This is a genomic window from Paenibacillus liaoningensis, assembly GCF_059609455.1.
In genome coordinates this window covers 115,344-173,014 of the sequence record NZ_JCAALU010000016.1, presented here as the reverse complement: position 1 = coordinate 173,014, position 57,671 = coordinate 115,344, and the positions used below count along the sequence as shown (strand labels likewise).

General features: G+C 47.1%; 43 protein-coding genes and 2 pseudogenes (1 of these 45 only partly in view). 14 read left to right on the top strand and 31 right to left on the bottom strand.

Features of this window, described 5'->3' with window-relative positions:
• From AC6B99_RS24580 to AC6B99_RS24535, 10 genes are all read right to left on the bottom strand, one after another.
• A protein-coding gene (locus tag AC6B99_RS24580) for a beta-galactosidase (RefSeq protein ID WP_056031613.1) crosses the window boundary here: on the bottom strand, nucleotides 1-324 show its 5' end (the start). It extends 1,758 nt beyond the left edge of the window; only the first 324 of its 2,082 coding nucleotides appear in the window; its start codon is at nucleotides 322-324; its stop codon lies beyond the left edge, outside the window.
• Nucleotides 324-1,910: a gluconokinase gene (locus tag AC6B99_RS24575; RefSeq protein ID WP_056031616.1), complete on the bottom strand. Its 1,587-nt coding sequence runs from the start codon at nucleotides 1,908-1,910 to the stop codon at nucleotides 324-326. The genes AC6B99_RS24580 and AC6B99_RS24575 overlap by 1 nt, the downstream gene beginning before the upstream one ends.
• Nucleotides 1,911-2,270: 360 nt before the next feature.
• The gene (locus AC6B99_RS24570; protein WP_056031621.1) at nucleotides 2,271-2,987 is read right to left on the bottom strand and encodes an ABC transporter permease; all 717 of its coding nucleotides are present in this window, start codon (nucleotides 2,985-2,987) and stop codon (nucleotides 2,271-2,273) included.
• Nucleotides 2,984-3,829, bottom strand: a complete 846-nt coding sequence (locus AC6B99_RS24565) for an ABC transporter ATP-binding protein (RefSeq protein WP_496664448.1) — start codon at nucleotides 3,827-3,829, stop codon at nucleotides 2,984-2,986. The genes AC6B99_RS24570 and AC6B99_RS24565 overlap by 4 nt, the downstream gene beginning before the upstream one ends.
• 142 nt (nucleotides 3,830-3,971) lie before the next feature.
• Nucleotides 3,972-5,012 (bottom strand): LytTR family transcriptional regulator DNA-binding domain-containing protein, encoded by a 1,041-nt coding sequence (locus AC6B99_RS24560; RefSeq protein WP_496664447.1) that lies wholly within the window; start codon nucleotides 5,010-5,012, stop codon nucleotides 3,972-3,974.
• Between the two features lie 297 nt (nucleotides 5,013-5,309).
• On the bottom strand, nucleotides 5,310-5,675 hold the full coding sequence (locus AC6B99_RS24555; RefSeq protein ID WP_496664476.1) for an aldo/keto reductase: 366 nt from the start codon (nucleotides 5,673-5,675) through the stop codon (nucleotides 5,310-5,312).
• A 54-nt stretch (nucleotides 5,676-5,729) separates the two neighbouring features.
• Nucleotides 5,730-5,999 (bottom strand): hypothetical protein, encoded by a 270-nt coding sequence (locus AC6B99_RS24550; RefSeq protein WP_496664446.1) that lies wholly within the window; start codon nucleotides 5,997-5,999, stop codon nucleotides 5,730-5,732.
• Nucleotides 5,996-6,775, bottom strand: coding sequence for a cache domain-containing protein (locus AC6B99_RS24545; RefSeq protein WP_496664445.1), 780 nt, complete (start codon nucleotides 6,773-6,775; stop codon nucleotides 5,996-5,998). Before AC6B99_RS24545 ends, AC6B99_RS24550 begins: the two co-directional genes overlap by 4 nt.
• Before the next feature lie 155 nt (nucleotides 6,776-6,930).
• Nucleotides 6,931-8,499, bottom strand: coding sequence for a sigma-70 family RNA polymerase sigma factor (locus tag AC6B99_RS24540; RefSeq protein ID WP_056031645.1), 1,569 nt, complete (start codon nucleotides 8,497-8,499; stop codon nucleotides 6,931-6,933).
• 704 nt (nucleotides 8,500-9,203) lie between these two features.
• Entirely contained in the window at nucleotides 9,204-9,365 is a 162-nt protein-coding gene (locus AC6B99_RS24535; RefSeq protein ID WP_155972869.1) for a hypothetical protein, read from the bottom strand.
• Between the two features lie 91 nt (nucleotides 9,366-9,456).
• Between AC6B99_RS24535 and AC6B99_RS24530 the strand changes: the two genes are divergently transcribed.
• From AC6B99_RS24530 to AC6B99_RS24510, 5 genes are all read left to right on the top strand, one after another.
• Nucleotides 9,457-9,864 (top strand): ABC transporter substrate-binding protein, encoded by a 408-nt coding sequence (locus AC6B99_RS24530; protein ID WP_496664444.1) that lies wholly within the window; start codon nucleotides 9,457-9,459, stop codon nucleotides 9,862-9,864.
• 268 nt (nucleotides 9,865-10,132) lie between these two features.
• Nucleotides 10,133-11,068, top strand: a complete 936-nt coding sequence (locus AC6B99_RS24525; RefSeq protein WP_496664443.1) for a LytTR family DNA-binding domain-containing protein — start codon at nucleotides 10,133-10,135, stop codon at nucleotides 11,066-11,068.
• A gap of 138 nt (nucleotides 11,069-11,206) precedes the next feature.
• Nucleotides 11,207-12,052: an ABC transporter ATP-binding protein gene (locus AC6B99_RS24520; RefSeq protein ID WP_496664442.1), complete on the top strand. Its 846-nt coding sequence runs from the start codon at nucleotides 11,207-11,209 to the stop codon at nucleotides 12,050-12,052.
• Nucleotides 12,049-12,765, top strand: coding sequence for an ABC transporter permease (locus tag AC6B99_RS24515; protein ID WP_494865255.1), 717 nt, complete (start codon nucleotides 12,049-12,051; stop codon nucleotides 12,763-12,765). The genes AC6B99_RS24520 and AC6B99_RS24515 overlap by 4 nt, the downstream gene beginning before the upstream one ends.
• A gap of 98 nt (nucleotides 12,766-12,863) precedes the next feature.
• Nucleotides 12,864-15,146, top strand: a complete 2,283-nt coding sequence (locus tag AC6B99_RS24510) for a preprotein translocase subunit SecA (protein WP_496664441.1) — start codon at nucleotides 12,864-12,866, stop codon at nucleotides 15,144-15,146.
• A 183-nt stretch (nucleotides 15,147-15,329) separates the two neighbouring features.
• Here the strand turns inward: AC6B99_RS24510 and nfsA are convergent, their stop codons facing one another.
• The 8 genes from nfsA to AC6B99_RS24470 all read right to left on the bottom strand — a co-directional run bounded on the left by nfsA (nucleotide 15,330) and on the right by AC6B99_RS24470 (nucleotide 23,085).
• On the bottom strand, nucleotides 15,330-16,079 hold the full coding sequence (nfsA, locus tag AC6B99_RS24505) for an oxygen-insensitive NADPH nitroreductase (RefSeq protein ID WP_496664440.1): 750 nt from the start codon (nucleotides 16,077-16,079) through the stop codon (nucleotides 15,330-15,332).
• Between the two features lie 30 nt (nucleotides 16,080-16,109).
• A complete protein-coding gene (locus AC6B99_RS24500; RefSeq protein ID WP_056031666.1) occupies nucleotides 16,110-17,297 on the bottom strand; it encodes an acyl-CoA dehydrogenase family protein in 1,188 nt (395 codons plus the stop codon).
• Nucleotides 17,298-17,303: 6 nt separating this feature from the next.
• Nucleotides 17,304-17,786 (bottom strand): DinB family protein, encoded by a 483-nt coding sequence (locus tag AC6B99_RS24495; RefSeq protein ID WP_056031669.1) that lies wholly within the window; start codon nucleotides 17,784-17,786, stop codon nucleotides 17,304-17,306.
• Nucleotides 17,787-17,848: 62 nt separating this feature from the next.
• A complete protein-coding gene (locus AC6B99_RS24490) occupies nucleotides 17,849-18,523 on the bottom strand; it encodes a methionine ABC transporter permease (protein ID WP_496664439.1) in 675 nt (224 codons plus the stop codon).
• Nucleotides 18,516-19,289, bottom strand: a complete 774-nt coding sequence (locus AC6B99_RS24485) for a methionine ABC transporter ATP-binding protein (protein WP_496664438.1) — start codon at nucleotides 19,287-19,289, stop codon at nucleotides 18,516-18,518. Before AC6B99_RS24485 ends, AC6B99_RS24490 begins: the two co-directional genes overlap by 8 nt.
• 44 nt (nucleotides 19,290-19,333) lie before the next feature.
• On the bottom strand, nucleotides 19,334-20,674 hold the full coding sequence (locus AC6B99_RS24480) for an LLM class flavin-dependent oxidoreductase (RefSeq protein ID WP_056031678.1): 1,341 nt from the start codon (nucleotides 20,672-20,674) through the stop codon (nucleotides 19,334-19,336).
• 17 nt (nucleotides 20,675-20,691) lie between these two features.
• Nucleotides 20,692-21,582: a MetQ/NlpA family ABC transporter substrate-binding protein gene (locus AC6B99_RS24475; RefSeq protein ID WP_494865244.1), complete on the bottom strand. Its 891-nt coding sequence runs from the start codon at nucleotides 21,580-21,582 to the stop codon at nucleotides 20,692-20,694.
• A 171-nt stretch (nucleotides 21,583-21,753) separates the two neighbouring features.
• Complete coding sequence (locus AC6B99_RS24470; RefSeq protein ID WP_496664437.1) at nucleotides 21,754-23,085, bottom strand: MFS transporter; 1,332 nt, start codon at nucleotides 23,083-23,085, stop codon at nucleotides 21,754-21,756.
• A gap of 148 nt (nucleotides 23,086-23,233) precedes the next feature.
• Here AC6B99_RS24470 and AC6B99_RS24465 point away from each other — a divergent pair, with 148 nt between their 5' ends.
• Nucleotides 23,234-24,190 (top strand): LysR family transcriptional regulator, encoded by a 957-nt coding sequence (locus AC6B99_RS24465; RefSeq protein ID WP_496664436.1) that lies wholly within the window; start codon nucleotides 23,234-23,236, stop codon nucleotides 24,188-24,190.
• Between the two features lie 813 nt (nucleotides 24,191-25,003).
• Here AC6B99_RS24465 and AC6B99_RS24460 read toward each other — a convergent pair.
• From AC6B99_RS24460 to AC6B99_RS24450, 3 genes are all read right to left on the bottom strand, one after another.
• The gene (locus tag AC6B99_RS24460) at nucleotides 25,004-25,198 is read right to left on the bottom strand and encodes a discoidin domain-containing protein (RefSeq protein WP_494865432.1); all 195 of its coding nucleotides are present in this window, start codon (nucleotides 25,196-25,198) and stop codon (nucleotides 25,004-25,006) included.
• A gap of 645 nt (nucleotides 25,199-25,843) precedes the next feature.
• A complete protein-coding gene (locus tag AC6B99_RS24455; protein ID WP_496664435.1) occupies nucleotides 25,844-27,019 on the bottom strand; it encodes a copper amine oxidase N-terminal domain-containing protein in 1,176 nt (391 codons plus the stop codon).
• Nucleotides 27,020-27,509: 490 nt separating this feature from the next.
• On the bottom strand, nucleotides 27,510-29,249 hold the full coding sequence (locus AC6B99_RS24450; RefSeq protein ID WP_494865238.1) for an ATP-binding cassette domain-containing protein: 1,740 nt from the start codon (nucleotides 29,247-29,249) through the stop codon (nucleotides 27,510-27,512).
• A 307-nt stretch (nucleotides 29,250-29,556) separates the two neighbouring features.
• Between AC6B99_RS24450 and AC6B99_RS24445 the strand changes: the two genes are divergently transcribed.
• Together AC6B99_RS24445 and AC6B99_RS24440 are read left to right on the top strand one after the other, a co-directional pair.
• The gene (locus AC6B99_RS24445; protein WP_056031694.1) at nucleotides 29,557-29,859 is read left to right on the top strand and encodes a hypothetical protein; all 303 of its coding nucleotides are present in this window, start codon (nucleotides 29,557-29,559) and stop codon (nucleotides 29,857-29,859) included.
• 673 nt (nucleotides 29,860-30,532) lie between these two features.
• A complete protein-coding gene (locus AC6B99_RS24440) occupies nucleotides 30,533-31,990 on the top strand; it encodes an MDR family MFS transporter (RefSeq protein ID WP_496664434.1) in 1,458 nt (485 codons plus the stop codon).
• A gap of 306 nt (nucleotides 31,991-32,296) precedes the next feature.
• Here the strand turns inward: AC6B99_RS24440 and AC6B99_RS24435 are convergent.
• Nucleotides 32,297-32,410 (bottom strand): annotated as a pseudogene (locus tag AC6B99_RS24435) (hypothetical protein); the annotation flags it as partial.
• 1,813 nt (nucleotides 32,411-34,223) lie between these two features.
• On the opposite strand from AC6B99_RS24435, the gene AC6B99_RS24430 reads away from it, so the two are divergent.
• The 3 genes and pseudogenes from AC6B99_RS24430 to AC6B99_RS24420 all read left to right on the top strand — a co-directional run.
• Complete coding sequence (locus tag AC6B99_RS24430) at nucleotides 34,224-35,027, top strand: Hachiman antiphage defense system protein HamA (protein WP_496664433.1); 804 nt, start codon at nucleotides 34,224-34,226, stop codon at nucleotides 35,025-35,027.
• Nucleotides 35,024-37,480, top strand: a complete 2,457-nt coding sequence (locus AC6B99_RS24425; protein ID WP_496664432.1) for a DEAD/DEAH box helicase — start codon at nucleotides 35,024-35,026, stop codon at nucleotides 37,478-37,480. Before AC6B99_RS24430 ends, AC6B99_RS24425 begins: the two co-directional genes overlap by 4 nt.
• Before the next feature lie 134 nt (nucleotides 37,481-37,614).
• Nucleotides 37,615-37,824 (top strand): annotated as a pseudogene (locus AC6B99_RS24420) (tyrosine-type recombinase/integrase); the annotation flags it as partial.
• Between the two features lie 204 nt (nucleotides 37,825-38,028).
• On the opposite strand, the gene AC6B99_RS24415 reads toward AC6B99_RS24420, so the two are convergent.
• The 4 genes from AC6B99_RS24415 to AC6B99_RS24400 form a co-directional block, all read right to left on the bottom strand.
• Complete coding sequence (locus AC6B99_RS24415; RefSeq protein WP_496664431.1) at nucleotides 38,029-39,618, bottom strand: hypothetical protein; 1,590 nt, start codon at nucleotides 39,616-39,618, stop codon at nucleotides 38,029-38,031.
• A gap of 667 nt (nucleotides 39,619-40,285) precedes the next feature.
• The gene (locus tag AC6B99_RS24410) at nucleotides 40,286-41,134 is read right to left on the bottom strand and encodes a sulfurtransferase (RefSeq protein ID WP_496664430.1); all 849 of its coding nucleotides are present in this window, start codon (nucleotides 41,132-41,134) and stop codon (nucleotides 40,286-40,288) included.
• A 93-nt stretch (nucleotides 41,135-41,227) separates the two neighbouring features.
• Nucleotides 41,228-42,379, bottom strand: coding sequence for an alpha/beta hydrolase family protein (locus AC6B99_RS24405; protein WP_496664429.1), 1,152 nt, complete (start codon nucleotides 42,377-42,379; stop codon nucleotides 41,228-41,230).
• A gap of 194 nt (nucleotides 42,380-42,573) precedes the next feature.
• Nucleotides 42,574-43,812, bottom strand: coding sequence for a molybdopterin-dependent oxidoreductase (locus AC6B99_RS24400; protein WP_056031731.1), 1,239 nt, complete (start codon nucleotides 43,810-43,812; stop codon nucleotides 42,574-42,576).
• Between the two features lie 329 nt (nucleotides 43,813-44,141).
• Between AC6B99_RS24400 and AC6B99_RS24395 the strand changes: the two genes are divergently transcribed.
• On the top strand, nucleotides 44,142-44,753 hold the full coding sequence (locus AC6B99_RS24395) for a TetR family transcriptional regulator (RefSeq protein ID WP_494863874.1): 612 nt from the start codon (nucleotides 44,142-44,144) through the stop codon (nucleotides 44,751-44,753).
• A 14-nt stretch (nucleotides 44,754-44,767) separates the two neighbouring features.
• Nucleotides 44,768-45,742 carry an alpha/beta hydrolase gene (locus tag AC6B99_RS24390; RefSeq protein ID WP_496664428.1) on the top strand — a complete coding sequence of 325 codons (975 nt, stop codon included), beginning with the start codon at nucleotides 44,768-44,770 and terminating at the stop codon, nucleotides 45,740-45,742.
• 167 nt (nucleotides 45,743-45,909) lie between these two features.
• Here AC6B99_RS24390 and AC6B99_RS24385 read toward each other — a convergent pair whose 3' ends face one another.
• Together AC6B99_RS24385 and AC6B99_RS24380 are read right to left on the bottom strand one after the other, a co-directional pair.
• Nucleotides 45,910-46,554: a hypothetical protein gene (locus tag AC6B99_RS24385; RefSeq protein WP_056031741.1), complete on the bottom strand. Its 645-nt coding sequence runs from the start codon at nucleotides 46,552-46,554 to the stop codon at nucleotides 45,910-45,912.
• Between the two features lie 834 nt (nucleotides 46,555-47,388).
• On the bottom strand, nucleotides 47,389-54,927 hold the full coding sequence (locus tag AC6B99_RS24380) for an immunoglobulin-like domain-containing protein (RefSeq protein WP_496664427.1): 7,539 nt from the start codon (nucleotides 54,925-54,927) through the stop codon (nucleotides 47,389-47,391).
• A gap of 301 nt (nucleotides 54,928-55,228) precedes the next feature.
• Between AC6B99_RS24380 and AC6B99_RS24375 the strand changes: the two genes are divergently transcribed.
• A complete protein-coding gene (locus tag AC6B99_RS24375) occupies nucleotides 55,229-55,705 on the top strand; it encodes a GNAT family N-acetyltransferase (protein ID WP_496664426.1) in 477 nt (158 codons plus the stop codon).
• A 101-nt stretch (nucleotides 55,706-55,806) separates the two neighbouring features.
• Here the strand turns inward: AC6B99_RS24375 and AC6B99_RS24370 are convergent, their stop codons facing one another.
• From AC6B99_RS24370 to AC6B99_RS24360, 3 genes are all read right to left on the bottom strand, one after another.
• Nucleotides 55,807-56,535: a M24 family metallopeptidase gene (locus AC6B99_RS24370; RefSeq protein WP_056031754.1), complete on the bottom strand. Its 729-nt coding sequence runs from the start codon at nucleotides 56,533-56,535 to the stop codon at nucleotides 55,807-55,809.
• A 156-nt stretch (nucleotides 56,536-56,691) separates the two neighbouring features.
• Nucleotides 56,692-56,880, bottom strand: coding sequence for a hypothetical protein (locus tag AC6B99_RS24365; protein WP_046229494.1), 189 nt, complete (start codon nucleotides 56,878-56,880; stop codon nucleotides 56,692-56,694).
• A gap of 220 nt (nucleotides 56,881-57,100) precedes the next feature.
• Nucleotides 57,101-57,304 carry a hypothetical protein gene (locus AC6B99_RS24360; RefSeq protein ID WP_056031757.1) on the bottom strand — a complete coding sequence of 68 codons (204 nt, stop codon included), beginning with the start codon at nucleotides 57,302-57,304 and terminating at the stop codon, nucleotides 57,101-57,103.
• Nucleotides 57,305-57,671: the final 367 nt, after the last annotated feature.

Sequence of the window (57,671 nt, the reverse complement as noted above, 5' to 3'; positions counted from 1 at the left end):
GCCATGCTGGTATACCATGCCATTTTGAGCAGCGTTAAGTGTTTCAGGATACTTGGTAGTCAGCCAAGCAGGAGGCGTTGCGGTAGGCGTGCCCAAAATGACCTTAAGCCCGTGCTTATGCGCAGCCGCAATAGCCCGGTCGAACAGGTCAAAGTGAAACTCTCCTTCCGACGGCTCAAAGATCGACCACGCGAATTCGGCAACGCGAATAATCGTAAAGCCGCATTCACGCATACGTCTGTAGTCGTCCTCCCACAATTCCTCCGCCCAATGCTCCGGATAGTAACAAACTCCCAATTGAAACTGCTTAGTAAGCTTAGTCATTAAATTCTGTTCCTCTCCTGAAAACGTGAAATATGGTTAAACTCTGGTTCAAGTCGCTCGTACAGCCGCGTGTAGATAGCGAACAGTTCACTATAAATAGCGTGGCGATCAAGGCATGGTTCATGGCGACCCGCAATATGAATCCAGTCTCTAGCCTCATCCATGGATGAGATGTGTCCTAGTGCTTGCATAGCTACGATAGCTGCCCCCAATGCAGAAGCCTCGTGACTTTCTGGAACAAGCAGTTCTCGTCCCAGCATGTCCGAAAGCATTTGCCTCCATATCGGTGATTTGGCAAAGCCTCCAGAAGCGCGGATTTCCCGAGCTGGCCCCGCAATCTCCTGCAGCGCCTCCCCAACGGATAAAATGCTGTAGATTACACCCTCTAATCCGGCTCGAATCAGATGCTCCCGCTTATGCTGCAGGTTAAGGCCGAAGAAAACACCGCGCGCCGAAGCGTTCCAGTACGGAGCTCGCTCGCCAGAGAGAAAGGGTAGGAGAAGCAGACCGTCAGCACCAGAGGAGACACGATCAGCGCTCTGAATCATCAGCTCATATATATCTGCGCCAAGACGGGCTGCCTCCTCCCATTCCGCTGATGCCAGCTTATCCCGCAGCCAGTTGAGAACAATACCGCCGTTGCTGGTTGCACCGCCGATTACCCAGCGCTGCTCGTTCAATGCATAGCAGAAGGTGCGTCCGAACGAATCTGTTATCGCCGTGTCGGACATCATGCGAATGGCGCCGCTCGTTCCGATCGTTACGGCTAGCTCCCCGGCTCCAATAGCTCCTACACCAAGATTGGCCAAAACACCATCGCTGGCTCCGATAACAAAAGGAGTATCCATGCTTATGCCCATACGCTCGGCCCAGATGGGGTTCAAGCCGTTCAATATTTCTGTCGTTGGCACAAGAACTGGCAACTGCTCCTCTCGAATACCCAGAAGCTCCAGTACATCTTCGTCCCAACCAAACTTTTGCAAATTGAACAAGCCGGTAGCTGATGCAAGAGAGCAGTCCATGACGAAGCGATCAAATAATCGAAACAGAATGTACTCCTTAATGCCGATAAACTTTCCTGCTTGTTCGTAGCAGCTCGGGTCCTCCTCCTTCAACCAGAGAATCTTGGATAGGGGAGACATGGGATGCATAGGGGTTCCGGTTCGCAGGTAAATCTGTTCCCCTTCCAGCTCTTCCTTCAATCGCTTGACTTGCCCGGTGCTGCGATTATCTGCCCATATCATGCTTCGAGTTATCGGTTTATTAGAGCGATCCAGAACAATCAATGAATGCATAGCTGAGCTAATGCCAATGCCAATCAGCTCATTCGCTGCTGCTCCCGATCGGCGCATTACTTCTCTAATCGCTGTGATAGTCGCTTGAAACAAGCTTTCAGGATCTTGCTCTACCCATAAAGAACGGGGATAAATGAGCGGGTAATCCACTGAATGAATACCGCGTATGCGTCCTTGGGGACCGAAGGCGACAGCCTTCGTACTTGTTGTACCAATATCGAGCCCTATTATAATTTCGTTATCGAGCAAATTAAGCCCACCTTTGCATGTACAGAATACTGCGGCTTTCATCGAACAGCTCATAAGGTTTCTTATTACAAACTTGCCTATTAGCCTAACTGGTATTAACGGTCAGACTAGATTATAGCGAAGAGCGCCCTTTTGATGAATGGAATTATTTTGGGTGCCATTCGCAAATATTTTTGCAAGCCGTCTATTTGAAACAGCACTAAAAGAGCTTGTTCGTCCCGTGAAGAACGATCAAGCTCTCTTAGTGCTAACTCAAAATCCTACTGCTTTAGGCCTCGCTTACTCCAAAAGCCCCCAAATTCCATCAGGCAGCCACAGCTTCCTCACAATCAGGCATACGATGAGCACGGCAGCGCCTAAAATAATATTTTTGGTTACTTTATTCATGGCCGTTCCTCCTTTTTATTTATCGAACCGTTTTTTTCCGTACACCAGCAAGCACAGCGCCCCTGACAGAACCGTCCACATCATCAGGCTAAGAAGATTTCCGCCCATTTCCGAAAGTCCCCCATTTTGATGAAGCTCTAATATGGCCACGACAAATTGCTGCGAGGGAAGCACATTAATGATATTCATTAGGGCAGGCATATCCAAAGTCGGAACAAATATCGGTCCAAAAATAAACAGCAGCAGCAGTGGAAGGCCTACAATCGAAGATTCCGATGCCGTTCGTGCGATGAGGCCTATAATCGTACCCAATGCCATAAAAATAAGCAGCAGCAATACCGCCAATACTGTCAAAAAGAACAGATTCACATCGGGCACACCGGAAATCGCCAAGCAGGCCGCGATGACAATTAGAGCAAACAGCGTCGTTGTCGCGCTTTTCCCCGCAAGCACCTCCAGCTTTGTAGCAGGCGACAGCATGAGGGAGCGCAAGGTGTTCTTCTCCTTCTCTTCGGCAATCATATTCGCCTGAACAAAGGCTCCTGTTATGGAGATGGCAACTAGTATAGGAATGGAAAGAAACGTCAGGTCGCTCGGATCATTTTCTTTTTGTTTAAATAAAAGGGCTAGCAGTACGGGCATTCCCGCATTTAATAAAATTTGCGGATTGCGAATCGCATCCTTCCATTCTTTTTTGACCATGGCCCTGAAGCGGCGTATGGAAAACGTCATTCCAGTCCCCTCCCCGTCAATTTCACAAAAATATCCCCCAGCGTAGGCTCATTGGAATGAATGGCTAACAGTTCTTCTCTTCTTATTAAGTCCCGTATGAAGCCCGCTCCGACCTCATCCTGCTGAACAATCTGCTTCCCGAGCGGCGTAGTCACGGTAATGGAACGGTCACCATAGCGAAGGCGCAGAGCCTGCGGCGTGTCGAGAGCCGAGATTTCACCATTATTCAGAAAGGCTACGCGATCGCAAAGCGTTTCCGCTTCCTGCATATTGTGCGTTGTCAAAAAAATCGTCGTTCCCCGGCGGTTCATTTCACGCAGCGTTTTCTGAATACGCTCGCTATTCACAGGGTCCAAGGCGGATGTGGGCTCATCAAGAAAAAGAATGTCCGGCTCATGCAAAATCGTTCTTGCCAGCGTCACCCGCTGCTTCATCCCTTTCGAGAGCCGTCCGACCAGCGTATGCTTGTCGCCGATTAAATTAACCGCATCAAGAACCGTTTCAATTCTTCGTTCCGGCACACCATACAAGCAGCAAAACAAAGCCAGATTGTCATACACGCTAAGACGCTCATAAGTGCCGCTATTATCCGTAAGCACACCTATTCTGCCCAGAAACTCGGAGGGTCGGCTTCGTGCAGGATCGCTCCCCAGCACCTTCACTTGCCCGGAATTATAGAGCAGCTGCGAGGTAAGAATTTTCACCGTTGTCGTTTTGCCCGAGCCGCTGGGACCGAGGAAGCCGAATATTTCCCCCTGCCGGACCTGAAAGCTAATCTTGTTCAGCGCTTGTTTCTTTTTGTACCGTTTTTCGAGGTCATGGACCTCAATAATCGATTCCATGGTATTTACACCTTCCCTTGACATGAGTAGCCGAAAGCTCCATCCCAGCTTAGCGGTGAACAGAGCTGTAAACAGCAAATTTCCCATGAAAAGATCCATTTGCGCGCTGAAAGCAGCCATTTTGGCGGTGAACGGAGCAGAATTACAGCCCTACAATCGTCTTTAGCTCTTCAAACTTCCCCTTGGATAATGGAATTCTGGATTTTTTATCGTCGTTTAGGACGAGACTGTAGCTGTTGCGGCTCCATACAATCAATTCGGCGATTTGGTCCAAATTGACAATATAGGAACGGTGGCAGCGATAAAACCGGAACGCCTTGAGCTTCGCCTCCAATTCCGCAAGCGTCCATGAGCAAGCAAAGCTGCCAGCCTGCGTATACAGATGCGTGACGCCCTCGATGCTTTCAATAAAATGCACTTCGCCGGGATCTAGGAACACGTATTTGTCTTCGGTTTTCACCATAAACTTTGCTAGCCTTGGGACATGATGCTGCTCGCCGCTTGCAGCCTCAGGCTCATCGCCGCCGGGAACAGGCTCAGACTCATTGAATTCCGAGGCGTCCTGAATCGTAATCGGGGCAAGCGAGCTTCCCGTCAGTCCGTAAATACGATTAGATATCGAGAGCGCTTGCTCCAAGGTCGAGCACGTAACTAAAATCGCCTTATTTTGACGAAGCAGCTCTGCTATCATCCTTCTTACAATCATACAGCTCTCCAGATCGAGATTTTGCTCAGGGTCCTCCCAAATCAAAAGCTCCGGATTATGAAGAATGCTTCTTGCAAAACCGAGCAGCCGCTTCTCGGAATAGCTCAGTTTAGAAATCCGTTCGCTGGCCTTTCCCGCCAATCCGATCTTGCTTAACAGCTCTTCTATCCCCGTTCGTATGCCATGCAGCTCCGCCCAAAATAACAAATACTCCCTAACCTTCAAGCGTTCATAAAGTCCTTCGTCCAAACAGCTGAATCCAACCTGGCCAGCTGCTTCGTTGCTGCCCAAAGAAAGCAGCTTCCCGCGATAGGAGATTTTGCAGCCGGAGGATACGCCCTCTCCTCTAACCGACCGAATGAACGTACGACCAATATCGTGATGGCATTGTATAACTACGCATTGCCCGGCCTCCAGCTCAATTACATCTGAGCCAACTCCATTGCTTAAGGCTGTATTCGCAGCTAATTTATTCATATATAAAACGCCTCCTGCCGAGTTGATTTTATAGGTTAACCAGTTGCTTCCTTATCTGCCATTGTACCACCGACGCACGCATCGGAGCAGCAAGCAAAAGTTCAGCAGCAGCTTCGGCTAGGGGGAAGCTTCGACAGCGAGCAGCTTTAGCGCTGAGTGGCCGAGCAGCTGAAATAAAACAGGGCCGGCAGCCACTCGTTAGAGTTGGACTTCCGGCCCTGCTTGTGTTTATGCAAAGTGAGAGGGAGCAATAGGAGCCACTTAGTCCCTTTTTGATTCATGCTTTATTTCCGTAATTTATACCAATGGATGTGGAACATACCGTTCTTCTAAACTTGTGATTTCTTCAGGGTTCCATTTAACCAATAAGGCCGAAACCGCATCCTCGAAATGACTGATTTTAGTCGACCCGATAATCGGGGCTGTATCTTCTTTTTGCAACAGCCATGCAAGACCCACCTGTGCGCGTGGAATTCCTCGATTAGCGGCTACCTCCGCAACTCTTTCCACGACTTTGCGATCAGCCTCTTCCGTTTTAGCAAATAACGCATTAGCTATCTGGTCATTCTCTGAGCGCGGGGTCTGCTCATTCCAATCGCGGGTCATTCGGCCTGCAGCCAGAGGCAAGTATGGAGTGACGCCAACGCCCTCGTACCTTACGATCGTGATCTAGGGCCTCTCTCTCACTGCCAAACGAAATCGCTGTCAGAATCACACTCAAATTTTAAAGCGAACAACCAATGTTTGCAGATTTTGGGCCAAATGAGCCAGCTCATCCGCCGACGAAGCGATTTCTTCAATGGAAGCGACCTGCTCCTCTGTTGAAGCTGAAATACTTTCTGTTCCTTCAGCGTTCCGCTCGGACACCTCACTAAAGAACTGAATGGCCTGAACAACCTCGACGGTGCTGGCGGACATTTGTTCCGAAGCGGCAGCAATCCCTTCTACCTGGGAAGTCAGGTCATCAATAGCCGCGTTGATGCTCAAGAAAGCTTCATCTGCTGTGTTACAGCGCTCTGAATTTTAGCAGTACCCGTACGTACTAGCCCGGTCGCTTGCTGGGCAGCCGCGCTCACTTCGCTATCGTCGATAACCCCCACCAGTACCCAGCTTGTTTTTTCATTTGTCGTAATAAATGCATGCTGCTTGCTTCCATCCGTAGACGCATAGGCGAGACTTCCTTGCTCTTGCTCGAAAATATCAGGATACGGCGAAGCTGTCGCTTCACTGCCTGCTTTTTCATTGGGATGCACAATAAATTTATTAGATTTATCCAGCACATATACATTGCCCTTCGTCCCGATCTTGGTGGAATTCACTAAATCGCTCAACGCCTTGAGCGAGAGGCTGACCGAAACAACACCATGCCCGTCCTTGGTAGTCTGGGCGACCGACACAACCACATTGCCCGTATTGCTGGAAATGTACGGCGAGATAATCGTAGGCATCCCTTTATTTTCTGAAGCGCTTATGTACCAGGGCCGCTTGCGCGGATCATAATCTGCCGGATTTACCGCACTTTTCGGAACGTTGGCGTATACGCCTTGATCGGTGCCCACCGAAGCCAGTTCCACGTCGTCGTGTTTTTGTTTGTAGGCGTCCAGTACCGCCCGTACGAATGGGTCCTCATTTCCCTGAACAGGACCGATATTGCCGGCTGGCAGCTGATCAGCCAAAAAATCCACATTTTTTTCGGTAGCTCCAATCATCTGATTAATCGTTTCATTAAGCACCGCCAGCTTCCCCGATGCACTTGCAAACATTTCCTCCTGCACCTTGGCGCGGGCAGTATTAACATCAAGCGCCCGCCCCTGTATTTTGAGGGCAGCTTTCCGCGCCAAACAAGCGGGGGATGCTGAAAATTTCTCCCGGCTTGCGGTACGGTTCAGTCCGCTGTTTGCAACGGCAAGTTATTGCTTTATTGCATATAAATTAATTGCTTTCTTTGAGAGTCCCAGCGCCATACTAAATCACCATTTAGTCGCAAACCGCCATACCACTCATTTATTCCCTTCACCTTTATCCAGTCCTTCAATCCCGCGACTACCTCCACCCCAATCTCAGTTAATGCAATTTTGCCATTTTCAAAGGAGGGGGTAGTTTTCTTCCGATAATCAGGAAACGTATGGGATGATCCTAGTATTTTTATCAGTGCATGCGGTTGTTCTGACATACTCCTTAACCGATACCATAATTCCAAATCACCCATGCCTAGTACACTTAAGCGGTTCCCGATCTCTTGCAATAACTTGCATGGGGTATCCACACCTTGCCGAATAAGCTCCAAAATGGTTTGCTCTACGATTCCCAGCCCATTTATTGGGGAAGGCAGGCGTGATAAGTGCAGTTCAAGCGCCGCGTGAGCAAAGGGCAGCACCGATGTGTCTTTATTCAAAATTTCAACATGTGATTCAATATTTGGCGATGTGTACGCCTCCCAGATTATGCTGCCCGTCTCAAGCTCCTTCTCTCCCACCCTTTGCCAAGTACCTGACAATGTTTCCAACTGCTTTGATGTAAGTTGCCCCAATCCCCTAAACAAATTAATACCTGGGTAGTCGCCGATGCACAGCAAATTCAGCTTGGTATGACCTAGGGCCTGATTTGAAAACCAGTGCAATAAATAGCTCAGCATGAGTTGGTCAAACAAATCATGCTCGAACCATAGTACGATCTCATCGTATTTGTGAAAGTTCCGCAGAATCTGTTCTTGCGACTTACAATTTGTCACATAGTCATCTGCTGGAATGCCTAGAGTTCTCTCTAAATATTCCACTCTGGGCGACCTCTGATGGAGCTCCCCCGTTTCTACGAATACCGGACCTACCGGATATACTTCTCTCCAAACCAAGATATCTCCGCGAACGTTTCCCTTCCTTAACTTATCGCTGACGATATCTCCATTTACTATATGGAGCATGGATACTCCTCCTTCGTAAAGATCATTGAACATGGATACAAAGTCGGTAACAAGCAGCGACGTTCTTAGCTTATTACGGGCGTCGAACAACCGTTTTTTTAATGCAGAGGGAGATACTTTAAGGTAACCTGATATTTCTTTTATCGAATATCCATGAAAATAAAATAATTGGACTACCAGTTTTAAATTGCCCGACAAACCCTCGATGGAATGGTGAATCCTCTCCTGCCATTCCTTTCTTTCAATAATGGACTCCACATTCAATTCCTCTGCATCCATTATAATTGTTTCATCCATTGGCATTGTGGAATGTATTTTTCGGCGGAGAATACGCTGGCATTGCCGTTCGACTATAGTCTTGAACCATCCCGGGAATGCATCCGCCTCTTGCAACTTAGTGAGATTGGCAAAAGCCTCCGTGAACGCTTCTTGTACCGCATCCTCCGCATGCCCCCAGTCACCTAGCTTTCCATATGCCACAGAAAATGCCATGCCACTAAAATGCTGCACGATCCGCTCCCAGGCGATTTGGTCGCCAAGCCGGGCTCCCTCGATCCACTCCCGCACCTCTTGCACCTCCGCTGTGTTCAGTTTCTATATACAAAGTGCCAGTATCGTTGCAAAAGGTTACTTGGTTCTATTGATAAGATAGTAGTAACATGCCGCTGCTTGTGGCACGGTTCTCTTCTATATAATTTCAACCTTCATATTCTTTGCATGAAATTTCAATTACTCGGTAATACCCCTTACAAAACACAGTTCTATTAGGCTTGATTAAAATTAATACTGAGTTTATTACATCCGAGGAAGATATAATAAAATTTATCCAACAAATAAACAAATTTCATATAATGCTCTCGAAACCAAGTACTGTGTATGAATGGCGGCCATTCTGCTTCATCCATATACTTATACGGCAAATGTCGAAACCAATGAATCATATCTTTTCCCCTTTCTCGGGCTATTGTATTGAGATAACCTTCCACGCCGTGTTCAACCAAGTTATCTGATAACATTCTGATCTCACATTAACTCGTGAAAGCAATTTTTGTCTACATCCTTGGCAAGGAGTCTTTCACTATGAAAAGCACGAAGCACAAGGTCGGCATGGCTCGAACGAATATTGAAATTCCCCCTCATTTTTCAACCTAGTTTTGGTGCGACCCGAATGCATATTTGACAAAGGATAGAATGCTAGAAGCCCGGGAAGCATGATTAAGCAGCTATGCAGACAAATTGCTCGGAGCCGCCAAAAAATCAGTTGTCAACGTTTAACCCCCATGCGTCAACGACGGCAGCAGCGCAACAGCCTCCGAGCCAGCGGCGACCGTTGCTCCCACGGAAACAGCAGATGCAGCAGCAGGCGATGGCGAGACCGTTACGTTCAAAGCTGCCAACGGGGATATCGAAGTCTCGCGCAATCCGTAACGCATCGTGGACGGAACTGCGTTTTATACAGGCTACTTCCTCGCTCTCGGTGTCACGCCGGTCGGCGTTCAGTAAGAAGTTCTAGCCAGCCCTTATTTGAAAGATAAGCTTGCTGGCGCGCAAAGCCTGGGCGACACGCCGATGCCCGAGAACGTGCTTGCTCTGCATCCCGACCTGATCGTCGTGTTCAGCGGTACGGAAGGCATCGACGAGCTGCAAAAAATCGCTCCGGTCGTTGCCATCGACTACGGCGCCAAGACGTATAAGGATCAGCTGATCGAATTCGGCCAGTTGACGAACAAGGAAGCCGAAGCCCAAGCTTGGATCGAGCAGTGGGAAGCCCAAATTAACGAGTTGAAGCCTAAGGTACAGGAAGAAGGAAGTCATCGACAGCGGCACGGGCTGGGCATCCATTTCGCTGGAGACGCTCCCGCAATTCGCCGGCGATATCATCTTCACTTCACCCTGGTCCGGCGATACAGCCGATCCGAAGCTCGTGTATGAGAACGCGGTGTGGCTGGGCCTTCCTGCCGATCTCCTCATAATCAATGTACTCCTTGCACCGTACTATGCTTTTTTTCAAGTTTTCTCCTCATCCCCCATTCCGCAGCCACCGGATTCCCCTTATCTGAACTCCCATCGCTTCAGCGAAAAATCTCCTTTCATCGTATTTTTCCGACCTATGCTAGGTATGAATAGAAACTGACAAAAAAGGATCCCCACCTTATAATTGTTCAATATATCCTATAGCGGAACTGACCAGGAGGACGGCATGCAATTTGAACCAGTGTATGATGATGGGGAACTATTTCTACCAAAGATTGAATTAAATTTGACATCGAACCAATCGATTGGCATTATAACGGACTTGAAGCGAAAGCAGCTTTTAATGAATCAATTAGTGAATCATTCCCACTATTATTTATTTCGAGCTCAGCAAAACGAGTATATGCGTTTAACGGTGGAAGAGCTACTCACTTTTCTAATCCAAATAACGGAGAGGAATGACCGTGTCGCTTCGTTAATAGATTATTTTGCTTTAAAAGAAGAACGGAAGGTAAAAATCAAGGATCTAAGCTCATCGAAAAGGATGTATGTGACATTGCTGCGTGTCTATTTTGCGCATCAGCCTACGCTTGTACTGGAGGAGCCCTATTTTTACTTGGAAGAACAAGATCGTCGTCAGTTTAAACGGATTTTGGATGACCTTTCGAAGGAAAAGCAAATTTTAATTTTAACTTCGAATTTAGAGGATGCCCTCATTTCCTGTGATGTCATTTATCGATTGAACGAGCTCGGTTTTCATCCATTGGATATTCGGGACTCAGACGAGGATAAGCAGGAAGGGCAGGAACAAGATCGGGCCAATATAACGTTGCAGAAGATTTATACGAAAAGAAAGGACAAAGTGATTTTATTTAATCCGCCTGAAATCGATTTTATAGAAAGTGTAGATGGTTCGATTCTTGTTCATGTGGATGGAGAAAACTATGACTGTGCTTTGACGCTAACCGAGCTTGAGCAGAGATTATTAAATTTCGGATTTTTTAGGTGTCATCGATCCTATATCGTTAATCTGCAAAAAGTAAGAGAGATTATTACATGGACGAAGAATAGCTACAGCTTGCGATTAAATACAGGTAAAGATGCCGTAGTTCCATTATCCCGTTCAAAATTGCAGGAATTAAAAGCACTTCTTAACCTTTAATTCCGAGGGACATGTGGAACCAATCAAGCATTTGCTGGTACCATTCAGGCGATAAAAGCTACATTTCGGCGGGTTTTGATGGCTGGAAGCGTGCAATCTTTATATATTTAAGCCATCAACTCTAAGGAAGTGGTATTAATGGATGTTATCCAAGTCGAACATATTCGAAAGAGCTTTGGAAATAAGGATGCATTAGCAGATGTGTCTTTTTCAATTGCGTCAGGAGAAATTTTTGGGTTTCTAGGTCCGAGTGGTTCAGGAAAAACGACATTAATAAAAATTTTAACTGCGCAATTAAATTCGACAAGTGGACAGGCAAGTGTATTTAACAAGCCAGCAGAGATGATGAATCAGTCTGCACAGAAGATGCGCTTTGGCATTTTGACGGATAATAGCGGTCTATATGAGAGATTATCAATTGAGGAAAATCTGGAGCTGTATCGTAAGTTATATGATCTTCCTAGATCTTCGATCGATAAGGTGCTGCAATTTGTAAACTTAAGCGGAGAGCGCAAAAAGAAAGTCAATCTCTTATCGAAAGGGATGCGTCAGCGTGTCCTGTTGGCAATCGCGATTATCCATGAGCCGGAATTATTATTTTTGGATGAACCTACTTCGGCTTTAGATCCGGTAAACTCCGCGCATATTTATAAAGGGTTGCGCCGCTTAAATGAGAATGGGACAACGATTTTTTTAACGACGCATAATATGGCCGAGGCAGAATTGCTATGCAACCGTGTAGCGATTTTGTATCAAGGACAAATCCAAACCATCGGCTCGCCCAAGGAGCTTAAAAAACAGCATCGTGAAAACGTCGTTTGTGTGGAGTTAATCAATAGGCAAGCCTATGAGCTCCCGATTAATAATGGAACGGCTGATCAAATATCCGACTGGATGAAACGAGGGTTAATTGATCGATTAGAAACGAAAGAGCCTAGTCTAGGGGACATTTTTATTAAAATGACAGGAAGTGAGCTGCTATGAGTATCTCATTGAAACGTGCGCAAGCGATATTTGTGAAGGATTACAAAGAGTTTTCACGCAATTATGCCCTCTCCATTATGTTGATTTTCCCAATTATCCTCGCACTTCTTCTTCGAGCTGCTGGCGCCGCCTCGTCTTTGCCTGGATCTTTCGCTACAGTTCTTAATCTTTCGTTTGTGTTCCTAACATGTTTCGTACAAGCATGCTTGATTGCGGAAGAAAAGGAGCGTAACACTTTACGATCATTAATGATGACTCCGGCCACGACCATGGATGTTTTAATCGGTAAAAGCACTTTAGTCTTGGTCATGTCTGTTGTTGTTCTGGTTATTGCTACGTATCTATTTGGCTATGAACCAGCTAGTATATGGGCGTTTGTGGCAGCAATCCTTCTTTCGATTATTTTATACACAGCAGTCGGGACGATATGTGGTCTATTCTCCAAGACGTTGCTTGATGCGTCATTATCTATAATTCCTGTGACGATCGTATTCTCTGGGGCACCATGGGGAGCATTTATTGTGGATGAGTATCCAGTCTTCAAAGTGCTGGATTACATGCCCAGTAGCCAGCTTGTTCATTTGCTAGGTTTACCCCCTACAGACTTTACGACGGGAGAGTTATTAAAACCCCTCCTTATTATTTTGGCATGGACGGTTGTATTAACGATTGTATCTGTTGTTTTGTATCAACGACGGTTAAAGGATGAGTAGGGAAAAATGACAAAAGAACGGCCACACGGTCTTATGGATTCGTCGATGCCGTTAGCCACTATAATCGTGTATTTCTACCGAGGAGGGATCAAATTCCGATGAATTTAGCCGTCAAGTTGAAGCGAGAATTCAAAGACCGAGATACCCGGCATAAGCTGAAAGGCTATCGGGACAAAGCGGAGCTCATCAGGAAACGGAATTTGGGAGCTTGGGACGATCAGCGGCTGCAAGCGGAGTCTCTCCGGCTGAAAAAGGAAGCTGCATCGGGTACGCCTTTGGACGGGCTGCTTGTCGATGCCTATGCGCTAGTCTGCGAGGCAGCGAAGAGAACGCTCGGATTGCAGCCCTACGATGTCCAGATCATGGCTGCCATCGCTCTGCACGAGGGATTTTTGATCGAGCAGCATACCGGTGAAGGAAAAACGCTCTCTGCTGTTATGCCTGCTTATCTACATGCTCTAACCGGTGAAGGCGTTCATGTGCTGACTTTCAACAATTATTTGGCAAATCGGGATGCGGATTGGATGGGCCCGATCTATCGTTTCCTCGGGTTAACGGTAAGCGCGGTTCAAGCGGGCATGAGCTTGCCCGAGAAACGGGAAGCGTACGCCGCCGATATAACCTATGTTACGGCCAAAGAGGCGGGATTCGATTATTTGCGCGACACGATTGCTTTAGACGAAGCCGATACCGTGCATCGTCCCTTCCACTACGTCATCGTCGACGAAGCGGATTCACTGCTTCTTGACGAGGCGCGGGTGCCGCTAGTCATCGCTGGCGAGCCGGGCTCTTCCGACAACGACGGCATTCTTTTTGCAGAAGTAGCCAGGCAGCTCGCGCAAGATGAGGATTACGATTTCGACGAGTTCCAGCGGAACGTTTACTTGAATGAAGCAGGCTCTGCGAAAGCAGAGTCGCTGCTCGGATGCGGTAATTTGTACGATAGCCATAATAGTCATTTGTTAATGTCGTTAAATAATGCGCTGCATGCGGAATTGTTATTGAAAAAAGACGTCGATTACATCGTCCGGGACGGTAAAATCGAGCTGATCGACGAATATACCGGCCGCGTGGCGGAGAACAGGCATTTGCCGGACGGGCTGCAAGCCGCGCTTTCGGCCAAAGAAGGGCTGCAGGCGAAAGCCGGCGGGATCATTCTCGGTACGATCACCCTTCAACATTTCCTTAGCCTATATCCAAAAATTTGCGGAATGACGGCTACCGCGCAAGCTTCCGCGGTGGAATTCGAAGTTATTTATGAGCTTCAGGTCGTGCATATTCCGCCGAACCGGCCAAACATACGGATCGATCATCCACACCGGATTTATACCCATAAAGAAGCTAAATTTAAGGCGCTTGTACAAGAAATCTCGTCCGTCCATAGGGCGGGACGTCCGATTCTCATTGGTACGTCAAGCGTCGAGGAGTCTGACATGCTGGCGGAAGCGCTAGCAGTTGCCGGCGTACCTTGCCATGTTCTGAATGCGAAAAACGACGCAAAAGAAGCCGAGCTCATCGCCAAAGCGGGAGAGATCGGCGCCGTGACGGTGTCCACGAATATGGCGGGACGCGGCGTCGACATTCGGCTCGGCGGCGGCAGCCCCACGCAAGCAGAAGCTGTCGCCAAGCTGGGCGGGTTGTACGTGATTGGTACGCATATGCACCAAAGCGTCCGGATCGACAACCAGTTGCGCGGGCGATCCGGACGCCAAGAGGATCCGGGAGCTTCTGTATTTTTCGTAAGCTTGGAAGACGAGTTGCTGCTTAGGTTCGGCATCGATAAAACGATACGGGGTCTTAGGCAGGATGAGACTCTCGAAGAGTCGGTGCTCCATAGCAAAATTGACCATATTCAGCGTGTAATTATGGGTCAAAACTTCCATATCCGTCAGGAGCTGAACGGTTATTCGGATATGGTGGAGGATCAGAGGCGTATGCTATACGAGGAGCGGCTCGGAATTTTGAAAGGCGAGACACCGATGAGCCCTTCGGAGCAGCGGGTACGGCTTTATTTTATCGACAAGCTCTGGGCTGACCATCTGGCATATGTTTCTTACATTCGCGAAGGCATCCATTTAACGAGCCTTGTTAACCATAATCCGCTCGACGAATTTCATGCGCAAATCATCCAAGCCTACGAGCAAATTCCGGCTAAAATAAATAGAGAGTCGGCGAATATGCTCGCAAAGCTCGGAGGTTCGAATGATCCGGCGATGTGGGAAAAATTCGGACTGAAAAGCCCTGCTTCCACTTGGACTTATATCATCACCGATCAATACAAGCAATACTTGCAGAATCCCGGTACATGGACCCCGGAGACAATAATTGCTTACTGGATGCGCAAGATTTTGAGGCAGGTATTCGGGTGGTCAAAATTTTGATGCAGTGTAGCTTTTTCGAGGAATAAGAGATAATTCAAGCAAACAAATAAAGCCGGTATAGCTCCCCCAAGTATAGAGGCTACCGGCCTTATTTGTGTGCTTGCAGCACTTACTAGAGCATCGATTAGTCAATCCCATGCCAATAGGTTCACATTATATGCCATTATTGTAGCTGCTGGCTGATTATTGAAAACAGAATCCCTGGCTCTTAATAACGGCGTAAAGCTCGGGACGCAGACGGTTCTGACGAAGCCTCGCCTCCATCTCGCCTGACCAACTGGCCTGCTTGCCTTCACCAGTCCGACTGGCATAATACTGCCCCAGTGTCTCATCATACGCATGAATATCGCCGGCAAATCCAGAGTCGCTATAGCGCTCGTCATGATAGACTGACTGTACAGGAAGGCGCGGGCGCTTCGTTGGCAGCTGGTCCGAGATGCCAATGCACATGCCGAATACCGGGTAGACAAGCCGCGGCAAGTGAAGCAAATCGACAACCTGCTGCATATCGTTGCGAATACCTCCGATGAAAACAGTGCCAAGCCCTAGCGCTTCTGCCGCTACGGCTGCATTTTGCGCAGCCAAAGCGGCATCCACTGTCGCGACAAGAAATGTCTCGACGTTCTGATGCAGTTCAAGCTCGAAATCGGATGTATGCATTCGCACAGCAACTTGTGCGCGATGTAGGTCAGCGCACCAGACCAGAAACAGTGGGCATTCCTCAACATGCCGCTGCCCTCCGGCCAGTTTCGCCAGATCGCGCTTCTTGCTGGTATCGCGAACGCCTATAACACTATAGGCTTGTATATTTGAAGAAGTTGAAGCAGCCTGAGCACTAGCCATAATCTGCCCTAACTGCTCCTCCGAGATTGTATCCGGCTTGAATTTGCGAATGGAACGATGGGATTGCAAGTGCTTGACTATGTCATTCATTGTGACTCCTCCTTCACCAGGATCGTAACGCTAGACACCAGGCTCTTCAAGCGCTCTTCGGGCGAGCTCCCTCAGCACAAGGTCATCGAGCGGCGGGTTGTGCACACCTGCCCGGATGTCCCTGTATATTCGTTCCAGTGGATTGGAGCGGAACATGCTGGAGCCGCCAACCACCCGCATGGCACGATCAGCAATCTGCAGGGCGCGATTCGTCGCCATATACTTGGCAAGCCCAAGATCGGCCTTCAACTGTGCGCGTTGCTCCGGTTCCTGATCCCACCTTCTCGCCATCGTGTACAACATCGTTCGTACGGTGATCAAATCCGCCTCTATTAAGCCAATCTGCTGCTGGATGAGCGGCAGCTCTCCAATCGCAGTGCCCAGACTGTCAGGCTTATACGTGCGAGCGAATGTTACTGTATAATCCCTTGCGGCAGAGGCTAGCCCTGTGTAACAAGCAGCTATGAACAATAGATAGCCCAACCCGTCATTCGGACGCTGGCGACTCTGCCCGTCAGGGGTTAGCGAAATGAGCGATGACTCGGGGACGAACACCCGATCCAGCAGCAGGTCATGGCTGCCTGTCGAACGCATGCCAAGCGTATCCCACGTCTCCTCCATGCCCACTCCCTCCGAGCGGTCCACGTAGAAATCCCCTGTAGCCCCCTCGCCTTCCAGACTGGCACTGACACTAAAATGATTAATAATCGGGAGAAGCGTGCTGTACGTTTTCCTGCCGCTAAGCAGCCATCCCCCTTCTGTGCGCGAGGCGACTGTTCTTGGCTTCATTCCACGGCTAGGACTGCCGACCCCGGACTCGCTAGCGTATCCGTTGTACAGCTCGCCAGCCGTCACTGCCCTTCTGCACAAGCGTTCAAACAGATGCGCCGGCCAGTGGCGTGTCGTACGAAAATGAAGAATGGAGCCCAAATGCCAGCCGAGAGCGATTGCCGTAGAGCCATCGCCCTTGGCGATTCGCTCCAAGAACAGCACCAGCTCATAGAGCGATAATTCATCACCGCCGAATTCACGAGGGACAGTCAGCTTCATGCAGCCCTCTTGCCTCAATTCCTCGAAGTTCTCGATTGGGAAGGAACCTTCCCGGTCATGCTTGGACGCCCGCTCGGCGAATCGTACAGCGAGGCGGTCAGCCAAGGCCACCAGCTTCGCTTCCCTCTCCTTTTGAACAAAATCCTCTACCTCAATCCTCTGATACATTTCCAATTACCTGCTGCGGTAGTCTTGCAGACTAACGTCTATTTGTTCAATATGGCCCTGCAGGTGAGCGATTTGGCCAGCAATCAACCCTTCCAGCGTTATCAAACCATTCTCAGGATGTTCTCCGGTACGAGTCCATGCTTCTTCATTTAATCGCTCCAGCAGTTCGCTGTTGGCCGCCCTCAGCAACTGGAAGCGCTGCAGTGCAGCCTCAAGGTCAAGCGCCTCATAATCAAGCGTATTGGTCCAATTATCCTGTTCAAAGACTTGCAGAGGAGGAGAGTTCTCCGAGAGAATGTTGCGTACGCGGAAGGATACTGCCAGCTCCGCATCCGCCAAATGAATCGCGATTTGCTTAATCGACCATTTCTCCGGCAATCGATGGTGAAGCAGTTCCCCTTCGTTCAGGCCCCGTACCGCCTCTGCCAGCGCTTCTCCTCCCGAACGATAATTGGCAATTAATTGTTGCAGTTGTGTTTTTATAGCCATAACAATAGCCCTCCTTGAAGTTGTCTTCTTGTAATTAACTTTCTATATAGGCATGCGCCGTGTTATAAGCGCTTGTCCAGCCTGCTGACGAGATAGTTGCCCGTAAACTGGAATAGCTGTACGCACACCACAATAACGATGATTGTGAAGGCCATCGTATACGTCTCATAACGTTGGTAGCCGTAACGCAAGGCAAAGTCCCCTAGCCCTCCTCCTCCAACAAGACCCGCCACAGACGAGTAGTTAAGGAAGCTAACCAAAATAATGATAATGGAGTTGGCGATACCTGCCCTCGCTTCGACATACAGCACGCTCCAGATGATTCGCGGCCAGCTTGCGCCCATCGACTCGGCCGCTTCGATGAGCCCGCGATTGACGTCCAGCAAGCTTTGTTCAACGAATCTGGCAAAATAAGGCGTGGAGGCAATAACGAGCGGTACAATGACAGCCGTAGTCCCAAGTGCCGTACCGACAATTAATCGCGTTAAAGGAATAATGGCCACCAGCAGCACGATAAACGGGAAGGAACGAATTATGTTGACGATCCCGTTCAGAATGACGTAAGTTCTAGGCGCTTTAATCCTTGAGCCAGGACGAATAAAATAGAGGATTGTGCCCAGCGGCACTCCTATTGCGACCGTAATTGGATTCGAAATTAAAAGCATGTACCATGACTCGCCAAATGCAACCCAAAAGTCAGGCATTGCCTTTGAAATCTCTTTAATGGCCTCATCCATGCAAGCTTACCCCCACCTCGTCCGCATAAAAATTATCCCGTTTAAACAGAAAGCTGGCAATTTTGGACTTTGGCAGATAGTTCTGATCATTCATGGAAAAATTCTCTACTATGATGCCTTGCTCCATAACGGCTACCTTATTGCATATCGCCCTGACCACATCCATCTCATGCGTCACAAGTACAATCGTAATGCCAAGCTGGCGATTAATTTGCGCAAGGTACTTTAAAATATCTCCCGTTGTCTGCGGATCCACAGAAGAGGTTGGCTCGTCGCATAGCAATACCCCAGGGCGATTAGCAATTGAACGGGCGATTGCCACACGCTGCTTCTGCCCTCCGCTCAGCTTGGATGGATAGGTATTGATTTTGTCGGCTATATCCAGGATTCCTAAGCACTCCTCGACGCGCCTCCTGCGCTCTGCCTTAGGCATGCCGGCAACCTTCAGCGGAAAGGCGACATTATCAAATACGGTAAGGTTGTTCAACAAGTGAAAATGTTGAAAGATCATGCCGATTCCCTGCCGTTCCTGCCGCAATTGCCCCTTGCTAAGCTCTGCGAGCGGCTTGCCATCGACGATGACCGTGCCGCTATCCGGACGCTCAAGCAAGTTAATCGTGCGCAGGAGGGTTGATTTGCCCGCCCCGCTAAAACCTATGATTCCGTATATATCCCCTTTCTCAATATCCAGAGATACATCCTTCACTGCAGCAAGAGACCCGGAAGGCGTGTCAAAGCTCTTATTAATATTGCGAAGTGTAATCATCTGCCGCTATCCTCCAATCTATACATGTATGGCTAGCGCAGCTTCTACTTAATGGGGACCATCGAGTAACGATTCGGAGGAACAGTCAGCCCCAAATGCCCCCGCAGCGTTCCTGCGCTGTACTCCGAGCGAAATAGTCCACGATTCTGCAATAGGGGGACTACCAGATCAACGAACTCATGGATGCCTTCAGGGACTATCGGCCCTGAACTGACAATGAAGCCATCCGCCGCCTCTTCTTCGTACCATTGCTGAATCGTATTTGCTACATGCTCAGCCGTCCCGGCAAAAGGATTGCGTCCTGACCGTGCAGCAAGACGCAGAGCCAGCTCGCGAAGTGTCAGATTCTCCGCGCGAATCAGCTTCTCAATACGCAGCACCTCAGACTGAAACCCATCCGTAATTAACGCATCCAGATGGGGCAGCAGCGGTGCATCAAGCGGAATGCGGCTGAGCGCCGTATCCTTGAAGTACTTTCCAAGGTCCTTCAGTGCCTCCTCAATATTAGCTAAGCCGTCGATTTCCGCATGCTTGCGTTGCAAGTCTGCTTCATTGTCCGCTACGATGGCGCTTATGCCCGGGAGGACAAGCACCTCTTCCGGGTTGCGCCCGAATCGCGCAACCCTCTCCTTAATGTCCTGATAGAAGCGCTTGGCATCTTCAATTCCATGCTGATGCGTGAAGACGATTTCCGCATGCTTAGCCGCGAAATCCTTGCCTGCCTCCGATGAACCCGCCTGAACGATGACCGGTCTGCCTTGCGGGGTACGCTCCAGGCTCAGAGGACCGCGAACCGAAAAGTATTTGCCCTTGTAGTTTAGAGTGTGCAGCTTGCTTGGATCATAATATCTGCCGCTATCCTTATCTCTAACGAAGGCCCCTTCCTCCCATGAGTCCCACAGACCCTTGACCACATCAAGGAATTCATCAGCAAGCTGATAGCGTTGATCATGCTCCATATGACTGTCACGGCTAAAGTTGGCTGCCGTCCCCGGAAGCGCGGAGGTGACGACATTCCAGCCAGCCCTCCCCTTGCTAATGTGGTCCAATGAGCCAAACATCCGGGCAGTATGATATGGTTCATGGTAAGTTGTCGACAGCGTGCCGACAAGCCCGATGTGCGAGGTCGCACCAGCGATTACCGAGAGCAATGTGAGCGGCTCCAGCCGGTTAATAAGCTGCGGCGCGGAGAGATCATTCACAAACAGGGTATCTCCGACAAAGACAAAGTCCAACTTCCCCTGCTCCGCCTTCTGTGCAGAGGAAACAAAGTAGTCAATGTTACTGGAAGCATCAGACCAGTAGCTAGGATGCCGCCACAGCCCGGAGTGGTTGCCTCCGACGCTTAATGAGCAAGCTAGAGCCAAACGTCTAGTGCGATTCATGCTCAATCCCTCCCTCTCTACCAGGCATAGTAGATGCTTCCTTCATCATATCTGGTCTTATAAAACTCCTTAACGGCATCAGAGTAGTAAGCTTGCTTCAAAGCCTCAATCTTGGGCGTGCCGACAAGCTCGGGCCGAGTAGCGGCAATAATATAGAAATCCTTAACCTCATCCGTTTCAAGTCCCAGCGCATCCTCCAGCTTAAGTCCGCCACTGACGCGCTGGCTTTGGTAGAGGAAGCCCGCTTCCACATCATCGAGAGCGCGCAATAGCACCCCGGTATCCAGCGTTTTAAATTTGAACTTGTGATTGTTTTCTATAATATCCGAAGGGGTAATTTTCGTTACATCGACGCCTTTCTTAATCTTGATCAGACCGGCATCCTGCATAATAAGGAGCGGGCGACCTCCGTTGGCCTGGTCGCCAGGAATGCTGATCGTCGCTCCGTCCGGCAGTTCGTCGAATGAAGCGTATTTTTTGGAATAAATGCCGTTTGGCGCAAACGTCGTTAGAAAAGCCGGAACAAGATTTCCATTATTAGCTTCATTAAACGAATTAAGCGCAGCCGTATGGTTTCCTATTGCAACATCGTAGAAGCCTTCAAGCACTTCCTTGTTTGCAATAATACTGTCGGTCGGCACCTCGAATTCTAGCTTAAAGCCGAGCTTCTCCACTTCCTTGGCCAAAATCGGCGCCACCTCGTCATTGTGATTAGGCGTATTGGCCAGCAGTTTAATGATACGATCCTCTGGGTTGGTCTCCTCCGTTGCAGCCACGCTTGCAGGAGCATCCGTCTGGACAGGAGGCGAGGCTGAACTTCCATTGTTTGGCGCTTTTGTTCCGCATGCTGCCAGGGCAAGGATGACGATAGTAAGAAAAATAGCGGCAAAGACTGGTTTTTTCAACATAGTTCTCCCCTTAAAAGATGATGGTTTGTGTGAGTAAGGTTAAGGTGCGAACCTCTCCTTCGAGGAGTACGTCCAAAATTAATACCAAGTTATCCGCTGCGAATATTTATAGTATATCAGATTTTTTTCATTATAATAGTCTATGTTATGTAATATCTATCATTAAATATTTTAATGATTGCGATAAACCATACCGCCTATTACGATCAGTACGCCGAGCATAGCCAGCCCCCAGAACAACCATACGAAAGCAGCACCTGCCGAACCAGCAAACGTTGCTGCCATCAAGCTGCCGCAAACAGCGGCACTCCCCGCTCCTCCTATGAACTGGAAAAGTTGCTGCAGGCCAACCGCCCCGCCCAGGCGAGCCGTGGAGACGAGCTTGGGCAGCTCGGATGCTACGCCAGCATTCAATGCTGTACAGCAGACGATGGTCAACAAATAACCCGCGCCCGCTACCCATGCATAACGGGTACTGAGCAGGGCCAGCAGGGCATCCCCCAAGACGATCCCCCATGGAGCAAGCATCATCACCCTGCGCTCGCCATAGCGTATAAGCGCCATGCTTATAGAACGGGCAAGAATGACCGAGAGTAACGCTCCCGGAAATATCATTAGCCCGGTCTGGAGCGGCGACAGGCCATGGATATCCGCCAGCATTTGCGGCAGCAGAAAAAGCAGAGTGAAATTATTCATATGTGCAGCCATGCCAATGCCATTCAACAGCATTAAGGGACGGTCTGCCAGAAGCGAAGGATCGATGAAGGGATGGGCACTGCCCTTGATATGGCGGCCTAACCATGCCACAGCCAATATGAATGCCAACGTTGCAGCAAGCGAGCCATGCGAGATAGCCAGCATTAACATTGAACTGCAGCAGGCAACAAGCCATGCGCCGCCCCAATCGAATTGTCCGGGACGACCCGCTTCGCTTGGGAGACTTCGGTATAAGGGCACGATGAGTAGAAGCACAACTGCCGTCACGATAAAGAGACTCCGCCATCCGCCGATCTGGGCCAGGATGCCGCCAGCGAGCGGACCAAGACCGAAAGCCAGCGAAGTCGCGGAGACAATTAACGCTACTGCCTGCCCTCGCCGGGCTGCCGGGACATGCCGGCCGATTAGCACAAGCGCAAGTCCTTTGACGCCTCCGGCGCCGATAGCCTGAATTAGCCTGCCTGCCAGTAATAAACCGGCATTCGTGCTGCCATAACCAATTATCGAGCCAATGCCGAAGCATAACAGGCAAGCAACAAGCAGCGCTCGCAGCGAGCGGAAATCGGCCAGCCTGCTATATGTAATGGAAGCAATTGCGTACATGATGGAATACCCGCTGACAATCCAGGATAAGGATGATCCCCCCATGTTAAAGGCTTTCGAAATTTCCGGCAGCGCCACATTAAACATAGTGGTGTTCATAATAGCCAGCAGCACGGCCAGCGCAAGAAGCGGGACGGCGGCCTTTTCACGAAAAAGAGCTGTAGTTGCAACTGAATCACGCATAATGAAATCCCTCTCTAGTTCGCTATAGTTCGCTATGGATTGCTCTTCCCGAGCGTTCATGTCATACTATAACGTAAATAGATTCATATGTAATCTCTATGGTTTGCAATATTATTCATTGCCAATTTTAATGATTGAGGCGGAGCTTATGGACATTCAATATTTCATTACTTTTCGCGAGGTCGCGCGCTGCCAGAATCTGACGAAAGCTGCCGCGCGGCTCGGTTACGCGCAACCGACTGTCAGTGTACAGATACAGCGGCTTGAGCATCATTTTGGCATAAAGCTATTTGAACGCAGCAGCAGAAAGCTGAAACTGACAGCAAGCGGCATGCAAATGCTTGTCTACGCCGATCAGATCGTGGAAGGCTATAACCAAGCGCAGGAACACTTTAGTTCCGGGGCTAATATTAGTCTGGCAATCGGTACGACCGAAACTCTTGCCGCCTTCTTTTTGCCCCCTTATTTCCAGGCGTTTCGCAGCCGCTATCCCCAAGCGAACGTCGTCTTCTTCCCTACATCCGATCATGAAGTTATTCGCAAGATCAAGAACAATGAGTTGGATATCGGCATTTTACTTGATATGCCTGTAATAGACCCGGAGCTTAAGTCTATCACCGTGCGCAATGAGGAGCTTATCTTCATCTGCTCCAAGGATCACCCGCTGCATGGCAGAAATAACATAGGCATTCATGAGCTTGAGAACAGCTCTTTCATTTTGACGGAAAAGGGATGCTGCTACCGCAGCGCCTTGGAGAGGTCGATGGACAACAATGGGGTATCCTACAAGGTCGTCTCTGAGATGGGCAGCCTGGAGGGAATCAAGCAATGCGTGCAATATGGGATGGGCATTGCCATGATTCCGAAAATCGCGGCGGCAGACATGCTTCGTAAGGAGCAGTTGGCAGGATTCACGATACACGAGGACGCACTGTCCTCCTTCTACACGCAAATCATCCTTCACAAAAACAAGCATTTGGCTTCGCCTATACGTTATTTGGTTGATCTGCTGACCGCTAAGCCGCCCCAAGCCTCTGTCCAATCGTTACTCCAAGCGGAGCCAACGGAACTGGGCAAGCAACCACCGTCTGCTATTAGCACATAATCTTTTTGGGTCGGAAGCAAGCCATTTGAACAACGCCCCTTACCTTAAGCAAACTCTTCCGGCTTGCAACTTCCCCGTACCCGTAGTCCTAAACTAAAGCGAAAAAAGCGCTAAGTCGTCTGTGAAGAACGACAAAGCGCTTTTTTCGGGTTTGTTATTATCGCATCAAGCTCCTCGTGCTTAACGAGCCAAACCTAATAAATCCTAATGAAGGTCAAGCCTTTCGGATAATCTGGAAGCAAAGCCTCCATCACTTGCTCAATGCCTTCGAGGAAAGCAACACCATTATGATGGAAGGGCGCTTTCAAAAAAGAAAGGGACTTAAAACAGCAGTTGAGCCGATACTGGCTCCATCCCAACATCATGACTGAGGAAACCTTTCGATCAGAGGTTTGCCAAGTTTACAACTTGTATCAAAGCAGCCCCTGCCTTGTGCGAAGATCGCATCCACGTGCATTAGATGATCGGCATTCAAGTCAAACGCTGTCGCACAAGCACGAAGCCTTGTCGTACAAGGGGGAGAGCAGCGACATGCGAGAGTCTGTACGATGTATAAGAGAGCATACAAACAAGCGACCGGTCCAAAGATTCATGAAAGCGTGTTTAGAGAGCGAGCGTTGACTTTTTGTTGACTTTAAGAAAAAAAACACACATCGCCGTGAGCATTCAGCCCACATTACGATGTATTCAAATCTTAAATACTATTTTACGCTTTTCGGAGTTTGCTCGTCTCCGGTAGCGATTGGGTTAGATGAGTCCGCACTCCAATCGCTCCAGCTAAAGATTCTTCCTCGGGCATCCATGCTGCCTTCACTATGTTGAAGATATGGCTTCGTATACCTCAAAATCATAAATTCTTGCCGCAGCGTTTTGGGTTTGGGTAGGCGTCGTAACGACCAACTTAATATATCGAGCTGGTACTACAGTAATTTTGTCTACGGTAATGCCGCTCGTATTATTAGTTACGTTCACTACTGTAGTCCAATTTGTACCATCAGTACTGACCAGAATCTGTACAGTGAACTATAGCAGAGAACATAAGAGCATACGCTCAGTTTCGGCCTCTATGAAAATATTTTCAACGGTTACATGTTGATTCCATGTTAACTCAAAACATAAAGAATATATCGCCTAAGGCACGAAGTCCACATGGTGATGTATTATACTTTTACATACTATTTTATGCTTCTCAGTTCTTATTGTTCCCCCGGAGCCACCAGATTCCCGCTATCCGAGCTCCAAACACTCCAGCTATGGGATTCATTTCTTCTCCGGATCTCTGCCAACTTTTTTGTGAGTGCATTCTCCATATTCAGATACTCATTGCGCGCTTCAAATTCCTTGATCTGAAGCTTTAAGCGGTCCTGTTCATTGAGCTCCTCTAGCGGCTTCTTTCGGCCCCGGAGGTCCTGTACAGCCTCTGCGCCACTTGCTTAATATTTACGAATCCATGCATATACCTGGTAAGAGGCACTGTATTTATCTATTTATTTCTTTTAATTAAAAAAATTCCCATAACGATAGAAGTAGGGGTTTTGTTTTTCTTCTGTCTACTATGATGGGAGCATATCACAAAGAGAACGGCCCAGATTTATTTCTAGTAATATGCATTTCTATTTTGAGAGGTATGCCCTCTCCTCATACAGCCTCGTCTTAGGACAACCGATGAATCGACCATACCGCATCCATATTGAAATTAATGGTAAGACCGTTAGCTTCATAATATAATCCAACTTGATCGCCTGCTTGCAACTGAACATCACCAGATAGTGTCACCGTTGCGCTCTCAAGTAGGGCTCTCATAGTTAAGACTAAAGGCATATTAACATTTAAAATAGGCAAGTTACCTTTTATTAAATCAGAGTTGGCATTTTTCTTTACGGTGAAAATTGGGTTGACACCGCTGCCTAGGCTTACGCTGAGTGAAGCAGTTGTATTATAGTTAACAGTTGCATTTATGGCATACTTGCCGGTCTCCGGCACCGTAAATATCCCAGTAGCAGCATTAAACGTAGGACTCGAATAATGTGGGGAAGCCACACTCCAACTTATAAATTGCATACTACTATTTGCAGTGGTTGCACCAGCAGCCGAAAACCCTTCAGATGTATAAGAAGTCCCTGCTGGTCCAGTTGCACCAGCAGAACCCGTCTCGCCTATCGGACCCGCTGGGCCTACTGGACCTGCTGCACCTGGATCGCCTTTATCTCCCTTATCACCTTTGGCACCTGCCGCTCCTGTTGCACCCGTTGCTCCCGGATCGCCTTTGTCTCCCTTATCACCCTTGGCGCCTGCTGCCCCAGTTGCTCCCGTTGACCCCGTTTCGCCTTTGTCACCTTTATCGCCTTGGTCGCCTTTAGCTCCAGGCAGAGCAGGCTCCATTGCTTCATCCATTGTAATATGTAATGTTTGAAGCGTCTGATCCCACACCACCTTGCCTCCGTATAACTCCACTAGGAAACGAGCTGGAACCATCAAGCTGCCATTCACTATTTGTGCCGACTGCTCTAATGCTACCTCCGTAGTCTCCGTACCGATAGTAACGATTGCCGATGCGCGTTCAAGAACGAATAACACGGTAAACTTGTCATCAGACAGCGTCAATGTCTTGGTTTGATTGTCCCAGCGATACTTAGATTCAAACATATCCGCAGCATTTTTAACGGAAATAAGAACCTTCCCATCCTTTACGACAGGAGGAACCTTCTGTTCTATTGAACTTCCATTCACGATCAACGATATTCCAGCTGCCTGCACATATTGCACAGAGATCATCATTAAAGCTAATAATGCGATTCCTACAGTACTTAACCATTTCTTTTTCAGCAAGTTAATTTCCCCTCTCAAATATACAAGCTATAATTAATCTTAATAAATTGTACCATATTCTTATCTTTTTCCCCGTTATTTCCGTAAACCGATAGCATTATCAAGTTACATTGAAATTTATGAAACTTTATTGCATATTATCATTTGCTAGAATTGCTCCGTAATTGGGTTGATCTCAAAAAGAGAGTGAACATTGCCATTAGGATCGGCAGCTATTGATTGTCCCTATTCAGCTTATTGATCATGCTGTTGCCGCTCATTAATATCAGGAGTTGCATAACCGTTCCACAGTGCAACTTTTTCTTTCGAGTTTAATTTCCTTTTTACATTCCCACCTACTTGTCAAATTCTTTTTCTCATTTTTCGCGCAAAAAAAAGACCGGGCTATCTTTTCGATAACCTGCTCTTGTTCTTGATAGTGATCGTCCTAGATGCCTAATATGTTCTTCTAATTCTTGTAGGGTCTTCAATGTAATCAGAAGGTTATAATTTAAAGCGACTTAATCAGCTCTTCCAACTCATCAACCAATACTTTTGCAAGTTCAAAATCAGTATCTTTTAAAGCCAACTCTATTTTCATTTCAACTAATCTTTTATTTTGTTCCGTTACAAGATAGTCCCTATCGAAATGACTAGCATAAATCATCTGTCTAAATTTTTTAATCGTCATTTTCCTAATCGTCTTATTCTCAATGATTAAAACATAATCCATACCATTTACAACAGAATAAAAATCATGAGAAATCATCAGAATCGCACCTTTGTAGCCTTCAATAGCTTTCTCCAGTGCTATTTGGGAATAGATGTCTAAGTGGCTTGTCGGTTCATCAAGAAGCAATACGTTTGCTTTACTGGCAGCAGCTTTAGCCAATTGAAGCATATTTTTTTCTCCACCAGATAGAGATTTTATCTTTTGATTAACGATTTCTCCTTCAAAACCATAGTTTGCAATATACGTTCTAACTTCATCATAACTCTTAAATCCAGCGTCGATGAATTCTTCTAGTATTGTATTAGATACCTTTAGCACTTCGCCTTGATTTTGAGATAAATAAGCCTCTTTAACATCAGCATTTATTTCAATTGATTCATGATTATTTTTAAAGATATCTCGGAGTAAAGTCGTTTTCCCGGTACCGTTCGAACCAATAATGGCTACTTTATCCGTAGATTTTATCTCGAAGTTAACATTGTCTAAAAGCAATTCATCAAAGGCAACACAATAATTTTTTACATTTACAACAATGGCGTCTTCAATTTCATTATCGATACCAAAGCTAATATTCGGTTGCTTAATATCAACAAATGGCGCTTTAATTCTACGTGCTTCCAATCTTTCTTGAAACTTGACTCTAGCTTTTAATGCTTTGCCTCTAGAAGCTTCTGAATTATAAGTTGCGATAGCTCTAAGATTATCAATGATTTGCTCGTTTCTCTCTATTTCTTCATCCTCAGCAACTTTGAGCTCTTGCAACTCAACTTTAGTCTGAAGTAATGAGAAGGTATAATCCATATATCGCCCATCAAACTCTTGGATTTCTGTATTTTCAAGGTGTATAACTTTGTTGAAGCAATGATTCAAAAGATATCGGTTGTGCGTAACAACTAGCAGCATTCCCTTGTGAGAATTAATAAGATTCTTAAGCGCATTTAGGTTTTCAAAGTCTAGAAATACATCTGGTTCGTCCATAATCATTAAGTCTGGACTACTAAGCATTTCCTTCATCACTTGAATGAGCTTGAATTCCCCACCGCTCAGGTCAGATACGCTAAGATTTTTAAGCTTCATAAGGTTGGCTAGATTAAGTTTTTTATTAAGGTTGCTTTCAAAATCCTCCCCGCCAATTAAATCCAATGCGTCTAAAGCTAATTGATATTTTTCTAATAAGGAATCAATATCCGATGATGTTTCCATCTCCGTACAAATAGCTGTTATTTCATTTTGTATCTTAATAAATTCTTCCCCTATATATTCATAAACGGTTGTTTCTTTCGTTGTGTCGATTTGTGGAAATTGACTTACGTGTCCAATCTTGCAAGTCGGGTCTATTACTAACTTGCCTTCGAACAAGTATCTTTCTGGATCCATTAAAATATCTATTAATGTACTTTTACCATTCCCGCTTGTTCCTATAAAAGCGCAATGTTGTGCCTCCTCAAGCGTAAATGATATGTTTTTATATAGTTCTTTTTGCGGAAATGAGAAGGATAAGTTATCAACTTTTATCATAGTATTTCCTTTCTCTATAACTAAAATAGTGACTATTACTAGGTGTATGGCAAGCTATAGATCTTTAGTTTACCGTTGTTAGAGTAACACTGTTCACAACCAACTTCAATCGGTTTATATCCTATCCCTTGGTGGTCCAAGTGGCATATTACTTTGAAAGTATACTAACACGCTTAGGAGAATAAAAAGAATTGGTAAAAATCACGCTATACTGACAGCCCGATTTATCCGATAAAGTAAGAAGAGCGGCATGGGGCATCCAATCCACTCATTCTGCATCAATACCACCTAAAGGAGATGTCTGCGCATGCAATACCAGTTTTGCCAACAGGTCACGATTGTGGATATGAACGATGAAATTATTTCGGAAGTGTTGTTCGATCATGGGAAGTTCGAAACGGCTGCCTTGTCGATCGGGTCCTCCGTTCTGATTCAACAAGTAGGATTGAAGGAATTCAATGTCGTTTACGATAAAAGGGATGGTAAAATCGCTCGTTATAAAATCACGGATATCGAAATCGATCTCATCGCGCGACCGCCGCTCACGCGAGTTTACCTCGAGCCGGTGAAGCTTATCGTCGGCCAGCATGATATCGGAATGATGCTTTAAACGAATTAGCAAATTTGGGCCGCTGCAGCCCTTCAAACCGCGTCCGGCGCGGTTTTCCATCTCTTATTCTTAGATTAGAGCAAGTCCAATCAACTTGCTTCCATGAGTAGGACCGCGTGCTATCTAGGCTGCACGCGGTCTCTATGTTGATTTAAAGCATAAAAAATACAGAGCAACGGCATCCTTCACGATATGCTCTGTATTCAGCTTCATATACTGTTCTCCATCATTCTCCTATTACTCTTCCCCACCGCAACCGGCCGAACTTCAATCATCGCTCCAGTTGTCAGATAAGCCTAATTCAATTATTTCCATTGAATGACCTCGTTCAATTCGCCGGCACGTTATCATAATCCCCAAATCGCATCCCGTCAAGAGATAATGTGCGAATGAGCGACATAGCGAGGGATCACCCCTTATGCTTTCTAAATAGGAATGAATTTCCGAGTATGCAGGGCGATATGGCTTTTTCCAATTCATCAGGTGTCACGTAAAATATTCTTTACATTGATGAAGAATAAGGAAAGGAGACTTGCATGAATAGCGTGGACAAAATCAGATTTTTACTCCTTGTTAGAAAATGATGGTGTAGGATAGCCTGCACGACAGACAGGTGAAGAATCGGTATCAAAACACGACTTGGAACGCAATCAATATTTTTTGGAGGTAGAAGATGAACAAACGGGTTCAAGAGGCAAGTGGGATGAAGAGAGGAGCGATGTTAGCTGCCCTGCTCATCGGTGCATTTATTGCGTTTCTTAATGAAAATTTACTTACCAATACATTTCCTCAATTAATGCGTGAGTTCAACGTCACAGCTCCGACCATACAATGGCTATCTACCGGTTATATGCTGATAATCGGCATACTAGTTCCGGTGACCGCATTGCTACAGCAATGGTTCACGACTCGCCGGATGTTTATGTCCGCGATGGCGTTATTTTTAGCAGGTACCTGTTTGTGTGCAATATCCCCTGGATTCGAAGTCTTGCTGATAGGCAGGATTGTTCAGGCTGGCGGGACAGGATTATTGATTCCGTTAATGATGAATACCATTCTTGCCCTCTATCCTCCGGAACGCAGAGGGGCTGCTATGGGTCTCATGGGGCTTGTCATCATGGTCGCCCCTGTCATCGGGCCAGCTTTGTCGGGTTTGGTTATCGATACCTTACACTGGCGATGGCTGTTCTATATGGTGATTCCTGTCGCATTGTTTTCGATTATTTATTCATTCATTTACTTAAAGAATGTTACAGAAATAACCAAGCCAAGGGTCGATCTTTTATCCATTGTTATGTCAACCGTCGGTTTTGGTTGTGTCACCTACGGTTTCAGCCAGACTGGTGTTTGGGCTGGTCCTGGGAGTTACAGTTTGATTGCCATTGGCGGACTCTTCTTACTCTTGCTTATTTGGCGGCAGCTCAAGATTAAAGAGCCATTGATTGATCTTTCCGTATTCCGGTATCCCACTTTTTCTTTGGTAGCGGTATTAATAGTCGTACTGATGATGATTTTATTCGCCACCACGACATTACTGCCGATCTATATGCAAGATGTGATGCAGTTGACAGCTTTAGCAACAGGTTTACTCCTGATGCCAGGCTGCATTTTAAACGCAATGATGATGCCTGTGACGGGAAAATTATTCGATAAATTTGGGCCGAGATTTGTCATAATGCCCGGTCTGGTCCTGATTGCCCTATCGCTGTGGTTGTTTGCCGGTATCAACATCGATATAACTCGAAGCTCCGTTTTGTTCAATCATGTCCTCTTATTTCTAGGCATAGCGTTTGTCGTCATGCCGGCTCAGACGGCAGGAATGAATCAACTTCCGCTTCACCTGGTACCGCATGGCACAGCCATATACAATACGCTCCAACAGATTGCTGGGGGAATTGGCATCGCTTTGCTCGTTGGCATCATGTCGTCCAGAGCCAATCGTTATCTTCAACATTCGCTCGATCCCACTTCGTTTCAAAATAAAACAGAAAGTATCGTTGCAGGTTTGCAAACGGTTTTTTGGATTGAATTTATTCTCGCAATACTTGCTTTGGCACTGGGTTGGTTTATAAATGGCCGTCTTTGTACCGACCTTTCCCGAAAGAAAGAAACCGAAAACATGTTGCCTTAAGGTCTCGAAACAATTATTTCTCAAAAGCAACTTTCGTTTTGCAGTTTGTAAGCTCTGCAACCTGGAGCTTCTGCTGAACCACTGCCAAAAACCACGAGATCGGAAGCAGCGGATCATTTCTCCATAAGCCCTCCTTAACCGTTCACCGAAATCAAGTTCGTAATTTTAGTCCTGCTCCTCCTCTATACTTTACTCAAATCCGAACTTGTACAATATGGGGAGCGGGCTAATGAAACGAGTTAAATTTCGGAGATGCTTGGGCTGGAGCGAATACAGAAAACTTCCTAGATGTAAAGGAAGTTAGTTTTAGGTAGCTGCGTCATCCTTCGTCTGCTCGATATACGTGCTCGTATTAAGCTCATGCAGCAATTTAGCAAGCGCCTCTTCGGCTTCAACCTTCGACCCAAAGCCAGATTTGCTCTTTTGCCGCCTGCTTTCTGAAAATGTTTACAGAGAACAAGCGTTGACTACATGTTGACTTACAGCATAAAAAATACATCGCCCCGAGCATTCAGCCCCATGGCGATATATTCAAAATACACATACTATAAATGCCTCTCAGCTTTTACTCTTTTCCCAACGCAACCGGATTCCGACTATCCGAGCTCCAATCGCCCCAGCTGTCGGATTTGCTCTGAAAATGGATTCTTGGTGGAAACTTTGGGTCTGTACAGAGCAACGAGACCTCGTGGTTCCAGTGTGTCGTTGACGCTGACGATCATGGGGCGTTACTTTCGCCGCAAAGCCCAAAAGTTCAGCCTTTGTCACGCCAGCACCATTGGTACGGAGAGCGAGGGGCGTGAGCGGCGCACGGTGGCACAGCACCAACATGAGCGAAGCTTCATGCCGTCGGCCAGCGAAAGAGAACGTCAAACAATAGAAAATACATCCTCACGACAACCCGAATCAACTGGCAGACAGCCCATAAGCCGACCAAAATTGCATTACACACAGCCCCACCGAACGCCAAACAACAAATACGGAAATACAGCCCAGCAAACAGGTATACCTAAAACTAACAAAGAGGCTATTCTCATCTATTCCGAACGCATCCCTCGTCGGCCAGGTACTCGCATAAATTCGTATTTATTCCAAATGTATTCTGGGTCTATTCCAGCATGGAGTAGCTCACGCGCATCGTCTTACCAACAAGCTGCTCTTGTATTCTTCGGCTCCTTGCGCATGTGTGCTCAGAAGTGGAGGGGCACTGAGCAGCATACATGTCTGATATGTGGCTCTGCATGTGCCCAAAGACCTCTATTACTTTCGGCTCCCTGAGCTTGACGGTTTCAAGAGTATGTATTCATTTGCTAGGATTTCAAACAGGAATACATCATCCACGCCACTCCGACCACCTACCGCCAGCGGCTCCAAACCAAAAGCTCCTACAAGCTCTTGTCCACAAGGTGGATTAACGTCGTTTAACTGGGTTAAACCAGGTTTAACTCCACATTCTGAAAAAATTCCAGTGCTCTACAGCTCTGAGAATATACAGCCCCTAGCTCCTCAGTTGGCATGTTGGCTCAAGCTGCTATCTCCTCTCTCCGACTCTTAGCAGATGTACATCATTTACAGCTCCTAAATTCTGGACTAGGCTGCGCCCAGAATTTCATATTCTTAAGAACTTCATGGAGCTGGTACACCTTCTACGTCAATCCAATCCCCAGTGTCAACGATTACCTGTTCCTTATTTGTAGGTTAAATCATAAAATTTGAATTTAATTATCTTGATTTATCCGTATATTGTGAAAAATATCCTAAACTGCGGGTTGTATGTTTATTTCTTATTGGGCGCTCCATACTTAAAAGACCGAGAATCTTATTGTTGTGAGATTCTTTTTTGTTTTGTGGGTGAGGTTGCTCTCGGTTGTCTGAAAAGACAACAGGAGGATAGTAGAATGCAAGAATGTCAGGAAACTCGCGCGATGTGACAAGCTATTTATCTATGCATAGGCCAAAAGGCATGGTATATTCAATTTGAAGGGATTGGAAATTTATCCAATCGCATTTCTTAAGCTCGATTATTCTCTGACCTTTAATGTTTTTTCTTAAACTCACCACCATGTAATTAAATACAGCACTACCAGAAAGTTTACCCAATAAAAAATCAGGAAATATAAGAAGCATTATAGGGATCATCGAATTTTCAAGTATGAGATAAATTTGACGATGGTTCCTTGGTATTATCTATTGGATGAAATATAGGCAGAGAGTTTTTAATGAAGCTGAGGGGGTGACCATCATTAAAGGGATTAGGTTTCAAAACTTTAGTGAGTACGCAGTATGTCATATAGAGAGTTTTTCGGATGATATTAAAGAACGTTTAAGAAACCAATTGTCAGCTATTTGTTTAGGCCCTTCTAAAGCAGAATCCTCTAGAAAGGCTTACTCCTATAAACGGACCTTGGTTGAATTTCTAAAAAGATATGATTCTAAAGCACCTTATACACAGATGGGAATGATTGGGGAATTGCTTACGCACATTCTAATCTCAAGCTACTTCCCAGAGTTAAGTGCAGTTTCTCCATACTTTAATATGGAGGAAAAAAGCATTAAAAAAGGGTTCGATGTAGTTTTGTATTCGCGTGGGAACCATGAGTTATGGATAACCGAGGTTAAATCTGGTGAATTACACAAGGGTAAAACAGCAAATGAAACGTTAATTGATTTATTGGGCACGGCAAAACGCGATCTACAAAAGAGATTAAATGAAAATGAAGTGACTCTTTGGGAGAATGCCATTAATGGTGCATATATTGCTCTTGAAAATAAAAAAGATGTTAAAGATGCTGTCTTGGAAATACTTTATGACGTCGAAGATAGTGTAACCGAAGATCGTGCAGATAGTACAAATAAGAATGTAATATTAGTCGCATCACTATTCTCACACCTTTCGGATAAGATAAAGGCAGATGAAATTAAGAAGCATTACACTCGAATGACTAAAACAAAAACTTTTGGAAATGTAATTGTACTCTCGTTCCAAAAGCAAACCTATCAAAAAGTAGTAGACTTCTTGAAGTTGGAGGCACAATGATGAAAGAACTTACACTTTTAAGATTGAGAAAAACTGGTTTCAATCATTTATATCAAAAACTTCTCTTTAATGAGGTTGAAAGCAAACATGAATATAAAAAAATATTGTCGATTGCAATAATCCTCATAAATGAAAAGAGTTCCGATCTTTCACGTTTTGGTTATCGAGTTCTAGTGATTTACTGTAATCTAACTAAGGATTATAAACCATTGTATGATATCTCTTTAAATGAAGGGTTAATCCCTGTAGCCAAACTAATCGAAAGATTAGAAAAATATACAATTCGGTTTTCAGAGTCATTCTTTAATTCGTTCATATCTGCAATAGGGGAGAATTTCAAGAGTGGTTCAATGTATTTAAGCGAGCAACAAGAAGAACTGTATTCATTTTTTAATAGAACCATTAATGAGACTGTTTCTGTTGTGGCGCCTACTTCGTACGGTAAATCCGAGCTAATAATTTCCACTTTAAAAAATAAGATTGGCGGAAACACATGCATAATTGTACCGACAAAGGCATTACTTGCACAAACTAAACGAAGATTAATAAAGGGGGATATCGCTAACTCAAACAAAATTATCACTCATCCTGAGATGTATATTGAAGGAGAAGAAAATATTACAGCAGTCTTAACTCAAGAGCGACTATTGAGAATACTAAGAAAAAATCCAGATATATCATTTGATTTGGTGTTTATAGATGAAGCTCATAATTTATTAGACGATACTGACAGAAGTATATTATTAGCAGCGACAATTTCAATTCTAGAAAAAAGAAACAGGAAAGTTGTTTTTAAATTTTTGACTCCTTTTCTAATTGATGAATCAAATTTACAAGTGAAATATTCTAACTATAGCATTAATACATTTCGAATTTCAGAGTACATAAAAACCGAAAGATTTTATATTTACGACTTTAGAAAAGAAAGAAAATTCTCTTTTTATGATCAATTTATGGACGAATTCTATTCATTAGATATTGGCGATTATATGAATGATATTGACTTTATAATAAAAAACGGGTCGAAAAAAAATCTAATATATTTGAATAAACCAGCCGATATTGAGAAAGTTGCAGCAAGAATTATTCCGTTGCTTTCGGATATAAGATCAGAAATAATTGATAAAGCATGTGAAGAAATTAGTGAATATATGCATTCCGATTATTTTCTCATTGACTGTATAAAAAAAGGGTTCATATATCATCATGGATCTGTCCCTGATAACGTTAGATTATATATAGAACATTTATTTACTGTCGTTAAAGACATGCAATTCGTAATAACAAGTTCCACATTACTAGAAGGGGTTAACCTTCCGGTTGAAAAAATGTTTTTATTGGATAACAAAAAGGGACGAGGGGCATTAAGTCCCTCACAATTTAAGAACCTAATAGGAAGAGTTTGTAGATTTAGCGAGATTTTCTCTCCTTTAGATGGAAGTCTAGACAAGCTCGAACCACAAATTTATTTGGTAGGCTCTTCTTATTTCTCTAAAAATGCAAACATAGAAAACTTTATAAAAACGAGTATGAAAATCGATAAGAAGGTCAAAGATGATCCTTCAAATGTTCTATTGAAAAATGTAGATATAACTGAAGATAATTCTACTAAAAAAGAGGGAGCTGATGATTTTATAGAGAATTTTGAACCGGGACTAATACCTGATTATGGAAAAACGCATGTCAAAACTCAGATTGGTAAACTCTGTTTTATGAATAATACAAATGAAATAGATATTCTACTGTACGAGGAGTATATGCAAGAAATTGCAGAAGACATTGAAATAAATAGTATTGGAACAGCCGAGGATGTTTTTGAAAATTTCACGAGATTATTTTTGCCATTTATAAAATCAGGCGACTCGTACGATAACCTTCGAAGGTTAGACTTCCAAGAGTCCAGAAAATTTTACCAGATGTTTTTGAATTGGAGAATTAAAAATGCTTCATTTAATGAAATGATTAATAGCTTCCTTCGATATTGGAATAGAGTTGAACGGTCAAGTGATTCGTTGGTTTTCGTAGGACGATGGGGTGATGAAACACGAGAAGGATTTAGAGAATTCTGGACAAATATTAAAGAAAAATCAAAGACTAAACGTGTTAATTTAGCAATAGTTAGAATAAAAGAGGAGCAGGACTTTTTAGATAATATTTTTATTAAGTTTATCGAGGTTATGAATGATCTTGGAAAGTTAAATGAGGAGTTTTATGAGAAAATAAAATATGGAACCAATAATAAGGACATGATAGCACTCATAAAAAATGGATTTAGTAACGGGCTAGCAAGTCTTATCATAAATAATTATAGGAACCACATTGAAATTGATAAGGAGCTTGGTTCTATTCATATTAGGCCTGCTCTTATTAGTAGAATGATTGAGAATAAAGAGAATGATATTTTAGTATACGAAGCCAGGTACAACTCAAAAACAAATTTACAAGAATCATAGTAGGTTGTAAAGTAGATGTGTACGACATACTCTTGCGGTCGGTTAAATTAGTGCATGTCCGATTTTCCTTTGGCTGGTTTTATATGAAAGAAACTCTTAATGATAGTCAGCGCTGGCGCGATATGCTTCAAAAATCTGGACTACCAAAACTGCGGTTTCATGATCTCCTTCATACGCACGCGAGCCTACTGCTCCAACAGAATGTACATCCGAAGGTTGTATCTGAGCGCCTTGGTCATGCTTCCTTTGGCATAACTTTGAATCGGTACCGCCATACGTATGGCGTGGACTATAAAGTCGCAAATGAGTTAAACCACTTACTCACCAGCAAGCAATATAGCTAAAAGTACAACATATGGTATCGACTTACGGTGGAGGAGCAGGGCTTGCAGGTTAATCACCCGAGCGAAACAAGCCTATCTGCTTCACCCATCGTGGAACATCGGACCCACCAAAAGCTCCATGTCAAGCCCGACTCGGCAGTTACTAGATTTTGTTTTCAAAGGTTACACTTCTTAATTAACAATCTCAGATTCTCCTTCTTTGCTCTACTCTACTCTTTTGTGATCCCTAAAAAATTCTTTCAGTATTTTTCTATGCTCCGTATACTGTTGTTGATTGCCGAACAAATCCATTAATCCTTTTCTGTCCAAATACAACTCTCTAGGAAAATTGCGAAGTTCAAAAAATTTTTTAATTTTTTTTCTTTGTTTGTATGAATCCATGTACTCCTTTGCTTCTTGAGTAAATTCCCCAGATGTTACGAATATAGGTACCACTTTCTTACCCGTCGAAGACTCAACAATTCTGCAAGTCTTCTCGAAAAACTTTTTAACCGTGTCGCTTTCATTCTCTGATTCACCCAAGAGAATATTATCACCTTCGTTACGACCTTTTGATTCGCAGATAATCAGATAATCATCATCAACCGGAATGACAACATCACACTCACACTTTTCCCCCGACGCTTCATAGCGCCATCCCAACTTACAGGAATAATTCTGATTGTTAAATATTGAAGCAACTAAGAAATTAAAAGCATAACCCTTCAGAGAACCAAACTTACCGTCATGGCCGCTAGCATCAGAGGCTGCTAAAACAGAAGCCAATGCTTCAGCATCTATATTTCTCGGGTCTAAATCTCGTACAGTTTTAATTGCTTCAGCTATTTTGGTACCAAAAACCTCTGATATTGAAATAATCATTATACCGCGTTGACGAGCCAGTTGTAAGGCATCAGAGTCAATATTCTGTACAAAACAAATTGGAATTATTCTGAAGTTATCTTTTGTTTTTATTCTCCCATACAAAACAGCTACTCTTGCGATAAATCCAGTAATATCATACTTCTTCATTACTCTGTGTAATACCGATTCAATAACAATAACGGAAGGAGTCTTATTTGGCGAAGGATTAAATACATCAAATTCTTCGGCCTTATAAAGCCCCCATAAATAAGAATATCCAATAGCATCCCAATAGAATCCATTAAAGCTTCCGTTTTCCATCTCAGTATGTAAACGTGTGCTACCAACGCCAGCTAGATTCATACGTTCCAACCAGTCCATTAGATTATCAGTAAAGTCGTGTGTAAATGACAAATCGTTCAGTCTAGTTTGGAATATGTTTTCATCTGCATTTAGAGTAGGAACCCATTGTTTATGCGCAACAATAAACCTATCCGTTCCAAAATGATATATAGGTTGAATAATCTCTAGGCGCTGTAACTCATCAATAATTTCATTAAGTTCTTTTTGTTTCAGACCTAGTTTTTCTTTCTCCTCTTTGTTGACTATTCCCGAAGAGATTTTTGCAAACTCAGTATAGTGTAGAAACCCTTGTTGTTCAACAAGCGCTTGATATATACGATGCAGTGTTTGCCTATGATCTGGTAGTACTTGTACTAGCTTAGCTTTTATATTTTGCTTCGGAAGAAAATACAATAGCTGATTATGTGAAAATCTAACTGGGTCTGTGGTAAGCAAAATTTTATCTTGTCGTAACCTCAAGATGATTTGTCTTGCATTGTTGGCCTTCGTATTTGTTTTATATATTAGTTGTTCCTGTAGCTCACTACCTAAAAGAGGTCCCATTTCTTTAAGGATCTCAATGCAGACACCCGCATAATTCTTCTTCATTTAAAAGCCCCCTTTCATAATATAAAAATGTAACACTGACCTTATTATATTTAAATATAAAAACAATGTGAAGATGATTTTTGAAATCCTTGCAAAACAGGATACATTCGAAAAGACTGATGTTTACCGAGGGAAAGACTAATATTTCACAACAAAGCTCAGTTCGAGAGCGCATGACTTCCATCACAATAACATTGCACCAACAGCTTGATTTTCACTTTATCTTGTTTCTTTGTACCAATAAAATGGAATGTTGGAGTCTCCTGCTTGTAATGACCTCAAGACTATTTACTTTACAGTGTCATGTGTTGATTTTACGTTGATTCCATATCTCCATTAACATAATTGTTGATTTTGTAGCGCTGTTCGGCTTTACCAATTTGCACAGAATCATTAAATGTACGAGGAGGCCGATTAGCCACTCCCACGAGGAGAGCTGATCGCCTTCTTTATGTGCGTACAGCAGCGGGGTCGTAGGCACGTGAGGGCCTGTACGATACGTGACGAAACATACAAACAAGCTCTTAGTACGGAGCTTCTTGAAAGTACTTTCAGAGAGCGAGAGTTGATTTCGTGTTGACTTAGAGCATAAAAAATACATCGCCCCGAGCATTCAGCCCACGTGACGATGTACTCCCAGACACATATTATAAATGCCTCTAAGCCCTTACTCTTCCCCCACCGCCACCGGGTTCCCGCTATCCGAGCTCCAATCGCTCCAACTCCCCGCATAAAGCTTCACATTCTTAAACCCTGCCTCCTGCAGCGCGAAAAAGTTAGGCGTAGCGGTAACGCCAGAACCGCAGTAAACGATAATTTCATCGTCCTTCGACAGCGCGGCAAAGCGTTCCGTCTGCTCCTCCGGCGACTTCCACACGCCGTCCACATGGCGGCTTTCCACCCAAAAATGATTAATCGCCCCCGGAATATGCCCGGCCGCTGGGTCCATTGGCTCGACTTCCCCCCGATAGCGAGGCGCTTCACGCGAATCAATAATGACGATTCCGTCCTTACCAATGCTCTCCTTCACATAAGAGCGGCTTACCAGAATCTCGTCCCGCATGGCTGGTTCAAAAATAACCCCTGCCACCGCACTCGGCTCTTCTGAGCTAACGGGATAATCTGCTGCCTGCCAAGCGGTAAAACCACCTTCCAGCACATACACTTGCCCCTCATGCCCCATCCACTCAAGTAGCCAGCGCAGGCGCGAGGCCATAGCCCCACCTTGATTATCGTAAGCGACTACTGTCGTCTGATTGCCAATTCCAATTCCCCCCAGAAAAGCGGCCAATACTTCTGGCTCTGGCAAAGGATGGCGTCCACCTTCCCCATCTGGGCGCTTTGGCCCCGACAGATCATGACTAAGATCGGCATAATAAGCGCCCGGAATGTGGGCCTCTTCATACGATTTCCGGCCTGTTTCCGGCTCAGTCAGCAAATAACGCGTATCGACAATTACTGTATTTTCAGCACCCAAACGCTCAAGCAGCCAATCTACCTTTTTAAAATAAGTCATCCCGCTCAGCTCCTTCAACCTATTGTCTGGCTTATCCCAGCTATATACCGCCATCGTACCCGATAAATCCCTTGAGGAGCAACCATTTGCCCACTATTTCCTCAGTAAAATCACATCTTCCAGCGAGCCCTCTTTGTCTATTACCCTGGAAGCCTTGCCTTTAAGATATTTATCGAAAAAATCGACCAGCAGCGCATTCATCACGCTCTCCATCCGATCCGGATCTATGGCGCCAAGCAAGGCAACTTCGACCTCTTCATCGCCCATTTTGCTTTTCGAAATCGGATTCTCCGCCATAATCTCGCTGTAATCGGTAAAATTGCTGTGAGTGCTGTTTAAAATCGTGGCTAAATAAGCTTCACTGGCCGCATTTTGAAACGGAAAGCTGAGATAATGCCCCGCATGCGGGCTGTCATTTTGCAGCAAAAGCACTGGCTTATTCATCGGTCTATTCCACATGGAGCTATAGAAAAAACCATCTAAATTCGCAATGGCTTTGACCCGCTCAGATACGAACGCCAGCTTTAAAGCTGCACTTCCCCCGAAGGACATGCCGACAGCGCCAATCTTTTCAGCATCAATATGGCTGTAGAACGCAGCATTCTCCCGCTCGGCATCCGCCAAAAAATGCTCAAGAGCCGTAAGGCTATCCGTCACCCACAGTTCATTGCGTTTGATCATATTGGGCTGGCTATCAATGATTCGCTCATAGTAGTCATGATGCTCCTCGAAGCTCGCTTCTTTCCCTTCTCCGCCAAGCCATGCTGCGTATGTCCGGAATATTTCCACGCCTTTTGTCGCGTCCGCGACCACAGCCACCGGCAGCCCGCTCACATCAAACTTCGATATGCTGCCATCAGGCAGCTCATACGATCCATCTCCCAGATGCCCGATGCTGAGCACGATATAACCGTGGGACGCAAGCTCCTCGAACTGAACGGTGTTAGCTTCACAAGAAAGGCAGTAGCCATGGCTAAAAAGAAGCAGCGGATGCTTGCCGTCAGCAACGGGCGCATTCATATAGGAATTGGTTTCAATGCCGCTCGTGCCGGGCAGAATCTCTTCCCTTATATATTTTTTCAAATGCCCTCCCCGTACCTCTGCTGCCGGATAGAAGCATACACAAGGAATCAATCGTTTTTCATCCTGTTGTTCATCCCGTTCATACTCATAATATAAGCTAGAGCAGCCTACGTCATAAGCCCCGCTAGGTTTTCTGAGCTTGTGTTTCTCTTTGATTTTCATCGTTTTCCCCTTCCGATATGAAAAATGGCGGATCTGCAAGCTTTGGACTGCAACGACTGGTAGAAAGCGACCATTTTGAGGATTTAGTATAATTTTTAAGCTGAAAATAACCCTGAGCGCCTGCCCCGGCGCATAACGCTTATCCGCTCCATGAGACGCCCATTCACACTATCTATTCAGTCGTTCCTCATCCCTCAAACCCACGCATCATTCGCGTATCCGCGTTGTTCCCAATAACCGACATGCTCCCCTTCGATCAGCTCAATGCGGTTCAGCCATTTGACCGACTTGTAGGCGTACATTTTCGGCACAATGAGCTTAACCGGGCCTCCGAGATCGCTTGGAATCGGCTTGCCGTCGTGCATGACCGCGACCATCACATCGTCCATATCCGCCTGCTCCAGCGTCAGCGTATCGGTGTACACGCCGTCGCCGGAATAAAACTTCACCGTCCGCGCTTTCGTCTGAACGCCTGCGGCTTTTAGCAATTCCTTAAGCGGGATGCCCTCCCACGTATTGTTGTAGACGGACCAGCCCGTCACACAATGAAAATCGCTCACCTGCACCGTCCGCTTCAAAGCGACAAATTGCTCCCAATTCCACTGCAAGCGCTGATCAACCAAGCCATCAATCGTAAACGACCAATTGCTATTGTCGAATTTCGGAATCGGTGTCACCGTATATACGCGGAAATTCCCTTTTGCCCCGCCGCCCGTAGGCGGAAGCGAAGCCGGGAGCGGCTGCGGCGCAGGCAGCAGCTGATTGTCATCCTCCGCAACGAATTCGTCCAGCGACTTCGTTCCGCCAAAGCCTGTCCCAAGCGCCCCGCCAAGCCACTTGAGAAAAGAAGGCCCTATCGCAATCGCGATCCCCGCGCCCAGCGTCCATTTTATAACCTGTCTCCGTGAATATACGGCCTGCGGCCCTGCCGCTGGGTGAATCTCTTCCTCATGAACCGGCTTTATCGTACGACGATGGGGCTGCTTGAGCCATTTTGTCCGCGTAATGGAATGGTAGATAATATAAGGCAGACCGATCCAAGTGAGCAAATCATGCACGAGCAGCGCTGCGTTCGATATTCCGGGCCCTACTAGTCTAAACTGCCACAGCAATACACCAGACAAAAACCATCCCGCGAGCAGCGCCAGCACGACGATTACATTAAATTTTTGCCACGGCTTTTCCTTTATTTGCTTCCAGTGCTTAGCGGCAAGAAATAAGTAATAAACGACGGGCAGAAGCGAAGCGATGCCAACGACGATATGGAGTCCTTTTAGCCATACGCGGCCTTCGCCCAGAAATCCGCGCCAAAAACCGCCCAGCAGCATCAGTCCCGTCAATGCCAAAATGACAACGATCCAGCCATTCCATGCGTGGAGCGAAACCAGCTTTTTCCCATAGCCCTTGCGCAAACGCTCAATGAATGAACTCATTTGAAAACGTCCCCTTCCCAAGCTCCATATGTATAACTAAAATGTGCGGCTTTTCATTCTCGTTCTCATTTTCGTTCGTCCCAGCCTTCTTAATTCTATTATAACGCCTGACGCACAACATTACGAAACGATGGGTCAAGCATAGCAATCTGCGCTAAACAGCTAGCAACGAAGCGCTTACAAAAATATCAACCGCTGTTTTTAGCATGAGCCTGCTCTTAAATAAAATAAATTCGGTCTTGCTATAAGGCGCAATTTAAGATACATTATTAATTAATTGATCAGTTATTTAATTAATTAAAACTTCGTTTAAAGAGAGGGGAATCCATTTGGCTAGACCCGTCAATGAAGAAAAAAGACTGGAGCGGCGCAAACGCATCCTAAAAGAAGCGGTTATCCTGTTTGCAGAAGGCGGCTATTCTAATACCACAACGGCCATCATTGCGGAGAGGGTGGGCGTGACTCCTGGAACCATTTTTCAATATTTCGCTAGCAAAGAAGCTTTATATTACGCCGCCGTCCTTGAGCCGCTTGCTGATATTCAGCTGAAGTCGCTTGCTTGTCTCCAACAAGAGGGGACACCGGGCGCATTGATTAAGAACATGGTGAAAGAACAATTCAACGATATCTATTCCTATACCAATGAATTGCGGCTTGCCCAATCTGTTTTAGGACAACGAACCAGATTTCCTGAACTTACACAGAAGGTTCTTGAAAGCATAAAGGTCATGACCGATGCGATCGAATCCGTCTATGCCAAGGGTCAGCTAATGGGAGAGTTCGACAAAAGCTTTTCTCCAGCAATGATCTCTCGCAGCTACATCTCTTTTTTAAATGGAGTGGGCTTAACTCTTGGAGAAAATATTATCCATCATCCCGAGTGGGAAAATCTGAAGGGGCATGCCTATTATTTGTTCGCCCCCATACAACCTAGAGAATAACTGGAGGAGTCAGAATGAGCCAACTATCCTTACAACCGGACCAGACAATTAATGTGCGTGTGAAAAAACGGAAGAAAATTTTATGGAGCCTAGGAATTGCGCTTTTGCTTGTGGCGGCTCTTGTATTTTTTATCTCTTATAAAGTAGTAGACACTTTGCTGCACCATCCTAGAGACACTAATGTCAGCTACGAATTGAATATCGAGAAAACTCCCTTCGAAGAGGTCGAGTTCCCAAGCTTGAAAAATGATAATACGATTAGAGGCTCCTTTTTTCCTGCAAATAATCTTTCTGGTGAAGCAAGCAATAAGACCATTATTGTCGTCCATGGCTATACGAGCAATCGTTTAGTTAAAGGGCGGACCCCAAAGCTAGTAGAGCATTTCGTTCCGAAGGGCTACAATGTATTGGCATTTGACCTCAGCTCGCAAGGAAATTCCAATGGTGATTTGATTACACTGGGCCTCAATGAAAAATACGATCTGCTAGGAGCTGTAAGCTATTTAAAATCCAGAGACCATACGGGTGATAGCATTGGCGTTATCGGCTTTTCAATGGGTGCTGCTACTTCCTTGCTAGCCGCAAGTGAAAGTGATGACATTAAAGCCGTCATTGCCGATAGCCCTTTTCGTAATGCTGGTCTATTTTTGAGAGAAGGTTTGCCCTTCTTTTCAGGCTTGCCTGCGTTTCCATTCAGTTATACATCGACATGGATGGCAAATTGGGCCTTTAACGTTGATCTAAATTCCATATCTCCGATGGATGCGGTAAAAAAGATGCAAAACAAGCCCGTTATGCTCATTCATGGTACAGGAGATCAGCAAATTAGTTATAAAAATACGGAAGTGATTTTCGAGTCCTTAAAAAATAATCCAAGTGCAGAAGTATGGTACCCGCAAAATACGGAGCACATCGATGCTATTAACCATTACCCTACTGAATATTTTCAAAGAGTAGATCGCTTTATGGATGAGTATTTAGGGAAATAAAATACCCTTCCTTATATAGAAGCAAGGTACAGACTCCTCAAGAAATGGAGAAGAGCTGTACCTTGCTTTTGTTAAATGGACTTTTAGTGGCCTCCGGGCATTCTATGAAAAGACGACATGCAGCTTTTATGCAAGCAAAAGAGTTCCTAATTCAGCACCTTTATTGCTCACAAAGAGCGCGAACGGGACGCATATTGCAAAATAGCGGCGGCTGCCCGTTCCCGGCGCTCTACATCTTCACTCTGCATCGCCAGTCTTAAAATGTCCACCGCTTCCCTTATTGTCGCATGATCTATGGCAAAAGTCTGCTCACTCTGTCCGCCGCTTTCCCCAGCACCGCTCAACCAGAGCTCCATCTGCCAATCGGTTACGGGATGCTCGTACATAGCGGGAAATTGCCCTTCGGCTATAAATGACTTTAGCTCTGGGGCGGCCATGGCTTGCGGCAAGCTTTTGAGCCAGGTCACACCTCTTCGATGGCAGCTGCCGTCCTCCCTATTATCCGCGTCCAACACATAATAATAGTCGCCCAAATCGCCAAAATGCACCTTGTCCCCATCCACTAGAAGCACATAATCGCCATCAGCCATCACTTCCACGAACAAACGAAGCTCCACGATACGGCTAACAAGCGCCGCACCCTCCAGAGCATCGGCCTCAATCAACCGTGCCTTGCACGCTTCCTCGTCGAATGGCTCCAAATTTCCAAGCCCCGGGCCATACAAGCAAACGAAGTTATCCTCCAAAAACGCCTTGCTCCGGCTTATTCCGCCTACATCCGCTTGCATCACAAACAACTGCAGCCTGCTCACCTCCGCTTCATTCTCTTTGAGCCTATTATATCTTTTTATCCGCTTCAGGAAAAAGCCGCTCAAGCTAGAACGTGCATGAAAACGTAAGTAAATCCTATCTAATAGAAGCCGGCGTCAAACGTATCGTCTCTCCAACCACGCTTCTACTGGGAATGTCACACCTCATATTTGTAGATTTACGTACCAAGAGGCAGCATTATCTTCTTAGTTTCAAGGGTTTTATATTGCGGCTTGCACAAATATAAATTTGGCGGACACAGCAGCACCTATTTTAACAGAAACAGGGTTAAAACACAGTTCGCGGACTCAGGAGCAGCTATTTCGCTGCAAATGCCCATTTTGCCGGGATAATGAGGGCAATAACGGATCTCCTGTCCGCTTACGGCCTGAAATCGGTTCAAAAGCCAGAATAGCGGAACCTCAGTCCGCCAAAAGCATCAAGTGCCTAGAGCTGCCGGGAATCAGCAACAGTAACAACAACAATCACAAGTTGCGGTTCACAAGCCTTGAATCGGCGGATGCGATGGTCCTCGAATCATGGCGAACCTATTGAAGTTAGCCAACGATCTCTCTGGGAAAAAATAAATCCCGCGCGCTCCCCATCATACGAGGAAGCGAGCGGGATTTTCGAGCCTGCAAGCTGCGATGCTGACCTGTCTTGCCGATTATCCTTGAAGCATGTAGCCTATAGGAACATGCTTGCTTAGTTCTGTTCCGAGCATGCAGTCTATCGCCGCATTCTTGCTTATTTCTGCTTCAAGTATGCGATCTACTGCCCTATTCTTGCTTATTTCTGCTACTAGAATGCGGCCTATCACCCGCATTCTCCTGCTCCTAAAGCTTCAGCAGCTTGAAAATCACAGCTGCTGCCTGCGCTCTCGTCGTCTGCCCTTGCGGACGGTAGCTGCCGTCTTCGAAACCGTTCACTAAGCCCGCCTGCTGCATTGCGCTGACGGCCTCCTGTGCGAATCCGCTAATGGACTGCTCATCTGCAAAGGAAGGGAAAGGCTTCGTGCTTGCTGTGCTTTCCCATGCGATCTGCTCCGTTGCACGGGCCAAAATAACAGCCATTTCCTCGCGCGTAATCGCGTCATGAATGCCAAACGTCCCATCTGGGCGCCCTTTCACGAGGCCCAGCTTCTCTGCCGAAGCAACGGCCGCTTCATACCAAGCGCCCTGCAACACATCCCGCAGGCTGCTAGTCGCCTGCTCGTCAATCAATCCGAGCGCGCCCAGCAGCAGCTGGACGAACTCCGCTCGCGTGACGGCCCTTGACGGCTCAAACCTGCCGCCGCCCGTTCCGCTCACGATTTCGCGCGCTGCCAGCGCTTCAATCATCGTTTGGGCCCACTTCGCTTGGCCCAAATCTCCAAAAGCCACATCCGCATAAGCGATCGCATAGCGGCTGAAATGCTCCGGCTGGAAGCGAACGACTCCAGCCGCCTCATCAACCTTCACGTTGCGCACGACTTCCAGTGCGCCGTCCTCGCCTACATAATAGACGACGACTTTGTGCGCTTTTTCGCCTGCTTTTAGCGTATATGCAAGCTCCACCGTTACTGGCGCATTATGCTTCTGCCCAAAGGCATGAATTTCCTTGCCGTCTACACTCAGCTTGAAATCATAAACGGGGTGATCGCCTAATTTCGTCTGCACATTAGCCGGCAGCTCCGCAGCTGCCACTTGGACGGCTTCCAGCGTTAATTTCTTGGCGCCTGCCGCCACAATTCCCCCGGCCTTCGTAATATCCACTGTAATCTGCACAGCACCCGCCTGTACGATGATGAACCGTACTTTGGGCTGATCCCCTGCCAGCATCAATTCCATAGGAATCTCCACTTTCGCTCCTGCTACGGCTCCCGCCTTGCTTGGCTCAAGCTGAATGCGCAGCGTATTAGCCGATTGCAGGCTAGCTAGCGCTTTCGCCATATCGCTTGCGCTCAGCTGCGCCTGCAGCAAGCCGCTCGCATCTGCTGTCACCTTCACGGTTAGCCCGTTTGCGCCAGCTTCAACGCTCGTGCCGCTGCCCGTCGATCCCGTACCTGCTCCACTCGACGTACCGCCGCCCGTTCCACCACCCGGCGTACCCGGATCTGTTCCACCGCCCGGCGTTCCCGGATCTGTTCCGCCACCCGGCGTGCCCGGATCTGTTCCACCACCCGGTGTGCCCGGATCTGTTCCACCACCCGGCGTGCCCGGATCTGTTCCGCCACCCGGCGTGCCCGGATCTGTCAGCGTCTTCGCCGTCAATACGGCTGATCTATCCGATTCTCCCGCAGCGTAAACGGCGGATACCTGATAAAAATAATCCGTATTGGCGCTCAGGCCACTATCCGCATACGATGCTGTGCTGATTGGCTGGGCGTTTGCCAGCACGTACGGCCCATTTTCATCCGTCGCACGATAAACGTTGTAGCCGCTCACGCCTGCGAGCGCTGTCCATGCCAGCTCAATCGCTTTGCCCGTCGCCGCGTTCACTTTCAGGCCAACCGGCGTCTCCTTCGTCGGCTCCTCCTGAACCGTCGTCCCATACACCTTCACCTCGCCAAACTGCGGCGTATACCAGTTGCTTGGATTGTTGCGCAGAACGGCATCGACCATCTGCACCCTTACGTACCTTGCTTTGCCGCTCAGCTTATCGGAGGTAAAACCATAGGTTTTATTGTCCGTCTTATCTAGCGCCGTCGTAAAGGTAACGCCGTCCAAGCTCGTTTCGATTTTGTATCTGTGATAGCCTTCCGAGCCATTATGCAAATACCACGAAAGCTGAATGTTCGTCAGGCTATACACATCGCCAAGATCGACCTGCCACCATGATGGCCAGCTGTTATTCGCTGCGACCCAGCTTGTCGTGTAGTCGCCATCGTTGGCGTAGGTGGCTGGACTGTTTTCCAGCTCGCTCTTCGCTATGGCTGGCTTGCCCTGCGACAGCAGCTCGCCGTTTTGCTCGGGAACGACTTCGCCCGTTGCCTGGTTGTAGTACACTTTTTCATAATAATCATATTTCGCATAGCCATTGCCCAGTGTAATCGGCAGCCAGTGCTGCTTCGCCTCGCCCGCCCCTGCTACCCAGCGGTTCGCCATATTCACAAAGCTGATCCCCGCGGAGCCTTCCATTTTCCAAATAAAGCCGGATTGCGCCGAGAAGTTCGAATTATTGCCGATTCTGCGCAGGTCCGTCCAAGGCCCTGCAAGCGAAGTGGCGGAAGAATACATGCCCTTGCTCGGGTACCAGCCTGCCGCCTCAGAGGTGAACAGGTAATAGTAGCCGTCTTTCTTAATGAGCGAAGGAGCCTCCCGATGCTTGCCCTCATATACCTTGAGCACGACGCGCTCTACCGACAAATAGTCCGCAGACAGCTCATAAATAAACAAGTCCGCATTCGTGTTGCCCGAGGAAACGATATAGCCTTTGCCGTCATCATCCTTGAAGAAGGTAATATCGCGGGAATCGTTGCCTGCCGGACGCACACTGCCATGGAACGTCAGCGCCCCGCCGGGATCGCCGGAAAGCACCGCCGCTCTGCCGAGCGAGTAGTCCTTGTTATTTTCATAATGCAGCCAAATGACGATTTTGCCCGTTGCTTCGTTGTACGTGAAATTCCACGCCTCGAATTTGCTAGCCGCAAGCTCTGGATGAGAATCGCGGGTCAGCACCGTATCCACGAACGTCCAGTTGACTCCGTCTGCCGATTGATGCAAATTCACCTGCTTGAATCCGTCTGTATCTGATACATATTCATAATAGTAATACAGATTTCCCAGCTTCAAAAAGCCGTCATGCGTAATCGTTGGCGTGTGCGTCACATTGCCCGCATCGTCAAGCCATACGTTTTCCTTCGTATTGTCATACGCAGCCAAATCAGCTGATGCAATAAATGTCCTCGCATGTGCGGACTGCGAAAGCTCCGAGCCGCCGCCCGGATGGGTCGCCTTCACCTTATAAAAATACGTTTTGCTGACCGCAAGCCTGTTGTCGTCATACGCCATCGCTCTTCCGTTATACACCTGCTCATACGTGCCGTTTTCACTTTCCGAACGATATAGCGTGTAGGCCGTTGCACCCGGCACGCTTTGCCAGTTCAGGCTGATGGTCGTGACCTCGGCAGCAGCCGATGTTTTTACAGCAGTCGCCAGCAAGCCTTGCGGCACATCCAGCTGCATGTCGGACGAATAAATTTTCACCTCATGCAGGCCTCGGTACCAGGTAACCGGCTTATCGGCGTTGTTCGTATGTCCAAACTGCCCCAAAATCGTCAGCTTCACATATCTGTATTTGCCTGTAAGCTTGTCGCTGTTGAAGGAAGGCGTCTTATTGCCGCTCTGGTCAATAAGCAGATCATACTGCTGATCATCTACGCTGCCTTCCACTTTATACGTGTAATAAACCTCCGAGCCATTCCACTCTTTCCAGCTCAGATCAATGCGGCTCAAATCATATTCCCGCTGCAGATCGACCCGCCATGTTGTCGGGAACGAGGTGCTGCCAGAATCGAAGAAGTTATCATTGCCGCCATCATTGTTCGTATCCTGAAAATACATCCCGTCATTCGCCATCGTCGCCGGGTTGCTGGACGCTTGCGAGCTCGCCACTACAGGCTTGCCCTGCGACACAAGCAAATCGGTCGCCGTCTCAAAAAGTCCCGTCGCCGCATTCAAATCCAAATCTCCGCTGTTCGTAATGGATGCGATGCCTTTATCCATTTCTAGCGGCAGCCAAATATATTGCGAGTTCATCAATGCCGACGGATTCCAGCGGTCACCTACATAGACGTAGGAGGTCGTTTCGCTGCCGTAGACGCTGAGAATGAAAGACGGCTGCGTGTAATACGTCGCCGGATCACCGAATCGCTTAAGCTCGGACCAATCGCTAAGGCTGTTAATCGACTTGGCGCTTGAATAGTAGCCTTGATTCGGATACCAGCCGGACTGCCCCGAAGTGAACAAGTAGTAGTACCCGTCCTTCTTCACAACGGCTGGCGCTTCCCTTCTGACACCCGGGAACAGCGTATACATATACTTCTCCGTGTACAAATAATCGTCCGTCAGCCTGAACACATTCAGGTCGGCGTTATTGTTCGAGGATGCGAATAAATACGCGCTGCCATCGTCATCCTGGAACAGCGTAAAGTCACGAGCCTGCATCGCCCCCGGCTGGAAACGATTCACGTACTTGTAATCGCCGTCTACGGTGTCGGATACGGCTACGATCATATTCGCCTGATTGTAGTTGCCCGCTTCCTCCCAATGTCCCCATAACACATATTTGCCTGTTTTTTCGTTGTACAGCACTTTAGGCCGCTCGATTTTTGCAGACGCCAGCTCCGGATGGGAGGCGGTCGTCAGCACATTGTTGCGGAACTCCCAATGCTTGAGATCCTTGGATGCATATACCGAGACGCCTTTCAGCACCGCCGAATTATGCCCTTTATCCTCGCCGAACCAATAATACGTGTCCGCTACTTTGAGGATATAGCCGCCGTGAGCCTGAATCATGCCGCCCTCGTCATCAAACCAGTATTCGCCGTTGCGAATAACGTCTGCTTTGCCAGTATTGTCCTGCACCTTAATATCTGCCTTGATGCGGGTAGACGTGCCTGTCACGGTTCCCTCAGCCTTGAAGCTGCCCACACCTGCATAAGCGGAAGGAGCGAGGGGATCCCACTGGACAGGAAGCGTCGTATACTGATTGTTCGTATAATCGATTTTCACCCGATCCGGGAGCCTTGGCGCGCTGCCCTTTTCCGTATAGATCGTCATGATCGGATCAAGCGTCCTCGGTACAGATAGGCCATGTACTAGTCGGCTCCAAGCCGCTTCATCGATGCGCTTGAAGCTGCCCGCCAGCGCACCGGACGGGAGCGTATAGGAGCTAGCTGCCTCCTGCGTCCACACGCCCGCCACATCCGTAGCGGAAGCTAGCGTCCACGCGCCGCCTGAATACGTATATTTCAGCCATTTATCTTCGGAATTCAGCTTGAACGTATCGGCTCCATCCGCGATAGGCGAAACGAATGCCGCGTTCGTGCCCAGCTCCGTCCAGCTTTTCCCGTTGCGGCTCACCGCATAATGCAGCGTTTCCGTGCCGCTGACCAGCTTGTTATAAGCAAATAAATAAGCGGTATTTGCATCCTGTTCCAAAATTTTAACGTCGAACACTCGCGTTTTCGATACGCTGCCCCGCGTAACGGTCGCCGTCAGCTTAACGAGCAAATCTCCTTCGCCAATAGCGGGACGGCTAACCATGCCGTCTGGGCGCAGATTAACCGGATGATCCGACTGCCACGAAATTCTCGTGCGGTTCGCCCCTGCATCCGGCAGGCTGAGCTTCGCTGTCGCCCCATCGGCATGCGCGACCGCAAGCGCTTCCTTGTCGTTTTCGACCGCTGCCTCGTCTGACAAATCTGCCAGTACCTTGAGCTGGAACAGCTTCGTGTCTGACGCATTGCCTCGCTTAATCGTCACAGTCAACGTTACGTCCACGTCTGGCTGTCCAAAGGCAGGACGCGTGACCTTCCCAGCCCTATCAACAACTGCCGGCTGGTCGGATTCCCATGCGAGTGTCGTGCCGTTAGCACCTTTAGCTGGCAGCGCAAGATCGGCCATCACCTTGGCCAAATCGCCGGGCAGCGTCACAGCCGCCTTATCTGCCGCTACTTTAGCCTGATCCTCCGGATACGTGAACAAGGCCACCTCCTTCGGACCCAACGCCCGATTGAACACATAAAAATCATCGATTTTGCCGTCAAAATACGGATCAGAGCTAAACATCGATCGGCCGATATAGTTCAGCGTCGTTTGGCCCAAATCCTTAGGCTTCAGCGTCATATTCGCATTGCGCCCCACCTCTACGCCGTCCACGTACAACACGCCTGTAGAGCCCGAAAGCGTCATCGCATAATGAACCCAGCGATCAGTTGCCTGCTGTGCAGGGCTGACGCCGACAATTTGCTCGCTGCCGCCATTTTTCAAGACGAATCGCGACTCATTAGCGCCCGTTGCTGGGGTAAAGAATATATAATTGTTCGTGCCGAGCCCGATATCGAACACACGAGTCCACTGCTTGAGCGTGTCCTGCTTCACCCAGAAAGCAAAGCTGACCTCGTTCAAATCCTTCAGCATGCCCGCAGGAAGCGATACATAGCCATTCGAGCCATTGAGATCGACGGCTCCGCCCGATCGGCCGGTTGTCCACGATGCCCCGCCGGTAAGCGTTGCTTTACCCTGATTGCTGCTGGCGCCAAGCGGCGATACCTGTGTCCCTGACGTTTCATTGAACGGATATGCCGCTACAATGCCCGGCAGCAATTCTGGCGATGCCGGCAGTACCAGCACCGTCGTCAGCGAGATGGTAGAAGAAACAACCTCATACTTGTTGACCTCCGCTGCAACCTGATAGTAATACGTTACGCCGGAAGCCAGTCCCTTGTCCTCATAGTGCTTATCTGTTCCTACATACACCGGAGTGAAGCCCGCGGCCGCATCAGTCGAGCGGTACACGCGGTAGGTAGCTCCCGTTACCGTACTTTCCCAGCTAATCGTTGCCGCGGAAGAAGTGATGCCCGTTGCCTGCAAATCGCTCGGAGCCTCCGGCTTCGGACTCGGAATTTGCCAGATGCCTACATCATCCAGCGCGCTTTTTTCCCAGCGGGAGCGGAAGCCCGCTTTCCCTGACGTAAGGGAAGTATCTGTTACATTAAAAATAAGCTTATCATCCACGTAGGCTTTCATTTTGCTGCCTTCGACGATTATGCGCATCGTGTACCATTGGTTCACATTAATTGTAATCGGATATTCTCCAAGCGTTGTTGTAGTACCGCCTACCCGTTTGGATAGGGAGAACCGATTATCCCCCAGCTGGAACATATAAAAATTGTTCACATCGCTGTATCGTGCCAAAATGCCGGGAAACGCTCCCGCAGCCACTTTTTTCACCTTGGCCTCGTACACGTAGTCGCTGCCAATATCCTGATTGACGGATGCAATGGCCTCGTCCCCCGCGCTTACGTACAGCACCTGATTGCTAGCCGAAGCCGGATCAGCTGCTGCTTTAATAATGCTGCTGTTATTAACCGTCCACCCTTGCAAATCTCCATCCTGAAAATCATCCGTAAACAGCGGTTCGTTGGCAACAGCTGCTGCCTCCTGAGCGACGAGCAACTGCTGCTCTTCCGCTCCTCCTTGTCCCTCTTGCGACTCCCCTGTTTCACTTTGCTGCTGCGATTGTTGAACTCCTTCTGCTGTAGTTACCGTTTCTTCTAAGGCCAGCGCAGATTCTGCCGATGCCGTTGCCGTATAGACAGGCATGATCCCAGGCAAAACGATCATCAGTGCCAGCACAAGCTTGGATAGTGCAGCTATGGATTTTTTCAATTGCGACCCTCCCCCATTTTTTTCACGTTGACCTTCAACCCAGATAAATGGTAAGCGCTTACAATTGTTGGAGGAAGAGAATGGCTTTCCCCCAACCCGGCGCCTTCCGGTCTGTATTTAGCTTAGCCCAATGCTTGTACAACACGGAAGAGCAACAATACAAGCCTAGTGAACAATGTGGCGTTTTCACGACTGAACTATTTTAACTTTGGTGAACTCTTGAAGTATGTTGTACAGCCTTTCCCATGTTACTATAATATGGCATCTATCAGCACTCTGTTTATTAGGAGGAAAATGCCTTATGAAAGCTGTAAACGCCACAAAAGAAGATATACAGAGCTGGCTGGCACTGGCTTCCGAGGTCGAGCATCTTTTTGGCCCAATGGTAGACAGCCCCAAATTCCTGCAAGCTTTGGAGAAGAACATACAGCAAAATCGTGCATTTTGCGTAAGAGAAAAGGATGGTCCGCCAGGTGCGCGCTTGCTAGGGGGCTTGTTATTTTCTTCATCACAGGCCCCTCTCTATAAAATTGGCTGGTTGTCTGTAGCAAGAGAAGCCAGAAGCAAGGGGGTCGCAACTTTGCTGCTAAATCATATTTTGATGTTAATCCCGACATCATCAGAGCTGACCGTCACGACATTTGGCGAGGATGTATTAGAGGGTCTGCCCGCAAGAAGGCTCTACGAGAAATTTGAATTTGTGCCTTTGCCATTGGCCATACCGGCTGGGCCAGAAGGCGGCTCACGGCAAATGCTCAGGCTGGCCATCAGCTCCTGACGGGCTGAGACAAAAGCGCATAAAAAGCAAAAAAGATCACCCTCTCCTTCCGTGAGGTGTGATCTTCTTTTTGTCTGCTTAAGCGTACAGCGTCATCCGCTTCATCTGGTCAGTACTATAGGGCCTGAGCGGGTAACCGCGACGGTATGCTTGACATGCGCTGTCGCAAGTCCCGGCTCGACACTAGCAGCGTCACCCGCCAGTGCGCCTAATCCCACAATCAAATCAATCGTCAAAATCATGCCTTCTGCCAATAGCTCCTCCGGCTGCTCCACCGGGCGCATCTCTCCCTGCTGAAGCCGCTGGAGAATGCCATGGACCGCAATATCCGGCATGCTGTTCATGACCAGACAGCCCGACTTGGCCGCCGAAGTATGGATAGCCACGATGATATCTCCGGCGCTTTTGCCTACTCTCGCTTCGGCAATGCCGCGATTCAGCGTGTGCTGCGCCGTGCGCAGCAGCTTGCGTGCCAACGGGGACGGCTCACCTATTGCATACGTCCAGGCAAATTCAGCTGCTCCGCCATCCACCCCGGCTATCATTTCGATTTTGACCATATCACCGCTGGACAGAGGAGCCGTTCCGGGAAATCCTCCCCGCAGCATGCCGTTTACCGAGGCATAAATGGCGAACGGATAACCTTTGCGCCCCTTATAGGCCGGAAATGCCCCTCTCTCCAGCATGAATCGCTCCGTAAACCGCTCAATCTCAAGCGTCGTCACCCCACAGGTAATCCGCTTTGACAGCTCCTTGTGGCATGCAGCTATAATGCTCCCTGCATGCTGTACATACTGCTCTTCCATGCCAAGCGCAAGCTTCGTCAGCATATCCAAACCTCCCTCCTCTATTCACCATATTCGAGGAGCAAAGCGGTCATTCTCACGAATGTGAACAAATTATGGATTGCGGTGTTTTCTCTCATTCCCTTCAAACAAAAGGGCCCTATTCCCCTTGAAGGGAATAGAGCCCGTATAACCATGCGATTAGCCGACTGAGGAGTTGAGCTTGCCCATTTCATCTTCCACCAGCAATGTTAATTCTTCCTCGTAGCCGCCGGTAATCCGGTACTTTCGAATGTAATCCCTAACAAATTTGCGTGAATCCTTGGGTTGGAAAATTCTCGTTAGTTCTTTCAGGCTTTCCTTGACTTCATTCTGGCTGTGCTTCGCCATGAAATCTCCTCCCTTAACGTTGGATGGTCGTCCTAAACAACAAATTCCGAGAACACATTCGGCTAAAACACCGCCGGACTCCCATCGGTCAAGCGTCACCATGGTTTGATGATTCAAAATGTTTGAACTTTTCTTACTATTATAACATTTATGCTACACTTGGGAAAGCATGCATTTGACGGTCTCGTCTACCAAGCGTATAATTTATGCGAAATCAGCGCTAGTCAGGCGTCCTGTCCAGACGTGAATCACGCTCCTCCTCACCAGCGGAAGCCTCGTCAGCACTAGCATGACGCTCTATGGATGAACGGACAGAAGCTGCGCTCCGGTCTTTATGAAACATTCGTAAATAGGCGACAACTCCGAAAATAGCGACCGCAATACCGAATGACAGCACCAGCGCAGTGACCCAGCCCTGAACCATTATCCCAACTCCTCTCTGATAAGGTGAAACGGCTGTCGCTTGCCCTTGGCCGCGAAGCGCGTTTCAGTCCAAAAAATATAGAGAAAGGATCACGTTAGGATATCCTTTCCTATATTTTAAGGTGAAACGGCTGTCGCTTGCCCTTGGCCGCGAAGCGCGTTTCAGTCCGAAAAATATAGAGAAAGGATCGCGTTAGAATATCCTTTTTCTATATTTCAAGGTGAAACCTATATATGCTTATAATCTTACATATCGGCAAAAAGCCGCTTGTTTTCAAGCTACAGATATTTCCAAATATAGGTTACATTATAGCGAATATCCAGCCTAGCTTCAACTGTCCTAGGAACGATCTTGCCTAGCCAAACCA

Bases quoted from the DNA above. Each gene is read 5' to 3' on its own strand.
- AC6B99_RS24490 (WP_496664439.1), bottom strand. From the start codon at position 18,523: ATGGATGAGGCCATTAAAGAGATTTCAAAGGCAATGCCTGACTTTTGG.
- AC6B99_RS24545 (WP_496664445.1), bottom strand. From the start codon at position 6,775: ATGTTTGCAAGTGCATCGGGGAAGCTGGCGGTGCTTAATGAAACGATT.
- AC6B99_RS24390 (WP_496664428.1), top strand. From the start codon at position 44,768: ATGAGCCAACTATCCTTACAACCGGACCAGACAATTAATGTGCGTGTG.
- AC6B99_RS24445 (WP_056031694.1), top strand. From the start codon at position 29,557: ATGCAATACCAGTTTTGCCAACAGGTCACGATTGTGGATATGAACGAT.
- AC6B99_RS24465 (WP_496664436.1), top strand. From the start codon at position 23,234: ATGGACATTCAATATTTCATTACTTTTCGCGAGGTCGCGCGCTGCCAG.
- AC6B99_RS24480 (WP_056031678.1), bottom strand. From the start codon at position 20,674: ATGAATCGCACTAGACGTTTGGCTCTAGCTTGCTCATTAAGCGTCGGA.
- AC6B99_RS24565 (WP_496664448.1), bottom strand. From the start codon at position 3,829: ATGGAATCGATTATTGAGGTCCATGACCTCGAAAAACGGTACAAAAAG.
- AC6B99_RS24370 (WP_056031754.1), bottom strand. From the start codon at position 56,535: ATGCTGACGAAGCTTGCGCTTGGCATGGAAGAGCAGTATGTACAGCAT.
- AC6B99_RS24360 (WP_056031757.1), bottom strand. From the start codon at position 57,304: ATGGTTCAGGGCTGGGTCACTGCGCTGGTGCTGTCATTCGGTATTGCG.
- AC6B99_RS24515 (WP_494865255.1), top strand. From the start codon at position 12,049: ATGAGTATCTCATTGAAACGTGCGCAAGCGATATTTGTGAAGGATTAC.
- AC6B99_RS24485 (WP_496664438.1), bottom strand. From the start codon at position 19,289: ATGATTACACTTCGCAATATTAATAAGAGCTTTGACACGCCTTCCGGG.
- AC6B99_RS24425 (WP_496664432.1), top strand. From the start codon at position 35,024: ATGATGAAAGAACTTACACTTTTAAGATTGAGAAAAACTGGTTTCAAT.
- AC6B99_RS24450 (WP_494865238.1), bottom strand. From the start codon at position 29,249: ATGATAAAAGTTGATAACTTATCCTTCTCATTTCCGCAAAAAGAACTA.
- AC6B99_RS24520 (WP_496664442.1), top strand. From the start codon at position 11,207: ATGGATGTTATCCAAGTCGAACATATTCGAAAGAGCTTTGGAAATAAG.
- AC6B99_RS24570 (WP_056031621.1), bottom strand. From the start codon at position 2,987: ATGACGTTTTCCATACGCCGCTTCAGGGCCATGGTCAAAAAAGAATGG.
- AC6B99_RS24470 (WP_496664437.1), bottom strand. From the start codon at position 23,085: ATGCGTGATTCAGTTGCAACTACAGCTCTTTTTCGTGAAAAGGCCGCC.
- AC6B99_RS24415 (WP_496664431.1), bottom strand. From the start codon at position 39,618: ATGAAGAAGAATTATGCGGGTGTCTGCATTGAGATCCTTAAAGAAATG.
- AC6B99_RS24440 (WP_496664434.1), top strand. From the start codon at position 30,533: ATGAACAAACGGGTTCAAGAGGCAAGTGGGATGAAGAGAGGAGCGATG.
- AC6B99_RS24495 (WP_056031669.1), bottom strand. From the start codon at position 17,786: ATGGCTATAAAAACACAACTGCAACAATTAATTGCCAATTATCGTTCG.
- AC6B99_RS24575 (WP_056031616.1), bottom strand. From the start codon at position 1,910: ATGAAAGCCGCAGTATTCTGTACATGCAAAGGTGGGCTTAATTTGCTC.
- AC6B99_RS24405 (WP_496664429.1), bottom strand. From the start codon at position 42,379: ATGAAAATCAAAGAGAAACACAAGCTCAGAAAACCTAGCGGGGCTTAT.
- AC6B99_RS24400 (WP_056031731.1), bottom strand. From the start codon at position 43,812: ATGAGTTCATTCATTGAGCGTTTGCGCAAGGGCTATGGGAAAAAGCTG.
- AC6B99_RS24560 (WP_496664447.1), bottom strand. From the start codon at position 5,012: ATGAATAAATTAGCTGCGAATACAGCCTTAAGCAATGGAGTTGGCTCA.
- AC6B99_RS24375 (WP_496664426.1), top strand. From the start codon at position 55,229: ATGAAAGCTGTAAACGCCACAAAAGAAGATATACAGAGCTGGCTGGCA.
- nfsA (WP_496664440.1), bottom strand. From the start codon at position 16,079: ATGAATGACATAGTCAAGCACTTGCAATCCCATCGTTCCATTCGCAAA.
- AC6B99_RS24525 (WP_496664443.1), top strand. From the start codon at position 10,133: ATGCAATTTGAACCAGTGTATGATGATGGGGAACTATTTCTACCAAAG.
- AC6B99_RS24500 (WP_056031666.1), bottom strand. From the start codon at position 17,297: ATGTATCAGAGGATTGAGGTAGAGGATTTTGTTCAAAAGGAGAGGGAA.
- AC6B99_RS24410 (WP_496664430.1), bottom strand. From the start codon at position 41,134: ATGACTTATTTTAAAAAGGTAGATTGGCTGCTTGAGCGTTTGGGTGCT.
- AC6B99_RS24510 (WP_496664441.1), top strand. From the start codon at position 12,864: ATGAATTTAGCCGTCAAGTTGAAGCGAGAATTCAAAGACCGAGATACC.
- AC6B99_RS24475 (WP_494865244.1), bottom strand. From the start codon at position 21,582: ATGTTGAAAAAACCAGTCTTTGCCGCTATTTTTCTTACTATCGTCATC.
- AC6B99_RS24365 (WP_046229494.1), bottom strand. From the start codon at position 56,880: ATGGCGAAGCACAGCCAGAATGAAGTCAAGGAAAGCCTGAAAGAACTA.
- AC6B99_RS24535 (WP_155972869.1), bottom strand. From the start codon at position 9,365: ATGCGTTACGGATTGCGCGAGACTTCGATATCCCCGTTGGCAGCTTTG.